Genomic DNA, 57671 nt, shown 5'->3' on the forward strand with positions numbered 1-57671 from the left:
ATTCTCGAAAAACTCCGATGCACCCCTGCATCTCTTCAATGAGTCAATGCACTAGCACGTTGCGGCTGGACCGCAAATCCCTATCGGCTAAACTCGATCCGTGGCAAAGAATTCGTCGCAGATAGTTGCGGCTGGACCGCAAATCCCTATCGGCTAAACTGGACGCAGTGGCACAGCGTCGTCATCTTCAGTTGCGGCTGGACCGCAAATCCCTATCGGCTAAACTCCAATGCGCTATGGGATGAGCAACAAATCCGGTTGCGGCTGGACCGCAAATCCCTATCGGCTAAACTGTGAGGGGTTACCATGACCGCAGCAGACCAGTTGCGGCTGGACCGCAAATCCCTATCGGCTAAACTGCCCCGGCAGAACACGCACCGCGTAGCGCCGTTGCGGCTGGACCGCAAATCCCTATCGGCTAAACTGTATTCATCAATCACGCCCCCGCAGTGCGGGTTGCGGCTGGACCGCAAATCCCTATCGGCTAAACTCAACAGCCGCGCCCGCCGCGCACCCTGCCGGTTGCGGCTGGACCGCAAATCCCTATCGGCTAAACTGATGCCGACGCGCGGATGCCGCCAGAACATGTTGCGGCTGGACCGCAAATCCCTATCGGCTAAACTTCAGGGTTGGTTTCTCAAGCTGGCACTTTAGTTGCGGCTGGACCGCAAATCCCTATCGGCTAAACTTTATGTCGGCTCCTACGCCGGCCCATCGCCGTTGCGGCTGGACCGCAAATCCCTATCGGCTAAACTCCAGCGTCGCTACAACAAGCGGTTCATCCAGTTGCGGCTGGACCGCAAATCCCTATCGGCTAAACTCGGGGGCGGGAAAAGCGTACTGCGCATCGTGTTGCGGCTGGACCGCAAATCCCTATCGGCTAAACTGATGGGCCTCTTGCGGGTGATCCATCCGCCGTTGCGGCTGGACCGCAAATCCCTATCGGCTAAACTTAGTCCAAAAGTAAACCCGCTACCCAACACGTTGCGGCTGGACCGCAAATCCCTATCGGCTAAACTGGCGCGCCGGAGGTGATTGCTGAGGCGCCCGTTGCGGCTGGACCGCAAATCCCTATCGGCTAAACTCGTCGATGCGGCGTACCGTTGGATAGACAAGTTGCGGCTGGACCGCAAATCCCTATCGGCTAAACTGCGGTCAACCATGACGCGGTCGCCATTGCTGTTGCGGCTGGACCGCAAATCCCTATCGGCTAAACTCCAGTGCTTACGTTGTAGGGCGCTCTTTTGGTTGCGGCTGGACCGCAAATCCCTATCGGCTAAACTCACGATCATTCAGGCCGCGCACGGTGACGGTTGCGGCTGGACCGCAAATCCCTATCGGCTAAACTTCCATCCCAGTAATAGGCACGCCCGCCGGAGTTGCGGCTGGACCGCAAATCCCTATCGGCTAAACTAAAGGCGGACGAGGTTACGCAGCAATTTGGTTGCGGCTGGACCGCAAATCCCTATCGGCTAAACTAACCCGCCGTGAAAACCCCTAACAAGCCCGGTTGCGGCTGGACCGCAAATCCCTATCGGCTAAACTATGGCCGAACGGCTGGCCGTGCCGCGCGAAGTTGCGGCTGGACCGCAAATCCCTATCGGCTAAACTAGGGGATGACAAGGGGGTTGGCAAAGTCCGGTTGCGGCTGGACCGCAAATCCCTATCGGCTAAACTAAGGGGATGGCGCCCGTCTGGTATTGCGGTGTTGCGGCTGGACCGCAAATCCCTATCGGCTAAACTCGCGCCGGATATTCATCGCCAACAGATACAGTTGCGGCTGGACCGCAAATCCCTATCGGCTAAACTCCCCGAAATAGACGCGAGCACCCTCACTCAGTTGCGGCTGGACCGCAAATCCCTATCGGCTAAACTCGGAAGAGTTACCTGCGCCTGATCAAAGCTGTTGCGGCTGGACCGCAAATCCCTATCGGCTAAACTCAAGGCGCGCGGAATACCTTTTGCGACCGCGTTGCGGCTGGACCGCAAATCCCTATCGGCTAAACTTCGGTAACCTTGGCCAGAACCTCGTCGCAGGTTGCGGCTGGACCGCAAATCCCTATCGGCTAAACTTATGGTGGTGGTATTGTTGAGCGCCAGCCAGTTGCGGCTGGACCGCAAATCCCTATCGGCTAAACTGGTACCGAATGCTGCCGTTCTGTCCGGAGTGTTGCGGCTGGACCGCAAATCCCTATCGGCTAAACTGAACCCTGAGGCAACTTATTGAAAAATAAGATTGTTTCAGGGTTTTCTCTATCTTGTTCCCGTATCATGGCACCCCCTAAAACAAGGCCAGTTGCGCGGGATTCTCGCGTGGTTTTCTTTTTGTTCTGTTGTCGAAGCAGGTCACATTCTGATACTGGCGATCGGTGATGGTGACGATCTGGACGCTGCCCTTGGCGGGAACCTGACCGGCGATGCGTTTGGTGGTGGCGTCGACCTGCTCCTTGCCGGTACACCAGCGTAGATAGACGGAAAATTGCGCCATTTCAAAGCCTTGGTCCAGTAGAAACTGCCGGAAGCGGGTGGCGTTCCGGCGTTGGATCTTGGTTTTGACCGGAAGGTCAAACAGCACCATCATCCACATGATCCGATATCCAGTCAGCGCCATCATCGTCCTCCATCGGCCGGCCCGGACCGGCGGCGAGGTCAAGGGGCAGGGGGGAGAGGGGGAGGTCGAGTCGCGGTTCCCCCGTCTGGTAACTGTCCGCCAGGGAGGTGGCCAGCCGGTGCAGGCAGGTCGATAAGGGTGTAGTGCCGCGGGTCGTTGTAAGATCTTGGATCAGGATGGCGGCCAGGTCACGCTTGGCGTCGGCTGTCACCTCCGCCACGCCGCGGCGGATCAGGCGCAGCACGGCCAGATCAACCAGCGGGCGGAACGGTTCCATCACGTCGTCCACCAGAGCCATGGGATTGCCCTTGTTGGAATGGTGGATACCGATGGAGGGGTGCAGACCCGCCGCGACCACGGCGCGCGCCGCCCCGCTGCGCAGGATGGCGTAACCGTAATTGAGCAGGGCGTTGGTGCCGCCCGCTTCGGTATCCCGCCGAAAGTCCGGTCCCATCAACAGAGGCCAGTATCGCCGCGCCGCCTGTGCCTCCATATTGGCCGGGTCGCCGGAGCGCACCTGCCGTGCCAGGGTGGTGAAGGCACCCGACGGCACACCCTGATGGGCCAGGGCCGCCCCCTGATTACGGATCTTGGCCTGGACCAGTCCTTGCCACAGCCGCTTGGTCAGGGGAAGCGGGGCGGCGATCTGGGCACGGACACGACCGGTCTGGGCATGATGCCCCGCTACGGGCAGCATCAAAGACACCGGCATGTGATTGGGACCGCACACCACGAAAGGCACGTTGCGGTCGGCAAGGGCTTGCAGGAGATTGGCGGAGAATGTCAGGCCATGGGCGCTGGCGATGACAGCGTCGATATCGTCGAGCGGGATGCGACCTCGCTCTCCATCCCCGTCCTTCACCAGCAGGAAACCGCGCAGGACGGCGAGGTGAAGACCATCGGTCGAAATCTCCACCACCCGCCCCGGCATGGCTTATATCCCCGGATGCGGGCCGGGGTCGCGCAGGCGGCCCGACGGTGTCACCACCACCTTGCGCGCATGACGTTTGCGCAACACGTCGAAGGCGACAATGGACCAGCGAAAATGGTCCCCGCCCTTGGCCGTGCGGTCATGGCGCTCCTGAAGCTTGCCGCCCTCGTTATGCGGGGCCAGACGGATGCGGCCGGCGGACAGTTCCAGGATATGCACACGCATCACCTGCTGCCCCTGGCTGCCGTCGGGCCGCTCCACATCCAGGCGCAGCATGTCGCCCTTATAGAGCCACATGACGACATCGGGGCCGGGCGGGGGCAGGGTGCCGCCACCATGGGCCCGCGCCTGACGGTTGGCATCGAACAGGGTGACGGCGCGGCCTGTCCAGCGGCCCTTGGCATCGGCCACGATATCGACGCATAGATTTTCCCCCGGCACAACCGCCTTGTAGGGAATACCCGTTCGGCGGTGGCCGATCCGTTCGAAGCTGGCCTCCGGCTTGGTCAGGCGGACATGGCGCAGGCCGGTCCAGGGATGGTCTTCGCGGTTGCGGAAGCTGTCCAGCGCCGCCTTGATGTCGTTGCCGGCCAGCACCTCCGCCGCGATATGGGCCTTCAAGGTCTCGCACAGGGCGGCGTCGCGGATGCGCTCCACCTCTCCCGCCGTCAGGCTGCCCAGCGGCTTGCGATAGACCAGGGTATGACCGCGCCATTTGTCCGGCTGGTTGATGATGCCATAGGCCGTATCCTCATGCAGGCGGCCCGCGATGCCATGATCGGGTTTCACCGACACGACGATGCGGCCCAGCCGGTCTTCCAAGTCAGAGCGAAACCAGTTGTAGCGGGGGGAGAGGTCGTCCAGCAGCCGGTCCAGATGCTGATCGGCGGCCTGTTTGGCGGCCCGCTGGACCATCTGGATGGTACCTTGATCGATAATGGCGATGATCGCGGCGTCAAGCGCGTGGTGGCGGTGGTCGTCGCGGTTCTTGTGCCCGTTGACCGACAGTAGTTCATTCAGGCCCCATTTGCGGCGCAACAGCCCGACCAGGGTGCCGGGCACGGCGCGCACCCGCAACGTGCCTTCCTGCTTTTCATGATACAGGCAGGACAGGTACAGGCGGGCCACGCGCGACAGGTAGCGGGTGTCGTTCAGGTGTCGGTCCAGGAACCGTTCCTGATTGTCGAACCGTTCCATGGCGTCGGTGGCAAAGCGCCAGCGGCGGTTGGGCGGCAGCATCGCGGCCCGCGCCTGGATTTCCGCCCAGTCATAGCCGGTCGGGGAGTGGCTGAACGCCTCCACCGGGGACAGGTTCCGCTTGTCGCGGTTGGCACGGCGCAGACAGACGATGCGGTTGCCGGCCCCATCATCCAGGGTGCGGCTGTAGGGCAGGATATGGTCGATATCCACATCCTCGAACAGCAGGCGGTGGACGCTGATATTCTCGCCCGTGTAGACGCATTTGCGCATCACGCCGTCAAAGGGCAGTTCCTCCCACAGGCGCAGGCGCATCACCATGTCAGGTGTCGGCTCCACACCCAACTCACGCAGCTGCTTGCGCCGGCGATCATTGTTCTTCTGATTTTCCGCCTGCTCCCTCTGCTTCTTGCGGCGGTCCTCCGCCGATTGCGACAGGTCGCGGGCCAGTTCCACGACGATACCTTCCGGCTTGCCATATTCCAGGATGATGTCGTTCACGACGGTGCGGATCTGGTTCAGGCCGATATGGACCGTGGGGTTGGCGATGCGACCGATGCGGCGGAACGGGTCCTTTTCGATGTCCTTGTCTTTGCCGCTGCCAAAGGACAGGAACCGTTCCAGGGAGGGCACCTCGCAATAGAAGGGCAGCTTGTCCAGCCCCTCCCCCTCGCCCCGCAGGTCGGAATGATGGTCATAGCCGGCTGCCAGCACCGCCTCGTCATAGCGCAGACCCTTTTCCATCTCCGGCACGATCCGCGACAGGGCGGCGACGGAGAGGCGGCAATGGCCATCGGGCAGGCTGGCCGCCGCCACGGCTCCTGCCGCCTCTACCGACAAGCCGAACCGTTCCTGAAGCCAGGGCACCAGATCCTCGGCCTCTGCATTCTCATCCAGAAGGCGGGCGACCACCTCGGCCTGGGTTTCAGGCGGCAGGGCGCGCCAGAGGGGGCCGAAACGTTTTTTGTCGCCCAGGGCGGCGGTAGTGCCGTCACCGTTCAGCTTCTCCCTCTTCTCGTCCTGCAAATTCAGCTTGGTCTCAGCCGGCAGCTTGGCCACCTTTAGCAGATGCTTGAACTCCCGGTCCTTATTGGTCATCAGGGCGGTCAGCATCGCCCTGCGTGCGGCGGGGGGCAGGGGCTCCTTGCTGAAATCCTCCCGCAGGATGCGCAGATTGTTCACCTCCTGCAGGATGCGGAAGCGCTGCGCCAAGGGCAGGGCCCAGGGCGCGCGGTCCTCCCCCTTAACCAGTACGCATTTGCCGGGATCGACAGGACGCAATTTCCGCTGATGGAAGATGACGCCCCGGATACGATCCCATTGTTCCGGCATGATGGAGGGGTGGTGGGAGGCCTGACACTCCCTGATCCTGTCGAACTCCGCCTGTGCCAGTTCGCGCGAGGGGTAGAAATCATAGTTGGCCTTGGCGCCCGTGCCGGACAGGCGGGCGCGTACCGGTTCCTTGGCGGCGTGCCGTGCGGCCAGCCAGGCGCCCAGGCTGGGCAGGCCCGATGCATCGATCTGGGCCTGCAAGGCATTGATGCCGGTCTTGATCTTGCCTTCTTCCGCCGCATCCACCTCCCCGCCGGGGCGGCGGGTGGAGCGGAAGCCACGCCGCTGATTCAGGTGGAACAGGGCCCGGCCCAGTTCATGGGCGGACAGGGCCGACGGCGTGGCGGCGGCCGCGCGCAGGGCATAGGGATCAAGCCGTTCCAGCGCCTTTCGTTCCTGCCGATCGGCGGGGAACAGGCCGGTATCGACCAGGGCTGCGATCAGGCGCTTCTGCCGTTGCAGAAACCGGTCCCGCCGCCGCCGCGCCTGCCGCGCCACACGCCGGTCCACGGCCAGACTGGTGCCCTTCTGTGGGTCCCGCCCCTCCGGAAACACCCGCACGCCCAACCGCAGGATGCCGCACGGCTCGCCACGCTCATTCAACTCAATGGCGCACCAGCCGATGGAGGTGACGCCGATATCGAGAGCAAGGCGGTAACGGCGACGGCACATGCTGTAATAATCCCTGATAATTTTCTCTTTTTACGAGATTTTATCTGGCCATAAGTATCAGGCATTGACAACCTGAGAGAGATAAATCACCATTGAAACTGTGATGACCTGATCTACTGTTTTAGCCGATAGGGATTTGCGGTCCATCCGTTAACACGCGCCGGGCTTGTTCCCGTGCGCACCAAATGCGGGCGGTCCCTTGGGGCCGCCCCTTTGCTTTTTGGGGCTGGGTGGGCGTCATGCCAGCTGATATTCCGACAAACCGCCAGTCCCCAGTGCTTCCCGGCCCAGGTCGCAGAGATGGGCGTGGTGGGTGAAGAACAGCACCTGGGTAGAGCGGGCCAGTTCGGCCAGCACGCGCAGGCCCGCCATTGAGCGATCATCATCGAAATTCACGAACAGATCATCGGCCAGGAACGGCACCCGCACGCCGGCCGCGATGGATTGTTCGACGGCGGCCAGCCGCAGGGCCAGGAACAGCTGGTCGGTCGTCCCCTCGCTCATCCCGTCGATGGGGACCAGGGTGGCGCCATCGTCGCGCAGCCCAAGAAGACGGGGTGTCGCGGTTTCATAATCGATCCGCAACCCGCTGAACCGGCCCAAGGTCAGGGTGCTGAACAGGTCGCAGGCCCGGCGCAGCAGCGGGCCCTGCCGCCGTTCCCGATAGCGATCCATGGCCCAGCGCAGCATCAGCGCCTGCGCCCGTTTCAGGACATAGGCATCGGCCAGTGCACCCATCTCCGCCAGTGCCGCCTCCGCGTCCGCGGCATCGGCAGGGGCGCTGCCCGGTCGGTCGTTCAGCATGGCGAAGGCCCGCCGTGCCTCCCCCAGCGCATCGGCTGCCGCTGACAGGCTTTCGGTCAATTCGGCCTGCACCTGTTCCAGTTCCGGGCCGCGGGCCGCCGTCTGGTCCGGATCACTGCTTTCCCACGTGGCGATCAGGTCGGCCAGGGCATGCCCGTCGCCATTGGCCAGGGCTTGCCGCTCCGTCTCCGCCAGTCTGGCCTGCAGCGTCCGGCGACAGCGGGAGGCATCGATCAGGGCGGGCAGGGCCGCAGGATCCTCCATCCCGGCCTGTGCCAGCAAGGGGGCCAGGGTGACCAGCGCCTTGCGCCTTGCCGTGTCCGCCGCGTCTAGTTCCATCTGCCGCCGGTCGCGTTCCAGGGTCAGTGCCGTCAGGGCCTGGGCCACAGCCTGGGCCTGGGTCAGCCGGGTGCGCAGCACATCCAGTGTTCTGGACGGGTCGAGATCGGCATCGGCGCCGGCCTTTGCCGCCAGGGCCATGACATCGTCGGTGAAATGCTGCCGGTCGCGGCCAATTCCCTGGATGCGCTTCTCATGGCCCGCCAATTCCTCCAGCTTGGCGCGCAGCGTATCAATGCGGGACAGGAAGTCGCCGATTAGGTCGGGATCAGGCGTGATGCCCGCCGCTGCCGGTTCCGCCATCCATTCAGCCAGGGCGCGCTCGGCCTGCCGCCGGTCCTGTTCCAGCAATTGTTCGGTCCGGGCGATCTGATCCTCCAGGCTGGAAAGCGTGGCCTGCTTTTCCGTGAAGGCGGCTTCCAGCCTCTCGCCCTGTTCCTTTTCCCGCTCCGCCAGGGCCAGGATGGGGGCCAGCCGGTCGGCGGCGGGCGGCTGTGACGCCATCGTCTCGCGCAGCAGGTCGATGGCCTGTGACCGGCGTTCGAGATCGCGTGTCGCCAGCCGCCTGATCTCCTGGGCGGTCTGATGCCTGTCCAGGGCTTCCGCCCGCAAGCCCTGCCAATGGCGCAGCCGAACGGGGTCCAGCATGGGTAGGTGGGACGCCAAAAGCCGGTCGGACCATTCGCCCTTCGCTGTCTCCATCCCGGTTTGCGCATCGGCAAGCCGTCGGGCCGCCTGTTCGCGCTGCAAGGACAAGGCGGCCAGTTCCCCATCCAGCAGGGTCAGTCTGGCCGACGCCTCGGCGTTGTCGAACCGCCGGTCGGCCAAAGTGTCGGCGCTGCTTACGGCGCTGGTGAAGGCATCGGTGGAAGGGACGGGCTGGGACGGCTGGCGCAGATGGTCCTCAATGCTGCGCCACAGTGTATCGCGTGTGGCGCGGGCGTTGAGGATTTCATCCACCGCCACGGCCTGGCCCGCATCCGCCAGCCGGGCGCGGTCGGCGCGGGTCCGCTCCATCGCCTCATCCAGGCGGCGACATTCCTGCTGTTCTGCGGTGGTCGCGGCATCCAGTTGCTGCCATTGTTCCAGGGCCCCCTGGATTTCCGGTTCGGCCAGGGTTTGCAGCCGTGCCAGCGTGCCGGCATCACCCTGCCAGGGGGACAGCCGTTCCAGTGCGATGACCGCTTCCTGTTCCGCCCGTTGGGCGGCACCAAGGTTTTCAGCGCAGCGCCCGTCAAAATCGTCGCCTAGGCCATGGGCGCGGGCGGTGGCGGCGCGCAGCAGGCCCAGACCTTCCGCCAGGGGCGCGTCGGCCAGCTCCTGGCGCAGGGTCTTCACCTTGCTACGCGGGTCGGTCAAGGAGTCTGCATGCGCCCGCCGGCCAGCCTCGGCATTGGCATGACGGGTGGCGATGGCACGCAGGCGGGCAGTCATCGCGGCGGCTGGCGGGTCGCCCTGCATGGACAGGGCAACCCGCAGGGCCGCGATCTCCACCGCCATGGCGTCCCGCTCCGTTTCCAGCCGGTGAAAATCATCCGCCGCCTTGGTGACAGCGCCGCGCCGTTCGATCAGGGCCGCGATCCTGTCGGCCAGATCGGTGATGGCGTCGGGCGCCAGGGTCTTCAGCTTCTCCACCGCCTCATCACGCAGTTTCTCCGCGACGAGGCGGTCAGCATCCGCCTTGGCGAGTGCGGCCAGGGCCGCCTCGGCGCGCTCCTCCTCCAGCGAGGTGAAGCCGGGTGCGGCTTTCTGCCCGGCGATTTCCGTCAGCAGGGCCGCGCGCTGCTGCAGGATGGGGCCGATGCGGCGCAGCCGTTCCACCACCTGCCGTTCGGCGGACAGTGACGCCTGCCGCTGCTTCAGGGCTGCCAGTTCCTGTTCACGGCGGGTGACGGCGGCGCTGGCGTCCGACCATTCCTTCGGTCGCAGCAGATGCGCCTTCAGGCTGCGCTGGCTTTCCTCATACTGGCGTTCGGCGATGGTGAAGGTTCGGCGTGCGGCAGCGCGGGGACCCCAGATGGCGTCCTCTTCATCCACCAGCGCCGCCTGCAATGCCGCGATGTCCGTCAGGCCGGAACCGGCGGCGAACAGGGCCTGGCCCAGATCGTCATTGGCCTTGACCATGGCCTCTCCACCGGCGCGCAACCGGCTCTGATCCAGGCTGAAACCGACGCTGAACGTATCGCGGGTCAGGCCGTGCAGCAGGGCGGCCAGCTTCCCCTCGTTGATGGGCTGCTCATCCGCGTCGATCAGGCTTTTATCCTTGGTCTTGCGGCGGCGGCAATGCAGGCTTTGCCCATCCTCCTCCAGTACGGCCCCGATCCGCATCAGGTTATAGTCGAAGCGAAAATTGTAGGGGCTACGCTGCGGGATACCGAACAGCAGGTCGGACACGGCGGCAAGGGTCGTGGATTTGCCCGCCTCGTTCGGGCCATAGAGGATGTGGAAATCAGCCGGGCCGGCGGTCAGGCGCAGGCGGTGATCCTCGAAGCGCCCATAGCGTTCCAGGTGCAGTTCCGAAAAGCGCATCAGGGTGCCTCCGCCCCGGCCAGCCGGGCATTCAGCGCGGTGCCGGCAATGGAAAGAAGGGCCGTCCAGTCGCCGCGCGCCGCCAGGGCGGCGGGGCCGTCCCCCTGTTCCTCCAGCGCCTTGGCGGCGTCGGCCAGGAAGGGGCGCAGGTCGCAGGATAGGGCATCGGCCAGATCGGGATCGACCGCTGCCGCCGCCAGCAGAGCCAGGAAGTCATCGGCGGCCATCGTTTCGGATGCGGCGGCGGGCGGTGGGCTGGCAGCCACGCGCAGTTTCTCGATCCACAGGTCAGGTGCGACGGCGGTGGCCAGCGCCCGCACCTCGTCACGCAGCGCCATTTCCCGATCGCGCAGCAGCCCGGCCAGTGGCGTGTGTCCGGTCAGGGTGACACGGGCGATCATGGCGCGGCCATCCGATTGCCGTGCGTGATGGTGGGCCAGGGCGGCGCGTGTGGCGGTATTCACATCGTCCAGGGTCTGGGCGTCGGTGCAATCCACCTCCACCTGTGCCCAGCGCACGACGTCCAGCGGGATATGGTCCAGCCCGACGACCATGCGGTCCTGCACCTCCACCAGGACGGCCCCCTTCGCTCCTGTCTCGCGGATATGGCGGCCTTGGAGATTGCCGGGATAGACGATATGCGGACGTTCGCCCAGCACCGCCTGTTCATGCACATGGCCCAGCGCCCAGTAATCATAGCCCTTGGCGGTCAGGTCCTGAACGGTACAGGGCGCGTAGGGGGCGTGGCCCTCATGCCCCGTCAGGGCCGTGTGCAGCAGGCCGATATTGAAATGGTTCTCCAGTGCGACCGGGTAGGAGGCGGCCAGATTGTCCAGCACCTGGGCATTGGCGAAGCTCTGTCCGTGGACGGCGACGCTCAGACGTTCGATCACATGGGTCTGCGGTCGGCGGGCATTGAACAGATGCACATTGTCCGGCCAGGGCAATTGCCGGGTCAGGACGGATGCCGCATCATGGTTGCCGGCCAGCAGATAGACCAGGATATCGGCGGCGGCCAGCTTTGCCATGGCGCGGGCGAAATAGAGGCCGGTACCCATATCCTTCCAGTCGCCATCGAACATATCGCCGGCGATCAGCATGAAATCCACCGCCTCGTCACAGGCGCGCTGGATCAGATTGTCGAAGGCGGCGCGAGTGGCGCCCCGCACCTCGTCGACCGGCACCCCTTCATAACGGGCCAGCCCATGCAGGGGACTGTCCAGATGAATGTCGGCGGCGTGGATAAAGTGGAACCTGGGCATATTATTCCACCCTGAATGTGTATTATGGTTTCTGGAAAGAACTTCACCTTTAAGAGGTATCATCATGTCAACGGATACGATGGTCAAGAATGCTGGCGATCATCCTATGGCAGATGATGTGAGTTCTCTTGCAATCGATGCGGTGCTGGCGCCCAAGCTCAGCTTCGCGTCCCATCAGAACGCCGTCCCGGTCCTGCGCGATCTGCGCATTCTGAACCTGGGCGATACGGTCCTGGAAAATGTGGTGGTGGAGATCAGCGCCGATCCGCCCGTGTTCGACAATGCGCAATGGCGCCTTGACCGCGTAGTGCCGGGTGGGGAGACGCACATCACCAAGCGGGACCTGAAGCTGAATGCCGGCCTGTTGCTGCAATTGAGCGAGGCGGTGCGCGCCACGGTTAGCCTGCGGGCCAGCAGCGGCGGGGTGGAGGCCGTGCGGGATTTTCCTATCGAACTGCTGGCCCGCAATGAATGGGGTGGTGCCGGTGCGATGCCGGAACTGCTGGCGGCCTTCGTCCTGCCCAATGATCCGGCGGTGGGCCGGTTGGTCAAGGCGGCCAGCGAGGTGCTGCGCCGTAGCGGACGGACGGACAGCATGGAAGGCTATCAGTCCAAGAGCCGTACGCGCGTGCATGAACTGGCCTCCGCTCTCTGGTCTGCCGTCTGCGGTCTGCGCCTGACCTATGCCGAACCGCCGGCCAGTTTCGAATATCAGGGGCAGAAGGTGCGCACCCCGTCGCAGGTGCTGGAGACCGGGCTGGCCACCTGTCTGGACACGGCTCTGCTGTTTGCCGCCTTGATGGAGCAGGTTGGGCTTTACCCCGTCATCGTTATCACTCAGGGACATGCCTTTGCCGGCGTCTGGCTGCAGCCGCAGGAATTCGCCACTCTGCTGGTGCATGATGCGGCCAGCCTGCGCAAGCGGGTGGCGCTTCAGGAACTGGTGCTGTTCGAGACGACAATGGCCACGGGCGCCACACCCTCCGCCTTCTCACGCGCCATTGCGGACGCCAACCGCAAGATCGGGGAGGAACGGGAGGCAGAGTTCGTGATGGCCCTGGACATCAGGCGGGCGCGCATGCAGCGGCTGCGACCGCTGGCCATGGCTGATGCGGGCGCTGTCGCCATGCCGGCCGACATCACCGCCGACCCGGCGGGCGATGCACTGGAATTCGCCCCGGCGCTGCCCGATTTCGATCTGGCCGAACCGGAGGTGCCACCGGCCACAGCGGAGGGGCGGCTGGCCCGCTGGCAACGCAAGTTGCTGGAACTCACGACACGCAACCGGCTGCTGAATGTGAAGGAGGGACCGGCTGCCATCCGTTTGATCTGCCCTGATCCGGCGGGGCTGGAGGACCGGCTGGCCGACGGCGCCAGTTTCAGGATTGTCGCGGCCCCCCAGCTTGAAGGGGCGGCGGGGCGCGATCCGACGTTGCACCTGCAGCGCTCGGGCGAGGTGCTGGACCTGGCCTATGCCCGCGATGCGCTGGACAAGGGCGAAATCCTGTCCCTGGCCCCGCCCGATAAGCTGGACGCCCAGCTTGTCGATCTCTACCGCAAGACCCAGTTGGACATGGCGGAGGGCGGGGCCAACACCCTGTTCCTGGCAGCCGGTTTCCTGCTATGGCGCAAGTCGGAAAGCGATGCGCGACAATACCGTGCCCCTTTGCTGTTACTGCCGGTTAAGCTGGAACGGCGCAGCGTCCGGTCAGGCGTGAAGCTCTCCCTGCATGAGGATGAGCCGCGTTTCAACCTGACGCTTCTGCAGATGCTGCGGCAGGATTTCGACCTGGACATTCCGGAACTGGCCGGCGCCCTGCCGGTGGATGAAAGCGGCATCGACGTGCCGCGCATCTGGAACCTCGTGCGCCGCGCCGTGCGCGACACACCCGGCTTCGAGGTGGTGGAAGATGTCATGCTGGGCACCTTCTCCTTCGCCAAATACCTGATGTGGAAGGATCTGGTCGACCGGACGGAGGTGCTGAAGCGCAATCCAGTCGTGCGCCACCTGCTGGAAACGCCGCGGGAGCATTTCGCCGCAAGCGAGGGGCCGCCGCATCCGCGTGAACTGGATGCGGGCGTGCAGCCCGATGAGCTGTTCACACCGCTTCCTGCCGACAGTTCCCAGCTTTCTGCCGTGGTCGGGTCGGCGCGGGGTTGCGACTTCGTGCTGGACGGGCCGCCGGGCACGGGCAAGTCACAGACCATCGCCAACATGATCGCCCATAATCTGGCGCTGGGCCGCAAGGTGCTGTTCGTGGCGGAGAAGCGCGCCGCGCTGGATGTGGTCCACCGCCGGCTGGTGGCCCATGGTCTGGGACCGTTCTGCCTGGAACTGCATAGCAACAAGGCTTCCAAGCAGGAAGTGCTGCGCCAGTTCGATGCGGCCTGGACCACGGCACAGGAACATCCGGCCGAGGCCTGGCGCCGACGGGCCGCCGAATTGAAGACCAGCCGCGACCATTTGAACCGGCTGGTGGAGGCGATGCATCGCCGCCGGCCCAACGGCCTGACGCTGTACAATGCCATCGGTCGCGTGGTGCGTGACGGGTCCGGCCAGGCCTTCCGCCTGAGCTGGCCGCCCATGTCCGCCCATGGGGCCGAGGAACTGGAGTCCCTGCGCGAGGCGGCCCGCCGGCTGGACCTGCATCGCGGCGCTGCGGCGGGCCAAGACCCGGCATTCGCCCATGTCGGTCGGACCGAATGGTCCAACGCCTGGCAAGCAGAACTGTTGACCCATGCCACCACGCTGGGCCGTGCGGCGGACGCGGTGGCGCATGCGCGGGAAAGCCTGCTGAAACTGCTGGGGGCCAGCGTAGACGCTGACCGGCGCGGGTTGGCGGCCTTGGCTACACTGGTATCGGTGCTGCAATCGGCGTCCGGACTGGACCTGGGTTTCGCCTTTGGCGCGGACGCGGCCAAGCTGCTGGAACAGGCGCCGCGTGCCGTGGCGGTCATTCAGGCTTACCGGCAGGAGGTGGCGGGCCTGTCGCGTCCCCTTGATCCGGCCACCGTCAAGGGACTACCGCTGGATGAACTGCAAGCCGCCTGGGCGGCGGCGGTGAAATCGATCTGGCCGCTGTCGGTCAGCCGTAAGAAGGCCGTGGCGGCCCGTCTGGACCCATCGGGCCAGATGGACCCGGATGTGGCCCTGCCGCGCCTTCGCCACTTGCAGGCCCTGCTGGCTCAACTGGATGAATTGTCCCTCATGCCCAGTCTGCCCGGCTGGAACGGGGTGGCGACCGACCTGGACCGGCTGCGCCGCGTGCTGGACGTTGCGGGCAGTTTGCGTCCCGCCATTGCTGGTGCTGCGCGCACTCCGGACCAGTTGATCGACCTGCGTGCCGTGTTGCGGCGCCTGTGCGTGGATGCCAACGACATGCTGGCGCCGGACGGGGCCATCGGTGCCGCCGGGCAGCTTTATCTGGATGCTCATGCGGCGTTTGTGGCGGCGAAGACGGAGTTTGAGATCAGCGCCGCCACACCCGCCCCGATCGATGGAACCGATCTGCCGGTGATGTGCACGACCATTGCCGCGACCATCACCGCCCGGTCCGCGCAGTTGAACGCCTGGGTCGGCTGGTGCCGGGCCCGGCAGGGAGCGCTCGACCTTGATCTGGCGCCGCTGGTTACCGCCATGGAGGCGGGTGCCATCCCGACAGGCGGCGCGGTGGATGCGTTCGACATAGCCTATGCCCGCTGGTGGGCGGAAGCCACCATCGATGCTGAGCCGCTGGTGCGCGATTTCTCGCTGGCCGAGCATATGGACACGATCCAGCGTTTTCGGGACGTGGACCGGGAATTTGCCGAGTTGACACAGCTTTACATCCGCGCCCGTCTTGCCGGCGGCATCCCGCCCAAGGATGACAAGGCACCCCCCAGCGGCTTCGGTGTCCTGGCGCATCAGTTGAAGCTGCAGAAACGCCACAAGCCGGTGCGCCAGTTGCTGGGGGAGATGGGGTCCGCCCTGACCACCCTGACGCCTTGCCTGCTGATGAGCCCTCTGTCGGTCGCCCAATATTTGCCACCCGATGCCGCACCGTTCGATCTGGTGATCTTTGACGAAGCCTCACAGATCACGCCCTGGGATGCGGTTGGCGCCATGGCGCGGGGGCGGCAGATCGTCGTGGCCGGCGATCCCAAGCAGATGCCGCCCACCAGCTTCTTCGACCGGGGCGCGGGGGCGGAGGAGGAGGATGGGGAAACGGAGGCCGATCAGGAAAGCATTCTGGAGGAATGCCTGGGCGCCCGCCTGCCGCAGCGCCGGTTAAGCTGGCATTACCGCAGCCGGCATGAAAGCCTGATCGCCTTTTCCAACCACCGTTACTATGACGGCGATCTGATCACCTTTCCCGCACCCGTGACGCGCGACACGATGGTCGGCCTGCGTCAGGTGGCCGGTGCCTGGTCGCGCGGCAAGAGCCGCACCAATCAGGTGGAGGCGGAAGCCATCGTCACAGAGGCGGTGCGCCGGCTGCTGGACCCCGGTTTCGTGGACGAGAAGGGGCGCCCCCTGACGCTGGCAGTGATCACCCTGAATGCCGAGCAGCAAAAGCTGATCGAGGATCTGCTGGACAAGGCGCGGCGGCGCCATCCGGAACTGGAACCGCATTTCGCGGAGGATGCGCCGGAAAAGGTGGTCGTCAAGAACCTGGAGACGGTGCAGGGCGATGAGCGCGATGTCATCCTGCTGGGCATCGCTTATGGCCCGGAAACGCCTAATGCGCCCGTCATGCCAATGAATTTCGGCCCGCTGAACCGGGAAGGCGGCTGGCGGCGCCTGAACGTGGCGGTCACCCGCGCGCGGCGGGAAATGCTGATTTTCACCTCTTTCCCGCCGGGTCTGATCGACCTTAACCGCACCAGTTCGCAGGCTGTGCGCGACCTGAAACATTTCCTGGAATATGCAGAGCGGGGGCCGCGCGCCTTGGGCGAGGCGGTGATGGGTTCAGTCGGCGGTTTTGAGTCCCCCTTCGAGGAGGCGGTGGCACGGGGGCTGCGCGAGCGCGGCTGGACCATCGTGCCGCAGATCGGCGTCTCCCGCTTCCGCATCGACCTGGGCGTGGTGCATCCTGACCGACCGGGCGATTTTCTGGCTGGGGTCGAATGCGACGGCGCCTCCTATCACAGTGCCGCCACGGCGCGCGACCGTGACAAGGTGCGGGGTGAGGTGCTGAAGGGCCTGGGTTGGTCGCTGGTGCGTGTCTGGTCTACCGATTGGTGGATTGATGCAAAAGGCGCGCTGGACCGGCTGGATGAGGCGCTGAAACAGGAACTGGACCGGTCGCGGACCGACGCTGCGCTACGTCCCGTGCCGGAGCCAGCACCCGCAATCGAACCGATTGCGCTTGCCCCGGATCACGAGGAACTGGAAGAGAGCCCGCCCGAGCCGGCGACGGAACTGTTGGGCGGCGACTACCGCATCACCGATTTCAGCGCTCATGCGACAACGCCGGAACGGTTTCATGATATTGATTATGCGCCTGTCCTGAAGGATATGATCCTGCATGTCGTGGCGTGCGAGGCGCCCATCCGCGACACTCTGCTGGTTGAGCGGATCGCCCGTGCCCATGGTTTCAAGCGGTCTGGCCGGCAAATCCGTGACCGCGTTCTGTCCGTGGCGCGGGGTGTAGCACATCTTGAGACGGAGCCGTCTGGTGCGGCCTTCATCTGGGCCGATGCTATGGCGCCAGCGGCATGGGAGAAAGCCCGGTACCCACATTCCAACGACGATATCCGTATGGTGGAGGATATCGCTCTGCCGGAACTGACCGCCGCCATTCGTGGATGTGTTTCAGCGGAGGATTCATTGATTGAGGCTGCACGGCGCTTCGGTATCCGGCGATTGAGTACGGTAGCGAGGGAGCGCCTCACCGTGGCTAAACCTGTTACGGGACACATGCGCGACTGATGTTTGCTCTTCTGTTGCAGATGACTTTATCTCGCCGTCGAGCCTGAATTGACGGTGCTTGGCAACCCCTATGCCTGAGCGTCCACGGCTACCCGCATCTTGGGAAGCATGGTGTGGGCTGATGACGAGAAACCCAAAACATCATAGGGGTAAGCAGATGGCTCCGGCAAAAGCTCCACAAGCTGGCCGCGGTCAAGGCGCTCCCATAGCAACCAGGAGGGCGGCCAGGCCCACCTCTGCCGTCTTGTGGTCCGGCGGATCAGCTTGACGCCCAAAGGCTCATCCAGGAAGCGGATATGTTTGCCAACCATGGGAGCGAGTAAGCCGAGCGGGGCTTGCTGCCATCCGGACGACAAGGACGACACGAGCGGCGGGGGCGTCAGAAGCCGAGGGACAAAGATATCCTGCCAGACAGGCTGTTCTGGCCTTTACCGGCAGAGCGTCCGCGAACCCCGAGATTGACAGCGGTCTGCGTGGTCACCGGGATGGTTGCCGTCAGGCCGTAGAAGAAGGCATCATCCGATGCACCGACCGGCTGGCTTGTATACCAGACAGGGGCGCCGTGGGGCAGGATGGCAACCTGCTGCGTATTGTTCAGGACGTCACCAGCATAGCCAAGCTCAAGCGCCGGGATGATGCCACGCCATGCTTCATCGCTGCTGAAGCGTACACCAACGGCCATCTCCAGCGTCTCCAGTTTCTGTCCGGCATAGGTTACCTGGGTCGAACGGTCCCCGCGCTCCGTATAGCCATCCACTGAAATCCGGTCATACCGCATCGACAGGAACGGTGCGATCCGTAACGGGCCAGGCAGCGCGTCCACGCCGATGCGTGTTTCCGCAGTCAAGAAATCACTGTCGGTTCCACCCTGCTCGATGCGCAGCGCCGGACCCAGCATTACCTTGCGTTCGATATCGGACAGATTGGCCCTGCCGATGGCGGCAGTGAAATCTGCGGCGATCCGGCCATGCTGAAGTGTGGCAAATCCCTGCAATGAATAGCTGTCGACAGACAGGGCGCCCCCGTCATCGGCGAAATCACCATTGCCATGGTGCCAGGACAGGTAGGCGCCAGCGGTCAGCGCAGGGCTGAAGCCCCCTTCAAACCCGGCCTGAAGGATGCTCCCATCGGCCTTGCCCTGACCGGTCGCGTCACCATCGACAAGCTGTGTCCCGCCAATCAGACGCCATCCCGGCACGGGATTACGGTCGGCTGCGTCCATCCGTTCACGGGCCAACTGGCCCATCGCGCGGTTGGTGGTCAGCAGCATGTGCGGCAATTGTGCAATCTGTAGGGGTGCGCGCAGCATGGCCAGAGTCGCATCCCCTTCGATCTCATGCACGACGCCTGTGAAATGGACACCGTCGGCATAGAGATAGGTGCGGTTGGCATTGGCTTCGACATAATCCTTCGGCACGCAGGTGAAGGATTCCAGCGCGAAGCCTCGGCAGGCGCGGCTGGTCGTGTTCGTGATACCAAATTCCGCCGGGGCTGTATCGATCTCCGCGATCAGGCCGGCCATATCGACATAGAGGACATTCAGTCCACGAAAGGCCAGGGCGGCGTCATACCGTTCATTATATTGATCGAACTTGGGCACGCTGGTTGTCACGACGGTGCCCACCCCGGCCTTGATCAGATGATCGATCTGATCGGCCAGCCCCTCGGCAGCGACACGCAGCACTTCCAGATCAGCGGGCGTGTCGGTTGGTCCGTTGAACTTGGTAGAGAAGACGTCATTGCCGCCCCCCTGAATAATGACCAGGCTATTCCGGGTCAGCTTGCCATCATTGGCCATGAAGTCGGCAACCTGTTCCGTGACGGGCCGGCGGGTCAGATTTCCCGGTGCGTCGGGCCGCTGCAAGGCGACGCGTGCCCCGCCCTCGGCATAGTTGCTGCCACCAGCCGCGTGGGGCTTCAAATCCAGGCCCAATCCTTTGGCCACAATCTCAACCCAGACATCGTCGGGATTGGTGGTGAACTTGCCGGCGCCGGCCGGCGCCTTGGTCGCGTAATTGCCGCTGTCAGAGATGCTGTCGCCGAAGACGATGACCCGATCATATTCGGTCGCCTGCGTGGCCGCAGCATTTCCCAGCGTGAGGATCAGGGCGGCGCCCGAAACGCCACGCCGAACTGCGTCTGATCCCGGACGGGTGGTGGGCCGTAACCTGTTCATGTCCTACTCCTGCGAAGATGACACTGCCTATTCGCAGTGCGTCGATGCCGAATGGATAGCGGGGGCGCGTAGCCGCTGGCTGAACGGTGTGAAACGGATTGTATCGAAACGTAACAGCGCCCTTTGACGGCTTGAGCCGAAAAAGGGGAAGAGGGATAAGGTCGCCATGACCAGCAGCACGCCCGACCCACGGACCTTCATTGCCATCGTCGAGGATGACGAGGAGATCGCCGACCTTGTCGCCGAGCTTCTGGGCCGTGAAGGGTTTGAGGTCGCTATCTGTCCCGATGCCGCCGAACTCAATCGGCATATCGGCCGGCGGCGGGTCGATCTGGTGGTACTGGATCTGATGCTGCCGGGGGAGGATGGGCTGTCGATATGCCGCCGTCTTCATGTTGGCCCGGTTCGTATCCCGGTCATCATGGTCACGGCCAAAGGCGAGGATATCGATCGGGTGCTGGGGCTGGAAATCGGTGCCGACGACTATCTGCCCAAACCATTCAACCCGCGCGAACTGGTGGCGCGGGTACGGGCCGTGCTGCGCCGTACCCGCGACGCCCACCGCCCGCAACCCGTGATCGGCCGCTGGTATCGGTTTGCAGGCTGGTCCCTGGACGCGGCATCACGCACGCTGACTGACCCTGATGGGCAGGATGTTGAACTGACGGGTGGGGAGTTCGACCTGCTGCTGGCGCTGCTGGATCATCCACAGCGGCTGTTGAGCCGCGATCAGTTGCTGGACTGGACGCGCGGTCGGGATGCCACACCATTTGACCGCACCATCGATGTGCAATTGAGCCGGCTGCGCCGAAAGCTGGGGGATGATCCGAAGGCACCCGTCATGATCCGCACGGTGCGCGGTGGCGGATACCTGTTGGCGCCGCGTGTGGAAACGGGGGGCGGATGATCACGCGCCTTTTCGACAGCTTGGTCTTTCGGATCGCGGGCCTGTTCTTGCTGGGACTGCTGGTGCTGCAGGGCGCGATCCTGGCCGTCATCGTCTGGCCAGATGGACGTCCGGTGATGTTTCGGCTGGTGGACCCGCTGGAAGTGCGTCGCATCGTGGAAGCGGTGGAAAGCGCGCCATCGTCGCTGCGTCCCCTGATTGTTGCGGCGGCGGGGAATGGTGGCACGATTGTCGAACTGCTGCCCAGCTTTCCACAGGACGAGAATGGCGCACCGCGCGCCGCGCCGAAGCTGGAAGCACGCTTCCGCCTGTACGCGGATGAACTGAGTGGTCGGACGGTGCAGGTTCAGGTCCGGGACGATGATTGGCGTTTACCGGCCACACCGGTTCCACGCGGGCCGATCCGGGTGCTGGTCGGACTGTCGACCGGGGAAGTACTGGCTGTGGAAAGGGCACCATTGCTGCTGCAGCTGCTTTTGTCTCGCTATCTCTACATCGCCCTTGTGGTGGCTGTGATTGTCGGCCTGATCATGTTGACATTGCTGCGCCAGGTGGTGTGGCCGGTTGAACGGCTGGCACGGGCGGCTGATGCAATGGGTCACAATATAGACATGCCCGATGCGACCGTTTCGGGTGCGCGGGAGGTTCGGGCACTGGCGCAGGCATTCAACCTGCTCAAACACCGGATCGGCGGGTTGATGGCCGAACGCACACGCATGCTGGCGGCCATCGCCCATGACCTGCGGACCTATCTTACCAGGCTGCGCCTGCGCGTGGATTATCTGACCGACGAGAAACACCGGCGGCGGGCGGTTAATGATCTGGAGGAGATGGGACAATTGCTGGACGATGTGCTGCTGTTCGCGCGCATCGATGCGGGTGCCGATACGCATGACATGCTGATCGACGCCCGGGCGGAGACGGCGGACTATGTTGAACGCCGCCGGGAGACCGGGGACACGGTCAACCTGACAGTAAGCGATAGGCCTTTGCTATGCCGGTGCAGCCCTGTGGCCTTTCGGCGAATTCTGTCAAACCTGCTGGATAATGCGGTTCGCTATGGTACGCGCGCCGACATGGACCTGTGTGCCGGCGATGGCGGTATCTTCGTCATAGTGCAGGATGATGGCCCCGGTGTTCCGACGGAAATGATCTCACGCCTGACGGCCCCCTTTGAGAGGCTGGATGTTTCCAGGGGTCGGCGGGGTGGCGGTGCGGGTCTCGGCCTGTCTATCGTCAAGGCCTTGGCCGAAATTCATGGTGGTGATCTGACCATTGCCAACGGTCCCGCCGGTGGTTTGCGGGTGACGGTCCGTCTGCCGAGTCAGCCCTGACGGTCTGCCGATAAAAATACTTAGCCATTTAGCTTTCTATCTTGACGGCGGGCGGGTTGAGTTGATAGATAGCCATATGGATAACCTTGATGTGATCTTTCACGGCCTCGCCGACCCTACTCGCCGGATGGTTATTGCCAGACTGGCGGTGGGGCCAGCGTCGGTATCGGAACTGGCGGCACCCCATGAAATGGCGCTGCCCAGTTTCCTGAAACATTTGAAAGTCCTGGAAGCAAGCGGCTGGATCATTTCCGACAAGGCCGGACGGGTCCGGACATGTCATCTGCGACCGGAGACAGTGAAAATGGCAGAGGATTGGCTCAGCCAGCAACGATCCCTGTGGGAAGCGCGGCTTGACCGGCTGGATGCATTCCTGGTGACGATGAATGAAGAAGGAAATCAAAGCGATGTTTGATCCGAAGGTTGATCTCATTCTGGAACGGTTTGTGAGCGCCAGCCCGACCCAGCTCTGGCGGGCCTGGACAGAGCCGGCCCTGCTGAAACAGTGGTTTGCGCCCAACCCCTGGACCGTGGCCCGCGTGGCAGTTGAGGCCCGTGCCGGCGGCATCTTTTCCATCGTCATGGCGTCCCCAGAAGGGGTTGAAATGGACGAAACGCCCGGCTGCGTGCTGCTGGCCGATGCCGGTCGCCGTCTGGTCTGGACTGATGCTGTCGGACCTGATTTCCGTCCGAACCCCGAAAGCTTCATGAGCGTCGATATCACGATGGTGGCTGAAGGGACGGGTACCCGTTACCGCACGCTGGTGCGCCACAAGTCGGAGGCAGATCGGCAGAAGCATGAGGAGATGGGCTTCCACCATGGGTGGGGTACCTGCCTAAATCAGCTGGAGACACTGGCGGGCACACTCTGATTTCAGTCTTGGGGAGGGCCAGACAGCCCTTTGATCAGGGTTTCGACCACGGTCAGAATTTCGATCGGGTTGCTGCCTTCTGCAACGTCCATTGCCGCCCGTTCGAACATCGCTGACAGTATGGAGGCCAGAACGGTGAGGGGGAGCGAGGTGATGGCACCGTCCGTCATTGCTTCCTGCAGGCCCGTGCGCAAACTGGCATCGCCGTTCTGCGCCTCAATCTGCCGCATCTGATCGCGTCCCAAAACAGCGGGCCCATCGATCAACAGCAAACGCACCCGCCCCGGCTCCCGCATGGCCTCGATATAGGCCATCGCCCCGGCCAGCAAGCGTTGAAGGGCGGACATGTCCGGTGCGTCGGCAGCCTCGATCACTTGAGCGACCGCTGCCGATTCGGCCTCGATGACAGCCTGGAAGATTGCCTGTTTATCCTGAAAATGATGATACAGGGCCCCCCGCGTCGCCCGTGCAGCAGCGACGATTGCCGGTGTGCTCGTTGCCGAAAATCCGTTCTCTATGAAGAGTTTACGTGCCGTTTCCAGCAGCCTTGCCCGCATCTCGGCGGTGCGGACGGGGTTGCTGCGACGTGACGATTCAATTTGCATACAGTCTGCCTGTTTGTTAGTGAATTTGCGTACAGGCTGTATGTTTATCACAGGGGAAGCAGAGCATGAAGATCACCAGCTACTATCCCGTCCTGATGGTCGCCGTCGTAACGGGCACTGCCGCCTTCTACAGGGACCATTTTTCGTTTACCGCCCTGTTTGAGGCGGATTGGTACATCCACCTTCAATCCACCCTCGACCCGACTGTCAATCTCGCCATTCTCAAATGGGATCATGAGACGATTCCGGAAGCGGGACGCGGCAGGGCGTCCGGCCTGTTGCTCAATTTCGAGGTTGAGGATGTCGACAGCTTCTATGCCTATTGTCAGGAGAAGGGGCTTCCGATCCTACTGGCATTGAAGGACGAGGAATTCGGGCAGCGTCATTTCATCACGCAGGACCCGAATGGCACCCTGATTGATGTCATCCGCCCCATTCCGCCAACAGAGGCGTTCGCCGATAATTATGTACCCGGCGCAATACCAGCGTGAGGCACCAAGGGCAGGGTGTGGGGATGGGGCCTGTCCATGTTTCGTGCGGGGCGTTGTTAAGCCGTATCATCCCTGCATAGGATGCGGCTGATGAACTTCTGCAAATCGTCCATATGTGCGCTGGCTGCCTGATGGTGCGCGACGCCTGGTAATCCGCATCTTCATACTGACCCTGACGAACGTTGTCGTTCCAATGCCCAGGGAAAGTGCCTACCGATGCCGATGCTCTTTAACTGGTTGGTCATTGCGGGGCGAACCTTGGTGCGGGAACGAAGCGTGGCAGCACTGAATGCCGCCGGTCTTACGCTGGGCTTTCTCACCTGCATCATGATCGCCGTCTATCTGCGTGCAGAGATCGGGTTTGATCGTGCCTGGTCGCGGGCCGACCTCATCATCAGGGTTGGCTTTGATTTTCCGGTTATGGGGCAGAAGAATTACAGCACCCAGACCAGTTCTGCCCTTCTTGCCCCGATGATGCAGGCGGAACTCCCCGGTCTGGATGTTGTGGCACGGTTGAGACCGTCACGTGTCGTAGCGAAGGTGGATAACCGGATATTCGCAGAGGTTTTGGCCTTTGCCGACCCGGGAGCGCTCAGTCTTTTCACGCTGCCGGTTCTGGCCGGTGATCCTGTGCTTACCTTGGCGGAGCCCAACCGCCTGGTTCTGACAGTATCGACAGCCAGGCTGCTGCTGGGGACGCCCGAACTGGCCCCGGACGCCATCGTGACCATTGATGGTGTCCCGATGCAGATCGGGGCCATTGTCGGCGACTGGCCAAGCAGCAGCTTTCTTGATCTGGGCATGTTCGCTTCCTGGTCCAGCGCGCCAAATCCCGCTTTGCGCGATGGCGAGCGGGATAATTGGTTCAATCTGGGCACACACAGCTTTGCCCGCCTGACTGACGGGCAAAGCCCTTCTGATATTGAACCGGCGCTCGCCGATCTCTTGGAACGTCATGTTCCCACCGGCCAGCGGCCGGATAATGTGCGCAATGTTGCGGAGTTCGCGAAAGCCCGGGTGGACCGGTTGTCATCCATCCATCTTTCCGACACGGGCAATGCCGGGCTGGGCGTCCGACCGCCGGGCAGCCTGATCGCGGTGACAGCTTTTGCATTGACCGGTCTGGTGGTTCTGGTGATGGCGGGTTTGAACTTTGCCACGCTTACGGCGGCCCTTGTTGGACGCCGCCGCAAGGAGGCGGCTGTCCGGCAGGTTCTGGGTGGCACCCGCCAGAACCTGCTGTTCCAGTTCCTGCTGGAAGGTATTCTCATGTCTGTGACCGCCCTTGTCTTGGCCTTGGCGGTGGCCGAGTTGATCATGCCATCGGTGGGCACGGCGCTGGGCCGCGACTTTCCCTTGTCAGAATTGATGTCGCCCGCCGGGGTCGCCGTCATGTTCGTGATCAGCCTTTTCGTCGGCGTCATCGGCGGCATTGTGCCAGCCACCAGTTTGGCCTCTACCGCGCCCATTTCGGCCCTGCGGTCGAACGTTTCGGGCAAGGCTCCCGGTCAGCGTTGGGGCGTGCTGATCTGTTTGCAGTTTGCTATCGGCATAGGATTGGGGATCGCCGCAACGGTTGTACAGTTACAGACGCACCATCTTCAGACATTGCCGCCCGGCTACAATGCGAATGGCCTTGTCATCCTCTCAGGCCTGGAGAAGCCGGCGGCCCAACAGGCCTGGACCGTGCTGCGGCAGAGCCTGCTGGGCCATCCCGACATCCTGGATGTAACAAGTTCCAGTACCGTTCCAGGGGTTACGACGCAGGCGACAACCGCCATCCGACCGACCCAGCAACCGGATGTTCCGGCTGTGGATGTCAAGCTGATGCAGGTTGCCGACAGGTTTGTTGAAACCTATCGGGTGGCGCTTCTGGCTGGGCGCTCCCTTGAGGAAAGCCGTGATGCCAATGGTGATGCGGTGATCCTCAATCGCTCTGCCGTGCTTGCATTGGGTTTCCGGAATCCGCAGGAGGCGTTGGGTGTCCAGGTATCCACCGTCGCGGGGCATCGTGCGATCTATGTCGTTGCTGGCATTATCGATGACATGCAGATGCGGCCTGGCCGCGAGGCTGCAAACCCGGCGATGCTGGTGCTCAATTCCGATGCCGGCAATTTCGTGACGGTCCGCATTGCCGACAACAAGGCTGCGGAGGCACTTGCCAGTATCGATGCCACCTGGGCCCGGCTTGTGCCTGACTTGCCGATCCGGCGCAGCCATCTGAGCGATCAGTTGCTTTTGCTGCATGGGTCAGAGGCGGTGCAGGCAAAGGTCCTGACGGTCTTCGCCGGGCTGGCGATCATCGTTGCCTGCCTGGGGCTGCTGGGCATCTCGGGCTTGGCCGCCCGCCGGCGCAGTCCGGAGATGGCATTACGCAAGGTCCTTGGTGCTACCAGCAATGACATCCTGCGGTTGATGCTGTGGGACATGCTGCGCCCCGTCTTCCTGTCCGCGGCAATTGCCTGTCCGTTGGCCTGGCTTGCTATGGATTGGTGGCTGGCAGGCTTTGCATCCCGTATCACCCTGGGGCCGACGCTGTTCATATCCGCCGTGACCGGGGCCGTGATCCTGGCCTTGCTGACCGCAATCTTCTATGGAGCCCGCGCGTCGTTGGTGCGGCCCGCGATCATGCTGCGCACGGACTGAAAGCCGACGTTCAAACGGGTTTCCGGGTATCCGGCGCCAACGGTAACCTGATCTTGAACAGTGCGCCGCGATCAGCCGCCGCATGGCACGTGACCTGACCGCCATGGGCGTCGATGATCTGACGGGTGATGGCCAACCCCAGTCCTGTCCCTTGCCAGGAACTGTTGCCGCGCCAGAATGGCTGGAACACACGTTCCCGGTCCTGCGGTGCGACACCGGTCCCGTGATCCGATACTTCCACCAGCACGGCTTTGCCATCCCGCTCCACCCTTACGGAAACCTGACCGCCATCCGGTTCCGCGCGTAACGCGTTGTCGAGCAGGTTGGCAATGGCAGAGCGTAGTGAATCCGCTTCGCCAATCACATGGATGGGATCGGGAGGCATCAAAACCTCCACATCGCGGCCCGAAAGCATGGCCAGTGGCGCCAGATCGGCGGCGGCATCGGCAACCAGGGCCGACAGGTCCAGGCGGGTGCGCGCAATCATCAGTGCGTCTTGCAGACGGGCGGCGGCCAGTAACTGATCCACCAGCAATGTCAGCCTTTGGACATCACGGCGCAGCGCCCGCACCTCCGGCGCGTCATCCATGGAGCCAACGCGCGCGGCGATGACCGCCACGGGGGTCCGCAGTTCGTGTGCAGCATTGGCCGTCAGCAGGCGCTGGTTGACGATCCCCTCATGAAGCCGCGCCAGCAGCAGGTTGATGGCGTTGGCAAGTGGCATCGCCTCTGCGGGAATGCCATCCGTGGAAAGCCGTTTATCCAGCGTGGCCAGATCGATCGCTGCGCTGGCGGCGGCGGCACGGCGCAATGGCCGCATGGCGCGCGTCATGACCAGGGGAGTGACCAGCACGGCCGCCAAAAGGGCTGGCGCAAACATGGCGACAAGCTGTGGGAACAGGATGCCGAAGAAGGTCGGTGCATCGTCGAAGCCGATACTGTTGCCCGCTGTGACCACCGTGATCGGCAGACTGGCGCCGGTCAGTGACTCAGCGTGCGCGACGCGACCATCCATCATGCGGAACTCACCCTCACCGGGAACGGCAATGCCCGTGAGCAGTGACGACATTTCCGGGCTGGATCCAGGTAGCAGCCGTCCTTGATACAGGGCGCCATAGGCAAAGCCCGGTCGGCGGGCTGCATAGTCCAGAAGCGGCTGTGATGCCACGATCCGCGCACCATTGGTCCCCGCAGCAACCGATGCCGCAACATGACGACCGGCAGTGGCCGCCGCCAACTCATCATAAGAAACATAGGGCGAGAACAGCATCCATATCAGCGTCCAGCCGATGACAGCCAGCATCTGTGCCAGGGCGATGCCCCAGGCCAGCCGATGGGCCAGACGAGGCGCCCGCCGCCCGCTCATCGGTCATCCATGATGTATCCGATGCCACGGACCGGTCGGATGGTGACGCCCGCATCCACATTCTCCAGCCGGCGGCGCAGTCGCGAGATATGGGCGTCCAGGGTATTGTCGCTTGGCTCATCGTCCAGGGCGTAAACCTGTCCCACCAGAACATCGCGCCTCACCACCCGCCGCGCACGGGATATCAACAGTTCCAGTAACGCCATCTCACGCCGCCGAAGCACCAGCAACTCCCCCCGAACCGTAAACTCCCGTGCTGCGGCACGGTATTCCAACTGGCCGCATCTGATGGGTGGCTGCTGGGCGGTGGGCCGGTTACGCCGTATCGCCGCCCGGATACGGGCTCGCAACTCGTCAATGTCGAAGGGTTTGGCAAGATAATCGTCGGCACCCGCGTCCAGTCCCGAGACAAGATCGGGAACCGCGCCGAGGGCACTCAGTACTATGGTGCTAGCTTGGTTCTGGGTTTCGGTTATCTCCGGCAACAGCGTCAGCCCCTCACCATCGGGCAGCCTGCGGTCCAGGATGACAAGCGTGTAGTTGGCCAGTCGCAGCAGGGCCGACGCCTCTTCCACCGCCATGGCCCGATCCACCGCGAAACCGGCATTGGTCAGTTCCCGCGCCAAAAGCGCAGCCATTTCAGGTTCGTCTTCGACCACGAGCGCCCGCATGACTTCATCGGATACCATGCGGGCCATTGCTTCACAACCTTGCGGGATGCGTTGATCAGCCGGAAAGACTTGTGCCGCTTTCGCTGCCGCTTCGCCGCATGCCGCGTCCAAGCACACCGGGCGTCACCCCGACCAGCCGGCGCATCCAGCGGGCCATGTGGCTTTGATGGGAGAAACCGGCTTCGAGCGCGATCTGCACCAACGGCAGCGTGCCAGCCTCGATCAACTGCCGTGCCCTTTCCACCCGGCGCCTCATGACGAAACTGTGCACGGGTTCGCCAAAACTGGCGCGGAACAAGGTTTTCAGATGCGAGGAACTCATACCCGCCACGGCTGCAAGGGTTGCCAAAGTAAGGTCACCGTCCAGGTTCGTGTCGATATAGGCGACCAGCCTGGAACGGACGGGTCCGCTCAGACGGTTGGAGATCGCCGAGGGGGCAGCAGGGCAGGGCAGCAGAAACGCCAACCGGGCCGCCAGTACCTGGCCCAGGCGCGCCATGTGACGGGGGCCGCCCGGACCGCTGGCCAGCGCCTCATCCATGATTGCACGCCAGATATAGACCAGTTGCCGATCCCGCAGTGCGAGGCACGGGCCGAGATTCCCCTTGCGCAGGGGGTGGGACAATTCACGCAGTGCGCGATCAAGCAGATCGGGTCCTATGCGGATGGCCGGGCCCATCTGAGGTGGGGTTCCCGCCGGAAAGAAGTCGAACCGCAGATCGGAATCATTTCCCTCCCGGATACGAATATGATGACAGAGCGCAGGATCCTGCGGCGCCGGTCCTGCTGTCACGATAACCATGCCGGTTTCACCCAGGCCAAAGTCAGGCAGGAAGATACCGGAGGCCGGGAACTGCCCCTGTTTCCGTGTAAAGACCGACTTCATGAAACCCTCCGCCGATAGCATGATTGTCTGGTTCGCAGATGCAGGTTCCCACAGCTTCCTTGCAGCAAGCTGACGCCTATGCCCCACCACCCGCTTTGACCCGTTTGGGCCATGGTGTGCCGGGGATGTGCGGGCGCGGTCGATCCGGGTGCAGGGGCGGCGGCTTTTGTCCAGCTTGTCGGCGGTAGAGCGCAACATCGGTGTCGGCGGCCTTGCCGGTGGCCGTGTCGACAGACGGGGAGCGTCCGGCCTTCTTTGCCAGCGATCTGGCCATGTATGGCTGGTGCGCTTCCAACGAGGCGGCGGTGACGACGCAAGCAAGATACTGGTGGTATGTTGCGAGGGCTTGACGCGAGATTGCCGAAAAGTAACCCGACCGCAGTAGCGAAATGGTTTTTCCTCACCCTGCTAACGCAGCCACTGCAGGATTGCCCTGCATCGCCGGGGATTACTCACGATTTTTGAAGCTTCAGTACAGTCAGCTAGAGACCCAGAGGTGATCATCCGATGGGGGGCGCCAACCATGCAAAGAGATAGCCCCTGCTGCTGGCCCTGGCTCAGCCGCCGCTCTTGGCGCTGTCTTCCAACGACATTGACGAGATTTTGTCTCTACCTTGTTGGTCCCGGATTACAGCTTGTCAGATGGGGGGTGCTGCCAACCCGGTGGCGCTGAGCGCAGTGGATATCGATGCGTGCCGGCCCGCCCGATCCCCTACCATTTCGCACTGTACCGGCGCTGCCTGCGCCCGCAGACGCGGGAGGATAGGGATGGGCGGTGGCATTAACGGGGCGGACAGGGCCGCTTACCATTCCGGCCCCGTTATAACAATCCCGGCATAACACGCAGCCTCTTCAGTATATTACTGTTATGCTCCCCCTTCCTATGATGGATGCACATGGAGGAGCAGACCGCGACGTGAAGAAAATTCGTCGATCCCTGGGCGGAAGGGCCGGAACCGCGAGGTTTACCGGCAGCAAGCACACCATGGTGCGCAGTTGAAAACACTGCCCGCCGGGAGCGGCATGATGCACAACATTCGAGACCGCCTCCAGGGACTGTCCCTCGGGCCGGACCGATCATACCTGCACCTGATCCCCGCCCAACGGGTGAGGCGGGGTACGCGGTCCTTCGGTCCCAACGGACCGGCCCTCCATGCGGATAAAAACCGAATGGAACAGGGGGTCTCGAACATGACCAAGTCTCAACTGACGCTGCGCGCCGTGCTTCTGGCCGGTGCCGCCCTTGCCACCGCCATGCCGGCGCTGTCGCAGGAACTGATGCTGGAAGAGATCGTGGTGACGGCGCGCAAGCGGGCAGAGAGCCTGCAGGATGCCGCCGTCTCCGTCAGCGCTTTCACTGCCGAAGGGCTGCAACGTGCCGGGATCGGCGATGTGCTGGAGGTGGTGAACCGCGTGCCCGGCTTCACCATGAATGCCGACAACGCAACTGAGCCGAACATCTTCATGCGCGGCATCGGCACCGACATTGAAAGTGCGGCCAGCAGCCCCGCTGTCGGCTTCTTCCTGGACGATGTCTATCTGTCACGCGCCCAGGGCACCAATCTGGAGCTGTTTGATTTCGAACGGATCGAGGTGGTGCGCGGACCGCAGGGCACGCTCTATGGCAAGAATGTCGTGGGCGGCGCCGTCAACTTCATCACCAAACAGCCGACCGAGGATCAGGGTACGGTGGCCGAGGTTTCCGTCGGCAATTACAGCTTCCTGCAATTCCGGGGTGCCACCGGCGGCGCGCTCGCCGACAATCTCTACGGTCGCATCGCTTTTTCGGCGCGGGGCCGCGACGGCTTTGCCTATAATACCTTCACCAAGAATGATGTGGAGGACCTGTCCTCCATGGGCGTGAAGGGCGCGCTGCGCCTTGTCGCGTCGGAACAGCTGGAAGTGACGGCATCGGCCGATTTCTCCCGCCGACGCAGCGATGGGCGCTGGATCGACATGGTGATCCCGTCGGCCCACAATGTGCCGTTCAAGAACCCCGACCCGCGCAAGGGCCCCAACAATACTGACGGGCGGCAGCATTCTGACGTGGGCGGCGGCAGCATCAAGGCGGTCTGGAGCCTGGAAAACGGCTCCATCACCTCGCTGACCGGCTATCGCGACGCGGCGTTCGAGGACAAGAACAACGATGCCGGGTCCTATCTGGACATGGACAAGTTGCTGCGCGATGCCAATGGCCGCATCCAGTTCGGCAAGATCGACCGGTCGAAGTTCAATGATGATTTCTACATCAATGCCAAGACTGAGGATGTGAAGACCTTCAGTCAGGAGTTCCGCTACAGCTCCGATTTTGACGGTCCGTTCAATGTCATGGCCGGCCTGTTCTATATGGGTGAGGATATCGACCGTAATGAAGATGCCGATTACATCTTCGTCGATTACTTCGCCCAAGGGCGGGAGACGGCCCGCACCACCGCCAAGGGCGACACATGGTCAGCCTTCGTCGAAGGCACCTGGGCCGTGACCGATACGCTGAAAGCCATCGGCGGCGTCCGTTATACCAAGGATATCAAGAAGTTCACGGTTGCCCGCGCCGCCTTCGGTGACTTCCTGGGTCAGGATTTCGAGGATGCGCAGGGTCGGCCCACCACTTCCTTCACGGCGGGTGACAAGCACACCTGGTCGGCCTGGACGCCCAGCGCCACCCTGCAATGGAAGACCAGCGATGATGTCATGCTTTATGCCACCGTCGCCAAGGGCTTTAAGAGCGGCGGCTGGAACGGGGAGAATGCCAACAACCCGACCGAAGCCGCCGTTCCCTATGATCCCGAATTTGCCTGGAACTATGAAACGGGCATCAAGTCGCAATGGCTGAACAACCGGCTGCGCCTGAACCTGACCGGCTTCATCGCCGATTATAAGGACCTGCAGACGCAGCAATATGTGATCTTCAGCAGCTCCCTGCCGCCCGACAATGTCATCGCCAATGCCGGCAAGGCACGGGTGAAGGGTCTGGAACTGGAATTGCTGGCGGTCCCGGTGGAGGGGCTGACCCTGTCAGGTTCCTATGCCCTGATGGATGGCAAGATCACGGGCGATCTGATCAGCACGGCGCTGCGCTATGATCCGTCCTGCTTCTGTTCCAAGCCGGTGCCCACCAACCTGAAGGGCAACAAGCTGCGCCGCACGCCCAAGAATTCCCTTTCGGCAGGCGCGCAGTATGAGTTCCCGGTGAATGACAAGGTCAATGGCCTGATCCGCGCGGATTACAGCTGGACCGACGGTTACTTCTTCGAGAACGAGAACAGCGACCGCACCTGGAACCCCTCCTATGGCCTGATCGATGCCGGTGTCGGCGTCGTGGCCGATGACGGGGCCTGGGAACTGATGCTGTGGGGCAAGAACCTGACGGACAAGCTGTATACGGCGGGCAAGACCGACGTCATCGGCTCCGTCCTGGCCTCCTACGCCCCGCCGCGCACCTATGGCGTTACGCTGAAAGTGAAGTTCTAAGCCAACGGAGGCCACATGGCACGGGTCGGGATCATCGGGTTCGGGTTTGTGGGCAGCGGGCTTTACCGTTGGCTGACCGGACAGCCCGACCGGTATCAGGTGGCCTTCGTTCATGCCCGTGCCCCGGATAGGCTGGGCGATGTGCCGGCGGAATTGCGGCTGACGGACCTGTCCGCCGCCCCGCCCGCCGATCTGGTGGTGGAGGCGGCACATCCCGCCATCACGGCACAGTTCGGCGCCAGCCTTCTGTCGCGGTCGGATTACATGCCCCTGTCTGTGTCGGCCCTGGCCGATGATGAGTTGCGGGCAAGGCTGCTGGCCGTCGCGTCGGCCTATGGTCACCGGCTGCTGATCCCGCACGGGGCCATGGTCGGTGTCGACAGCCTGTTCGAATGGCGGCGACAATGGCGCGACGTCACCATCACCTTCCGCAAGCCGCCGGCCAGCATCGAACCCGTGGCGGGTGCGGTGGCGGCGGGCGGAGAGCAGATCCTGTTCGACGGGCCGGTGCGGGAGATTGCCCGGCGCTTTCCCCGCAATGTCAACGCCATGGTCACCTGCGCCCTGGCCACCGTGGGCCTGGACCGCTGTCGTGGGCGCATGATCTCCGACCCTGCGGCCACGCAGCTGATGCTGCAACTGGAAGCTATCGGCAGTGACGGGTCGCGCCTGTTCATCGAACGGCAGCAGCCGGCGGCCGGCGTTTCGGGCAGCGAGATGTTCGCCTCCCTCTGCCGGTCCGTCGAACTGGCCCTGCGCCCCAAACAGGCGATGGAGTTCGTGTGATGATCCCGTTCGGTTTCTTCACGGGCATCGCCTTTCCGGCCACCGTCTTCATCATCATGGTGGGAATGGGGCTGGCCCTGACGGGGGCGGATTTCCGCCTGCTGGGCCGGGCGCCAAGGGCGGTGCTGGTGGGCCTGTCGGCGCAGTTGATCCTGCTGCCGCTGCTGGCCCTGGCGCTGGCCAGCCTGCTGCCCGTCGATCCGCTGGTGAAGGCGGGGCTGGTACTGATGGCGGCGGCACCCGGTGGGGTGACATCGAACGCCATCACACTGGCGGCGCGCGCCGATGTGGCGCTGGCCGTGGCCCTGACTGCCCTGTCCAGCCTGCTGGTCTGCATCACCCTGCCATTCTGGTCGGGACTGGCGCTGGACCTGTTCCTGGCGCGCGACGGGCGCATGCGTCTGTCGCCGCTGGAGGCGGGCCTGTCCCTGGCGCTGGCGACCGTCCTGCCGGTGATGATCGGCATGGCGGTGCGGGGCTTCTGGCCCACCCTGGCCCTGGCCGTGCTGGCCCGGTTTCGCATGGTGGCGGTGGGCCTGATCCTGTTCATGTGCCTGACAACGACATTCTACAACCTGCATCACTTCACCGACCTGACCGTGGTGATGGAGAATGTGGGGGCGGCGGCGGCCCTGATGCTGACCGCCATGGTAGGGGCGGCACTCTATGCCCGGTTCTGGCGGTTGGGGGTTCAACAGCGGCTGACCATCACGATTGAGGTCGGCGTGCACAACATTGCGGTGGCCCTTCTGGCTGCCTTCACCCTGTTGGGAGACCCCACGGTGGCGCGGCTGCCACTGGCCTATGGTCTTCTGATGATCATCATGCCCTGGTTCTTCGTGGTGGCCGCGCGCCGCCGGATGAAGACCGACAAGGAGAGTGCGTCATGAAATCCGCCTTCCGCCTGTCCACCCTGTGCGCGGCCCTGGCCCTGATGACCGGTGCGGCGCTGGCCAGTGATGAACCGGCCAAGATCGATATCCGCGATCCGATTATCCAGCGCTGGTACGACATCACGCCCGACAAGATGCCGCCCATGCCAGCCCCCGGCACCTGGGGCATGGATGCCAAGACGGGCAGGTTCGTGCATCCCAAGGCGACGGAGGCCGTGCATGGCGCGCCCAGCTTCGACGGACAGCTGAAATACTGGGACCAGAAGGATTACGCGCTGAACATGAAGGTGGAGGCGTTCTACCCGCTCTCCGCCTCGCCCTATCATGAATGGCAGAATATCGTCGATTTTGGCGACCGCCGGATCATGTATGTCTATAACCGCCGGCACCTGAAGGTGTTCGACATCACCGATCCGCGTGATGCCAAACTGCTGGCCACCAAGGGGTCGGACTGGGGCAAGGATGGGCCGTCCCCGGAAAAGGACCCGTTCCCCGCCGGTGACGGTATCGGTGCGTCGTCGATCCAGTGGAACGCGGCGCTCAATAAATATGTGATGGTGCAGTCTTTCGAGGTGTCGCGCATCGGCATCCTGGAGGATAAGCGCAGCCAGCCCGATAAGGTGGATGCCATCCGGCATGCGGGCCATCTGAAGGGCTTCAAGGTCTATGCCATGAACGGCCCGCTGCCCGAGCAGTGGGAACTGATCGCCACCCGCACCACCGATGTCGCCCATCCCGCCGCCCCCATCGGGCGGCAGCAGGGTTCGGGGTCGCTGGATGTGCCGGCCTGGTATGGCGGCAAATACATGTTCCTGGCGACCGCCCCCGACGACACCTACGCGCTGGCCGAGTATAAGGATTATCTCTACAGCCCCGGTTATCAGGCCTGGGACATGTCGAACCCGGCCAATCCGAAATGGCTGTCCAACTTCGCCGCCCCCGGTCAGATCATCGGCGATGCCGCGCATGAAGCGGCCTATCTGAAGAACCCGCGCGCCGGTAACCGCACCTCCTGGATGGGTGCCCGCATGCCCCTGTTCATCCCGAAGCCGGTGGAAAAGGGCGGCAAGGTGGCGTTTGCCGCCATGGCGGGGCTGGGGCTCTACACGCTGGATATTTCCGACCCGGCCAACATGAAGATCATCGGCCATCTGGACCTTCCGCCCAGCTTTGCCGGGACGGAAGCCGACAATGTCAATCTCAGCCAGTATGAGAAGACGGGTGTCATCTTCCTCAACGGCTATCCCATGAATGATGAGTGTTTTGAGCCGTACAAGGACATCTTCGCCATCGATGTCCGCGACCTGAAACACCCCAAGATCATCTCCACCTTCCCGCGCCCGACCCCACCCAAGGAGGCGGCCTTTACCGATTTCTGTCAGCGGCGCGGCAGCTTCGGGCCCAAGCGGCCGGGTTATCATACCCAGCCGGGCCAGGGGCGCGAGGGGGTGGCCATCTATGCCTTCTATAATGCCGGCATCCAGATTTTCGATGTGAAGGACCCGGCGAAGCCCGCCATCGCCGGCTATTACGTGCCACGCTTCCCCAAGGATGATGAGATCTTTGAAAGCGTGAAGGGCAATCTGGCCTTCGGTACCTATATTGAATATGACCGCAACATCATCTGGATGTTCACCAACCATGGCATCTATGCCTTGTCCAGCCCGCTGCTGGGTCCGGTGAAGTCCGGCGTGCCGGCGACGCCCTGGCCGCCGCGGGATTAGTCTCTCAGCCCTTGCACCCTCACCCTCCCAGGCCTTCGAAGGCCTGGGAGGGTGAGGGAACCACCCCCGACATAAAGAGCCCCCATGATCCGCGATCTCGATGAGGCGCTGGAAACGCTGCCCTTTGGCCGTTTGCGGACGCTGGTCCTGCTACTGGTGACCGCCATCATCGTGCTGGATGGGTTCGATATCCAACTGGCTGCCCTGGCAGCGCCGGCCATGCTGGCCGAATGGGGCCTGGACCGGGCTGCCTTCGGGCCGGTGCTGGCCGCGTCGCTGGCGGGGATGGCGGCGGGTACGGCATTGGGCGGCAGCATCGGCGACAGGATCGGGCGACGCCCGGCCTTGATCGGGGCGGTGCTGTTCTTAGCTTCCATGACGGCCTTGTCCGCCCTGGCCAGTGGTCCCGTCATGCTGGGCCTGCTGCGGCTGGCAACCGGCCTGGGCCTGGGCGCGGCGGTGCCCAATGCCACCGCGCTGGTAGCGGAATGGATGCCCCGGCGTTGGCGTTCCTATGCCGTCATGCTGGTGATCGTGGCGGTGCCCGTTGGCGGCATGCTGGGGGCTGCCCTTTGCGCCTGGATGATCCCGGCCTTCGGCTGGCGCGTCTGTTTCATTCTGGGCGGGGTGGCACCGGCGCTGCTGGCCCTGATCATGATCATAACGCTACCGGAATCACCGCAATTTCTTGCCGCGCGCGATAAGGGTGCGGACCATCTTCGGCGGCTGATGAACAGGTTGGCCGGCAATGATCATTTTGATAGTGAAATAATATTCCGCACCTCCGTTCCCGCCGCTGGAAAGGGTGGGGTGGCAGAGCTGCTGTCGGCCCCGCTGCGCGTCACCACCTGGCATCTCTGGGCCGGCTTCTTTGCCGCCATGCTGGCGCTTTATGGCTGCCTGAACTGGTTGCCGGTGCTGCTGTCCGGTCTGGGGCTGCCCATGGATCAGGCGGTGCGCGGGTCGATGTGGTTCAATCTGGGCGGCGTGGGCGGGGCGGTTATGGGCGCCTGGGCCGGTGGGCGATTTGGTACGGCCCGGTGCCTCTCCGCCTTGTGCCTGATGGGGGCTGGCATCCTGGCCCTTGCCGGCATCGCCCTGGCGCTTGGTCCTGTTCCTGGCACAATGGCGGCCATGGTGCCGGTCTTGCTGTCCGGTGGTGCCATTCTGGGGGTGCAGGTGGGGCTGTATGGTCTGGCCGCTGCGCGATACCCGACAAGCTGTCGGGCCGCCGGCATCGGCTGGGCCGCCACGTTGGGACGTGGCGGCGCCGTGTTCAGCGCCTTGGCTGGCGGCTGGGTCCTGGCACAGCCGTCAGGCGCCGCCCTGTGGTTGGCGGTCCTGACGCTGGCGCTGCTGTTCTGCTGGCGCGCGGTCAGGACCGTGTGATCAGGCCACTGTCACCGACAGGGTGCCAATCCCCGCCACCGTGCCATCCAGCCGGTCGCCGCGCTGGATCGGCCCCACGCCGGCGGGCGTGCCAGTGAAGATCAGGTCGCCCGGCAGCAATGTGATGAAGCGCGACAGTTCGGCAATAATCTCCGGTACGGTCCAGATCATCTCCGCCAGGTCCCCCTCCTGCCGCACCACGCCATTCACCGACAGGGCGATGCGGCCCGCATCCACGCTGGGCACCGCAGCGGCGGGGACCAGGGCAGAGACGGGGGCGGCATGGTCAAAGACCTTGCCCATGTCCCACGGCTTACCGGCCTTCTTGGCCTCCCCCTGCAAATCCCGGCGCGTCAGGTCCAGCCCGACGCCATAGCCGTACACGGACCCGCCCTCACCCAGGGCCACCACCAACTCAATCTCATGATGCAGGTCGCTGGTCTGCGGCGGATAGGGCATTGTGCCGCCACCGGGCAGGACGGCGCTGGCCGGCTTCATGAAGAAAAACGGCGGCTCGCGGTCGCTAGCCCCCATCTCGCGGGCATGGGCGGCATAATTGCGCCCGACACAGAACAGGCGGCCCACAGGGAACAAGGCATCGCTGCCCACGATGGGCAGGGTGACGGGGGCGGGCGGGGTGATGGCGTAAACGGACATGGGGATGGGTTCCAGTTTCTGGAGTTATACCCGGTGATGATGCGTGGAACGCATCATCACCGGGTTGGCGCGTTGAGCGCCCGTGCCCACATGGGCACGCAAGCCAAGCCGCCGGATGGCGGCGCCCGGCGTTTGAGGGCGAAAGACTTAAAACAAAACCGTGATGGCACGGTAAAGCATCCGCGCCCCCACGATCAGCAGGAAACAGCCAAACGCGACGGACAATTGCCGCTTGCTCAGGCTGTGCGCCAGCTTCGCCCCCCAGGGGGCGGCCAGCATGGTGGCGGGCGCGATCAGGGCCAGGCCGATCAGGTTGACATAGCCAAGGCTGCCTGCCGGCAGATCCGCCCGGCCCCAACCGGTCAGGACATAGCCGATGGTGCCCGGAATGCCGATAACCAGCCCGAACAGGCTAGCCGTGCCCACCGCGCGGTGGATCGGATAGTTGAACAGGGTCAGCACAGGCACCGTCAGGGTGCCGCCACCAATGCCCATCATGCTGGAAAAGGCGCCGATGGCAGCCGGCATTGCCTGCGCCGCCGGCCCCTTGGGCAGCGGACGGTTCAGGGTGAAGGCACCGGCGGGCAGCAGCATCTTCACCGCCACCACCAGGGCGATGGTGCCGAAAATGGCCGCCAGAACCCCGCCCTTGGCATATCCGGCGATGGCGGTGCCGATGGCAGCGCCCATGAACACCGCCGGCCCCCAGGACCGGGTCAGATCCAGGTCGACGGCCCCTTTGCGATGATGGCTGCGGCTGGATGAAATGGCCGTCGGGATGATGGTGGCCAGCGAGGTTGCCACCGCCACATGCAGGCGCACCGCCGGGTCCACGCCGACCAGCCCCAGCACGACGTCCAGTACCGGCACAATGATGATGCCGCCACCTACCCCCAGCAGCCCCGCCAGCACCCCACCGGCTAACCCGGTCAGCAGCATCAGGGCGGAAAGTTCGGCGATCTCAATCCAGGGGGGCATGATGGCTCCGTCAGGCAGGGGATTTTCCCCACCATCGGCAATCCCGGTATGGTGATCAAAGACCAAGGCGGCTGAATGATATGGCGGTTTTGGCATATCGGGGGCGCTCCCTCACCCTCCCAAACGCTGACGCGTTCGGGCCCCTCCCTCTCCCTGCCAAGCGGGCGTGGGGCACAATTCAGTGGAGCAGCCAAGTTCCGCCCCTCGCCCACGAAGGTGGGAGAGGGAGGGGCCCGGTGGCGCCAGCCAACGGGAGGGTGAGGGCGACCCAGCCCGCCCCGCTATATCGCTTCCCCCATATCACGCGGTGAAATCGGTATTTTCCCGGCATAGCGGACGGGCCTAGCCTGGGGTCAATTCAGCCAAGCAGGAAAGCGCATCATGGTTTTGCGGGTCGGGATCGCCGGATATGGCACCATCGGGGCGGCTGTGGGCCGGGCGCTGGATGCCGGGATGCAGGGGTTGACCCTGACGGCGGTGACTAGCGGCGATGCCGCCAAGGCGCGGGCCCGCATGGGCGGCCTGAAGGCCCAGGTGCCCGTTGTCGATGCCGCGACGCTGGCAGAGCTGTGCGATGTCATCGTCGAATGCGCGCCCACGGCGGCCTTTGCCGATATCGCCCTGCCGGCCCTGGCGCGTGGTCGTACTCTGGTCACGGTCAGCGGTGCGGCCCTGCTGCAACGCCCGGACATTATCGACGCGGCGGGTGCCCATGGTGGGCGCATCATCCTGGCCACCGGTGCGCTGCTGGGCTTTGACGCGGTGCGGGCGGCGGCGGAAGGGACCATCCATTCCGTCACCATGGTAACGCGCAAGCCCCCGACCTCGCTGACCAAGGCCAAGGAAGTGGTGGAACGCGGGCTGGACCTGTTGTCCCTGACCGAACCGTTGAAGCTGTTCGATGGATCGGCACGGGAGGGGGCGGCGCGGTTCCCGGCCAATGTCAATGTCGCCGCCGCCCTGGGTCTGGCCGGCATCGGGCCGGATCGCACGCAGTTGCAGATTTGGGCAGACCCGACGGTCACCCGCAATTGCCACCGCATCGTGGTGGATGCCGACAGCGCCCGCCTGACGCTTGAGATCGAGAATGTGCCGACGGTGGAAAACCCCGGCACGGGCCGCATCACGGCCCTTTCCCTTGTCGCTGCCGTGCGGGGCCTGACATCGGCCTTCCGCGTCGGCTCCTGACCCTAGAGAAGGAACCACCATGGTCATTCCCTTGAAGCATATCGCCATTTCCACCCAGGACCCGGAGGCGTCGCGCGATTTCTTCGCCAATGTCATGGGCTGGACTGTTGCGGGCCGCGTCGACAGCCGTAATGCCCAGGGCTATTACGTGACAGATGGCACCATCAATATCGCCCTGCTGCGGTTCAAGAACCGACCGGCCGCTGGCCTGGAATTCCCCGAAGGCTATAACGGCCTGCATCATCTGGGTTTCCAGTGCGAGGATGTGGAGGCGACTGCGGAATATATGGAAGACCAGGGCTTCCCCCCGCGCCACGACATCAACATCGCGCAGGGCCTGGGCAAGAATCCCGACAAGGACAATGCCGAATATAAGATGACCGGCCCCGCTAGTGTCATGATCGACATTTCCGAACGCGGCTGGGTGGGCACATCCAGCTACAAGCCCAAGGCGTAGGTCAGGTCGAGGGGTAAAGCCCCGAGCCCTGACATTCCCCGCGCCGTCATTCGTCAGGGCTCGCCTTCGGCTTGACCTGACCTACGGCCTTTTTCCGCAATCCATATTCCGGAGCCATATCATGGCCACCCAACCGTTCGCCCGCATTGTGCCGGCGGTCGCCACCCCCTTTTTCGCTGACGGCAAGATCGATCTGGGCCGGATGGCGGCCCATTGCCGCTGGCTTCTAGCTGAGGGCGCGGACGGGCTGCTGCTGTTCGGGTCCACGGGCGAGTCTGCGTCGCTGACCAATGCCGAGCGCATGATGGTGGTGGACAGTCTGATCGCCCAGGGTATCGAGCCGGCCCGCCTGCTGGTCGGCACCGGCTGCTGCGCGCTGGCTGATACGGTGCTGCTGTCATCGCACGCCACCGACAGCGGCTGCGCCGGTGTGCTGGTGGTGCCGCCCTTCTTCTTCAAGGGCGTGCCAGACGCCGGTGTCCGTCGCTATTTCCGCGACCTGATCGAGGGCGTGAATGATCCGCGCCTAGCGATCTATCTCTATCATTTTCCGCAGACATCGGGCGTGCCCATCACCCCGACGCTGGCCCAGGATCTGGTGCGCGCGCATGGTTCCACCATCCGGGGTTATAAGGACAGTTCCGGTGACTGGGCCAACACCCAGGCCGTGATGGAGGCCCTGCCGGGCCTGGAGATTTTCGCCGGGACCGAGGCGCGGATGGTCGATCTGATCACGCGCGGCGGGGCCGGCTGCATCAGCGCCACCGCCAACCTGCATGCAAGGTCCATCCGCGCCCTGGTCGATGCCATCGGCACCCCTGCGCAGCAGGATCGGCTGGACCGCGTGGCGGAATTCCGCAATGCCTTCACGGGCGTGCCGCTGGTGCCGGCGGTGAAGGCCGTGCTGGCGCATCTGCATAATGATCCGGAATGGTCGCGCCTGCGCGCACCGCTGATGTCGCTGGATGGCGACGCAGAAGCCGGACTGCTGCGCAAGCTGGGGCTTTGAGGGGGAACGGCCATGCTGACGCGCGCCGAGATTGAGGGGCTGGACAGGGATGACCCGCTGGCCGGGTTCCGGGATGAATTCACCCTGCCGCCGGGGGTGATCTATCTGAACGGCAACTCGCTGGGGCCAATGCCGACGCGGGCGGCTGTACGCGCGGCGGAGGCAGCAACGCAGGAATGGGGCGTCGGCCTGATCCGGTCCTGGAATAGTGCCGGCTGGTTCGCGGCGCCCTACAAGCTGGGCGACCGGCTGGCGCAACTGCTGTGCGCTGATGCAGGCGAGATGGTGGTGACCGATGCCACCGGCCTGAACCAGTTCAAGGCCGTGGCCGCCGCCTGCGCCCTGCGTCCCGGCCGCCGCGTCATTGTCATGGAAGGCAGCAACTTCCCCACCAATAATTACATGGTGCAGGGTCTGGCCGCCTTCCTGGGCCAGGGTCATGAAATCCGGTTCGTGGAAAAGGACGGCATCTTGGATGCCATCACCGACGACGTGGCCGTCGTCGCCCTGACCCATGTGCATTACAAGAGCGCCCACGTCCTGGACATGGCGGCCATCACGGCCAAGGCCCATTCCGTCGGTGCGCTAACCGTCTGGGACCTGTGCCATTCCGCCGGCGCCATTCCTGTGGACCTGAATGCGGCACAGGCCGATTTCGCGGTGGGCTGCACCTACAAATACCTGAATGGCGGCCCCGGCAGCCCGGCCTTCATCTTCGCGGCCAAGCGTCACCAGGCGGCCATGCAGCAGCCGCTATCCGGCTGGTGGGGCCATGCCGCCCCCTTCGCCTTTGACCGCGACTACCGCCCCGCCGATGGCATCGGGCGCATGCTGACGGGGACGCAAGCCATCATCTCCATGCAGGCCGCTGAACCCGGCATCGACTTGGCCGTGCGCGCCGACAAGCATCTGGCCTGGGCCAAGGCGCGCACCATGGGCGATCTGTTCATCGCCCTGGTTGAGGAAAAGCTGGGTACCGGCACGTTCCGCTTGGACAGCCCGCGCGACGGGCAGCAACGCGGCGGCCATGTCGCCCTGGCCCATCCGCAGGGCTATCCCATCATGAAGGCCCTGATCGAGGCCGGCGTGATCGGCGATTTCCGTGCGCCCGACACGCTGCGCTTCGGCTTTTCCCCGCTCTATCTGCGCTATACCGACGTGGCCGATGCCGTAGACATCCTGGCCGACATCATGGCGCGCGGGGTCTGGCGGGAGGAACGGTTTCAGGCGCGTGATGCGGTGACGTGAGGCCCAATCCGTCGCCAGCTATTTGCCTCCCCGGCGAAGGCCGGGGCCCAGGGGCCAAGCGCCCGACCGTTCCGCCGTTTCCGACCGATCTCAACTCATCCGTTCTCCCTATGGCCCCTGGGCCCCGGCCTTCGCCGGGGAGGCGGGAAGGGGGGATCGGATAAGCAACCCAAGCAAGGCCCACCCATGTCCAGCCAACCCCGTGAGCAATGGTCGTCGCGTCTGGCCTTCCTGTTGTCGACCATCGGGTCGGCGGTGGGGTTGGCCAATATCTGGCGTTTTCCCTACACGGTCGGCACGGGCGGCGGGGCGGTGTTCCTGCTGACCTTCCTGCTGTCGGTGGCAGCATTGGCCCTGCCGCTGCTGATCGCCGAACTGATGGTGGGGCGGCGATATCGGGTGTCCCCGCCCAACGCCATCCGCGCGGCGGCAATGGAGGCCGGGGCCAGCCCGCGCTGGCGCTATCTGGGGCTGGCGGGGGTGGCGGCGGCCATTCTAGTTCTGTCCTTCTACAGCGTCGTGGGCGGCTGGGTCATGGCCTATATCCTGGACCCGGCGGCGGACAGCGCCGGCATTGCCCAGGCCCGGTTCGACGGGCTGGTCGGTGATCCGGTCCGCCTGTTCGCCTGGTCCAGCCTGTTCCTGTGGGCGACCGTCGCCATTTCGGCGCGCGGCATCACGGGTGGGGTGGAACTGGCCAACAAGGTGATGACGCCCATCCTGTTCCTGCTGCTGCTGGCCATGGCGGGATATGCCATGCTGGTGGGCGATGTCGCGGCGGCGGCCCGGTTCCTGTTCAAGCCTGATTTCAGCAAGGTGACGCCTGACGTGCTGCTGGATGCTTTCGGGCAGGCCTTCTTCGCCCTGGGCGTGGGGGCGACCAATCTGATGGCCTATGGTTCCTATATGGACCGCGGGGAGAAGGTGATGCGGTCGTCGGTCATCATTGTGGGATCGGCGGTGTTCGTGTCGCTGCTGTCGGGTTTTGCCGTGTTCCCGGTGCTGTTCGCCATGGGGCTGGACCCGGCGGGCGGCCCGGCGCTGACCTTCGTCACCTTGCCCTATATGTTCGCCCATATGCCGGGTGGGGTTGTGGTGGGTGTGGCCTTCTTCGTGCTGCTGTTCGCGGCGGCCATTACCTCGGCCATCTCCATGATGGAGGCGCCGGTATCCTTCCTGACTGAACGTCTGGGCTGGAAGCGGGCGCATGCAGCCCTGCTGTCGGGTGGGCTGTCCTGGGGCCTGTGTATCCTGTCGGTCCTGTCCTTCAACATCTGGTCGGATGTGAAGCCGCTGGCCTGGGCGGGTTTGCTAAATGACAAGACCTACTTCGGCCTATTCGATTACCTGACCTCCAACGTGGTGCTGCCCGGTGGCGGTTGCCTGATCGCGGTCCTGGTCGGGTGGAAGATCAGCCGGGCGGTACAGGCGGGGGAGTTGGGGGAGGGTTTGGCCTTTCGGGCCTGGCGCTTCTGCATCCGCTGGCTGGCGCCCTTGGCCCTGGCCGTGATCTTCGCGGCGAAGGTGATGGAGTAGCGCGGATTAGCGAAGCGTAATCCGCGGAGCCACGGTGCCGTATTTCCGCGGATTACGGCTGCCGCCTAATCCGCGCTACGAAAGGGGGCTCGACAGCCCCCTTTTCCGCATTCAGGCCATTTCACGATCCGCCGACACATCCTTGGCCACGCGGCGCAGGGCACCCGCGAAGTATGTGGCCGCCGGTGTCAAATCCACGCCAGTGCGCAGGGTGATGCCCACCGGCCCCAGGGCGGTGCGCAGATTGACGGGAAGGCGGACCAGACCGGGCTGACTCTGCACCACCTGATAGGGCATGGCGGCGACCATGTCGGTTTCCAGCAGCAGGGTGTGGTTGGTCAGGATGGAGACCGATTCCACGGTCTTGATCGGCGGCTGCAGCCCCGCCTTGCGGAAGGCGGTTTCGATCTGGCGGCGCAGGCTGGTCTGCGGCGGGGGCAGGATCCATTCCTCATCCATCAGGTCGGCCAGGGTCAGTTCGCCCCGTCCGGCCAGCGGATGATCCTTGCGCGCCACGATGGATACCGGCTCGTAATACAGCACCTCCTGCGACAGACCATCCCGCTCCCGATATTCGGGCAGGCGGCCCACCACCATGTCCAGATCACCGACGCGCAGCATGGGCATCAGCTTGTCGTTGGTGCCCTCCACCACCTGGATATTGATGTTGGGCCGTTCCTTCTTCAGCAGGACGATGGCGCGCGGCAGCAGGGTGGGGGCGGCGGCCAGAAGCGTGCCCACCGCGATCTTGCCGGTGGTGCCGGTATTCAGGGACACCAGCTCTTCCGACGCGTGCCGAAGCTGCGACAGGATCAGCTTGGCATGGCGCACCACCACGTCGCCGAACAGGGTGGGCGTCACCCCGCGCGAGGTGCGGTCGAACAGATCCATGCCCAGCGTCTGTTCCAGTTCGCGGATGGTCTTGGTGGCCGCCGGCTGCGCCATGTTCAGCACCTGGGCCGCGCGCAGGATATTGTTATGTTCGGCTACCATCACCAGCAGCTGCAATTGCTTGAATTTCAGCCGCGCCCGCAGACGGTTTTCCAGGACCAGCGGCGTCAGGTTCAGGCTCATGTTTTCCTCCGTGCCCCGTGCATCATGGCTTTCCCTTTTTTCGTCATCCCGGCGAAAGCCGGGACCCAGCATAAGGCGCGGTTAGCGCCGATATGAGTCATGCCGCGGCTGACGCCGCTGAGCTGGGTCCCGGCTTTCGCCGGGATGACGAGGAAGAAGCATCCTCATCAGCTATAGCTATTCCCATATATCGGATCACTGAAATGGTATTTTTCTATTATACAAGCCCCCGATAGCGTGGAACCCATCAGGCCGCGCGGGCAGTCACTGCCCCGGCAGCAGAGAACGGGTTTCGTTCCATGTCCCACCACGCCTATCCCTTTCAGGGCCGCACCATCCCCGCCTATATCGGCGGGCAGTTCGTGACGGCGGGGGACAGTTTCCTCAACATCTCCCCCATCGATGGCGCGACCCTGGCGCGCGTGCATTTGTCGGACAGGGCAGAGGTGGACAGCGCGGTGAAGGCCGCACGGGCCGCCCTGCATGGCCCCTGGGGCCGCATGCCGGTGCGTGACCGCGTGGCCCTGCTGCGCGCTGTGGCCAACGGCATCCGCGCCCGGTTCGATGATTTCGTGGCCGCCGAGGTGGCGGATACCGGCAAGGCGCTGCATCAGGCGCGCAGCATCGACGTGCCGCGCGGGGCCGCCAATTTCGACCTGTTCGCCGATCTGGCCCTGACGCGCGGGACGGAATGTTTTCAGACCGATACCGCCGATGGGCGCGGGGCCGTGAATTATACGATTGCCAAGCCGCTGGGCGTGGTGGCCGTTGTATCGCCCTGGAACCTGCCCTTGTTGTTGCTGTCGTGGAAGCTGGCGCCGGCGCTGGCCTGTGGGAATACCGTGGTCGCCAAACCGTCGGAGGATACACCGTCCACGGCGGCGCTGCTGGCCGAGGTGATGCATGCGGCGGGTATGCCGCCCGGCGTCTTTAATCTGGTGCATGGGTTCGGGCCGGACAGCACAGGCGAATTCCTGGTCGGGCATCCCGGCATCGACGCCATCACCTTCACCGGTGAAAGCGGCACCGGCAGCGCCATCATGCGCAGTGCAGCGGCGGGCGTGAAACCGGTCAGCTTCGAACTGGGTGGCAAGAACGCCGCCATCATCTTTGCCGATGCCAATTTCGACGATGCCGTGGCCGGCACGGTGCGGTCGGTGTTCAGCAATTGCGGACAGGTCTGCCTCTGTTCCGAACGCGTCTATGTCGAACGCCCGGTCTTTGACCGGTTCGTGGCCGCGTTGAAACAGCAGGCGGAGGCGATCCAGGTTGGCAGCCCCTATGACGGGGCGGAGATGGGGCCGCTGATTTCGGCCAAGCATCGCGACAAGGTCGTCTCCTACTTTGATCTGGCAAAGCAGGAAGGCGCCACCACTATCACGGGCGGCGGGGTGCCGCGTTTCGGCGACCATCGCGATCACGGTGCCTATGTGCAGCCCACCATCATCGCGGGCCTGCCCGAGGATGCGCGCTGCGTGAAGGAAGAGATTTTCGGCCCCATCTGCCACATCGCCCCCTTCGATAGCGAGGAGGAGGTGATCGCCAAGGCCAATGACAGCCGTTACGGCCTAGCTGCCGCGCTGTGGACCCGCGATGTGCAGCGCGCCCATCGGGTGGCGCACGCGCTGGAGGTCGGGATCGTCTGGGTCAATGACTGGTTCCTGCGCGACCTGCGCACACCGTTCGGCGGCGTCAAGTTCTCCGGCATCGGGCGGGAGGGGGGGCAGCATTCGCTGTCCTTCTATTCCGAACCCACCACCATCTGCATCAAGCTGTAAGGCTGGCGTCCATGTCCAGGCCCACCCATTCACCCCGGCATATCGTCATCCAGGACGTGACCCTGCCGGCCCTGCGCTCCCGGTTTGGGCATGAGGCGTTGAGCCTGCTTGCCCGTGCCCTGGACGGGGTGGGGGTGGATGGGATCGTGCTGCCGGCTGGTGACTGGGCCTTGGCCGGATTGCTGGCGGATGACGGGCTTCGCGCTGTGCTGTCGATGCCGGTGGCGGATGTCATGGCGGTGGAGCGGGCACGGACACTGGGCATCCGAGCCATTCGCGTTCCTGTCGGCAATCTGGAATTGGCGGCGCCCATCATCGCTGCCGGCCACGAAGCCGGTCTGCATGTCACGGCACTGCCCATTGATGGGCATCTTCACTGCCCCGGCGATCTGGCCCGTCAGGCACAGGCATTGGAAGGGTTAGGGGCGAACTGCATCCATGTCGTGGACGCGGTCGGGGTGCTGGATATGGATGGGGTTGCCGCTCGCCTGCGTGCCTTTGACCGGCTGCTGTCGCCCGCCACCGAACGCGGGATCAGCGCCAGCCATGATGTCTCCCTGGCCGTCGCCAATGCCCTCGTCGCGGTACAGAACGGGGCCGTGCGCGTCGATGCTGCCCTGGCCGGCGGTACCAATCCGCTGGCCCATTTCATCACCGCCGCCACGCGCAAGGGCTGGCGGCACGGCTGTGACCCGCAGGCGCTGGTCCAGGTGGCCGGCATGCTGGGCTGTGGCCCGATCAACCCGGAATTCGTGAAGGAAAGGGCCGCCTGATGGACCTGATCAACCAATGCGCCACCACGCTGGATGCCGCCGCCGTCGCGGCGCGTGCCACGGCGCAGTTCTCCACCACCGGCATCGCCCTGACACTTGATCAGGCCTATGCCGTGCAGGCGGCGCTGGTGGGCCGCCGGATGGAACGCGGGGCCCGCATTGTCGGAGTGAAGATGGGTTTCACCAGCCGGGCCAAGGCCATCCAGATGGGGGTCCATGACCAGATCTGGGGACGCCTGACCGCCGATATGGAGGTGGCCGATGGTGGTTGTCTGTCTTTCGGGCATTTCGTTCATCCGCGCGTCGAACCGGAGGTGGCCTTCCGGCTGAAGGCGCCGCTGTCCGGCATCGTGACGCCTGAACAGGCGCTGGCCGCTGTCGACGGTGTTGCTGCTGCGCTGGAGATCATCGACAGCCGCTATCGCGATTTCAAATTCTCTCTGGCCGATGTGGTGGCGGACAATGCCTCTTCCGCCGCGTTTGTGGTGGGACCCTGGCAAGTGCCGGGGGGAGACCTGCGCGCGCTGGACATGGTGATGTCCATCAATGGTCAGACCCGGCAGACAGGCAGCAGTGCCGCCATCCTGGGTGATCCGCTGCTATCGCTGGTAGCGGCCTCCCGGCTGGCCGGTGACGCTGGCATCACGCTTCAGCCCGGCTGGATCGTCCTAGCCGGGGCGGCGACGGCGGCAGAGGCACTGGCTCCTGGTGATCATGTGACGCTCGAAGCCCAGGAACTGGGCCGCGTCGAATTTCAGATGACGGCAGAAGGATCGGCAGAATGAGCAGCGATGCCATGGTCATCGAGGGTCGGGCGGTACCCAGGGGACGCTTCCCCCATTTCCGCCGGGCCGGCGATTTCATCTTCGTTTCCGGCACCAGTTCACGGCGCCCCGACAATTCCATCGCCGGCGCCACGGTCGATCACCTGGGGGCCACCGACCTGGATATCCGTATCCAGACGCGGGCGGTGATCGAGAATATTGGCGGTATTCTGGAAGCGGCAGGCGCCAGCCTGCGCGACGTGGTGGAGGTCTCCACCTTCCTGGTCGATATGAATGATTTCAACGGGTACAACCAGGTCTATGGCGAATATTTCGACCAGGAGGGGCCGGCGCGGACGACGGTGGCGGTGCATCAGCTGCCGCACCCGCATCTGCGTATCGAGATCAAGGCCGTGGCCTATAAGCCCCTGAAGGGAGGAACGATATGCTGACCTATGGCCTGCCGCTGAATTTCGCGAAATGGATCGAGGAGCATCAGCACCTGCTGCGCCCCCCGGTCGGCAATGCCCAGATCTGGTCGAACGCCGATTTCATCGTCACGGTCGTAGGCGGCCCCAATCAGCGCACCGATTACCATGTCGATCCGCTGGAGGAATTCTTTTACCAGATCAAGGGCGACATGGTGCTGCGCCTGTGGGTCGACGGTGGTCCCAAGGATGTGCCCATCCGGGAGGGGGAGATTTTCCTGCTGCCCCCCAATGTGCCGCATTCCCCGCAGCGCCCGGTCGAAGGCTCCATCGGTCTGGTTATTGAGCGCCAGCGGCCCGACGGTCTGCTGGACGCGTTCCAATGGTACTGCGACTGCTGCGGCGGCATCGTTCACAAGGCAGAGGTGCAGCTGTCCAGCATCGTCAAGGACCTGCCCCCCATCTTCCAATCCTTCTATGACAATGTTGAAAAGCGCACCTGCCCGTCCTGCGGCACGGTCCATCCGGGCAAGGTGGCGAAGGCAGGTGCGGCATGAAGATCATCGATATGCACAGCCATTTCGTGCCGGAGAACTGGCCCGATCTGGCCGAACGGTTCGGCACGGTGCGCAACTGGCCCTGGATGCGCCATCATGGCGGCGGGCAGGCCATGATCATGGTGGGGGAGGAGGAGTTCCGCCCCATTGATGAGCGCTGCTGGAACGGCCAGGCCAAGCTGGCCGACATGGATCGCGACAATGTCGATATCCAGATCATGTCGGCCACGCCCGTCCTGTTCGGCTACACGCGCCCCGCCGAACAGGCGCTGGACTGTGCCAAACTGTTCAACGATGCCGCCCGCGATATCTGCGCCGCCGATCCGGCCCGCCTGAAATCCCTGTGCCAGGTGCCTTTGCAGGATATCGACAAATCCTGTGCGGAGGTCAGCCGCGCCATGAAGGACGGCCATCTCGGGGTGCAGATCGGCAACCATGTGGGGGACAAGAACCTGGACGATGCCGGCATCGTCACCTTCCTGCACCATTGCGCCGATATCGGCGCGCCCGTTCTGGTCCATCCCTGGGACATGATGGCGCGCGAACGGATGCCGAAATATATGCTGGCCTGGCTGGTCGGCATGCCCGCGGAAACCCAGCTGTCCATCCTGTCGCTGATCATGTCGGGCGCGTTTGAACGGTTGCCGAAAAGCCTGACACTGTGCTTCGCGCATGGCGGCGGCAGTTTCCCCTATCTCCTGGGTCGGGTGGACAATGCCTGGACCCACCGCGACATCGTGCGCAAGGATTGTCCCAACCTGCCATCCTCCTATGTCGATCGGTTCTTTGTGGACAGTGCGGTATTCAATCAGGCTGCCCTGTCGCTGTTGGTCGCTACCATGGGGGAGGATCGGGTGATGCTGGGGTCCGACTATCCGTTCCCGCTGGGTGAACAGCGGGTGGGTGCCCTGGTGCGCGGTCATGATGGGTTGTCGGCCCCGGCCAAGGCCAAGATCATGGGCGGCAATGCCGCGCGCTTCTTCGGTCTTTGACAGGGACGGCACGACGTAGCGTCCGGCGGGAATGTTCACCCGCCGGACACGGGTTCCCAGATGACAAAAATTTAAACAATTTTCTCCGCAGGGTCTTCGCATGTGCGGCGTATAAGGGGGGTAATCCAACCTGTCTGCCGAAGAAGTGAAGATGCAGCCTGCCGCCTCCGCCACGACCAAGGCCCCTGCCAAACCGCCCGGCCCGCGTTCCAGACGTTCCCTGTTCCGCCGCCGCAATATCCTGCTGGGCTTGGCCATTCTGGCCGTTGCCACCGGTGTCTACTGGTGGCAGTCCGGCGGATCGACGGGCGGCGATGCGGCATCCGATCTGATGACTACCGCCATCGACCACGGCAACATCGAAGATAACGTAACCGCCGTCGGTAATTTGCAGCCGCGCGATTACGTGGATGTCGGCACGCAGGTGTCGGGTCAGTTGCGCAAGGTCCATGTGGAGATCGGCCAGCAGGTCAATCAGGGCGACCTGCTGGCCGAGATCGATCCCACCGTCTATCAGACGCGGGTGGAGGCCGACCGTGCCCAGCTGGAAAATCTGGGTGCGCAGTTAATGCAGCGGGAGGCCGAATTGGCCCTGGCGCAGCAGCAATATAAGCGGCAGAAGAACCTGTTGGCCGAAAACGCCACCAGCGAGGACACGTTCCAGAACGCGGAAAAGACCCTGCGCGCGGGGGAGGCGGCGGTGAAGGCGGTGAAGGCCCAGATCCGCCAGACCAATTCCACCCTGCGCGGGGATGAGGCGAATTTGGGCTTCACCAAGATCTATGCCCCCATGTCGGGCACGGTCGTGTCGCAGAATGCCAAGCAGGGCCAGACCCTGAACGCCAACCAGTCGGCGCCCATCATCCTGCGCATCGCCGATCTGTCGGTGATGACGGTGACGACCCAGGTGTCGGAGGCCGACGTGTCGCGCCTGCGCCTTGGCATGCAGGCCTATTTCACCACCCTGGGCCGCCCCGACCGCCGCTGGCGCGGGACCCTGGCCAAGATCAACCCGACGCCGGAAGTGGTGAACAATGTCGTCCTCTACAACGCGCTTTACGATGTGGAGAATACGGGCGGCGAATTGATGACGCAGATGACGGCGCAGACCTTCTTCGTGGTCGCCGCCGCCGAGAATGTGATCCGCGTTCCCGTCGCCGCCTTCCAGCGTCCGCCCATGCGTGCCCCCGGTCCCGCCGGTGGTCCGCAGCAGGCAGGCGGTCAGCCGCAGGCCAATGCCCCGGGCGGCACGCCACCCGCCGGTGCCAATGGCGAACGCCGCCGCCGCGACGGTGCCGCACCCGCCGGTGCGCCGCCGGGCGATGCCGGTGCGCGCGAACGGCCTCGCATGGTGCAGGTGCTGAAGGCCGACGGTACGGTGGAGGATCGCCGCATCATGATCGGCGTCAGCGACCGCGTGAATGCAGAGGTCGTGTCGGGCCTTGCCGAAGGCGATCAGGTGGTGGTGGGCCGCAAGCCGTCCGCCGGCCAGTTGAAGGCTCAGCAGCAACAGCAGCAGCAGAACATGCAGCGCATGCGCCCGCCGGGGATGCTATGAGCACGCCGCACAGCCGGGGCGATGCCACCCCCCTGATCGAACTGGTGGATATTACCAAGACCTATTCCAACGGGGAGATGGCGGTTCAGGTGCTGAAAGGCATCTCGCTGAAAATCTATCCCGGTGAATTCGTCGCCATCATGGGACAGTCAGGGTCGGGCAAATCGACCCTGATGAATATCCTGGGCTGTCTGGACCGTCCGACGACGGGCAATTACCTGTTCGACGGGCGCGACGTTTCCACCTTCGACCGCGACATGCTGGCCATGCTGCGGCGGGAAGCGTTCGGCTTCGTGTTCCAGTCCTACAACCTGATCCCCATGTCCACGGCGGTGGAAAATGTGGAAGTGCCCGCCATCTATGCCGGCCTGGGCCGCGACCAGCGGCGGGAGAGGGCGGAAGAACTGCTGAATACGCTTGGCCTGTCCGAACGCATGGACCATAGGCCCAGCCAGCTGTCGGGTGGGCAGCAGCAGCGTGTCTCCATCGCCCGCGCCCTGGTCAATGGCGGTCAGGTCATCCTGGCCGACGAACCGACAGGCGCCTTGGACAGCCGCAGCGGTGTGGAGGTGATGAAGCTTCTCTCCGATCTGGCGGCCAAGGGCCATACCGTCATCCTGATCACCCACGACCGCGACGTGGCCAACAATGCCCGCCGTCTGGTGGAGATCAAGGACGGCCAGATCGTGGCCGACCACCCGACCGACCATGCGCTGGAAAGCCCGGCCCCGCCGCCTGTCGCTGCCCGCACCATCCAGGTGCCGGAGGAGGGGGAGGATACGGGCTGGACGGCCAAGGAAGTGCTGGAAGCCTTCCGCATGGCGCGGCGCGCGCTGTCGGCCAATCTTTACCGCACCGTCCTGACCCTGCTGGGCATTGTCATCGGCGTGGCCTCGGTCGTCACCATGCTGGCGGTCGGCAACGGCTCGCAGAAGGCCATGGTGGAACGGATCAGCGCCATGGGCACCAACCTGCTGGTGATCCGGCCCGGCGCGCCGGGCCAGCGCAATGCCAACGGGCTTGCCACCCTGGTCCCCGATGACGCCACCGCCATCGCCAAGGTGGCCAATGTCGTGGCCTCGGTCCCGGAATATACGGGCGGCATGACGGCGCGTGCCGGCAATCTGGACTATCAGACCCAGATCACGGCCACCAGCCCGGATGTGCAACTGGCACGGTCATGGGAGCCGTCCAGCGGCACCTTCTTCGATCAGGCGGCGATGGACCAATATGCGCCTGTGGCCGTGATCGGGCAGACGGTGGCCAATATCCTGTTCCCCGGACAGGACCCGGTTGGCCGCTATATCCTGTTGCGTAATGTGCCGTTTCAGGTGATCGGCGTCATGTCGCCCAAGGGCGCCAGCCCCGTGGGCCAGGACCAGGATGATGTGGTCTTCGTGCCCCTGACCACCGGTTCCTACCGCCTGTTCGGGCGGCGCGACCTGCGTTCCATCACGGTTCTGGTCGATGATCTGGCCATGATCGATGAAACCCAGGCGATGATCACCAGCCTGCTGACCACGCGCCATCAGGCGGAGGATTTCCAGATCCGCAACACCGCCTCCTTCATCGACACCTTGTCGGCAATGCGGGAGACGATGACCATACTGCTGGGCTCCATTGCCGCCATCTCCCTGCTGGTGGGTGGGATCGGGGTGATGAACATCATGCTGGTCAATGTCACCGAACGCACGCGGGAGATCGGCATCCGCATGGCCACCGGTGCCCGCGCCCGCCATGTGATGCAGCAATTCCTGCTGGAGGCGCTGTTGGTTTCCGCCTTGGGCGGGGTGATCGGCGTGGTGTTGGGCATCGGCGTCTCGCTGTTCCTGACCATCTTCAAGGTCGATATCCAGCTGACCTTGCCGCCCATGCTTCTGGCCTTCTCCTGCGCCTTCGCCACCGGCCTGATCTTCGGCTACACGCCCGCCCGGCGCGCGGCCCTGCTGGATCCCGTTGTGGCTTTGGCCGCCGACTGACCTCTTTTCCGGATCGTCCACGCATGATCGTCAGACATTCCCGCCTGTTCTTGTCGCTGCTGCTGTCCGGCACCCTTCTGTCGGGCTGCGCGCAGGGCGATTATGGCAGCACGGCCAGCCCCGTCGCCCCGCCCGCCGTCTGGACACAGGCCGATGGTGCCAATGCCGCCAGCCCCTGGCCCGCCGCCGATTGGTGGGGTGGCTTCGGGTCGGCGGAGCTGGTGTCGCTTCTGGCTGACGCACGCAAGGCCAACCCCGACCTTGCCGCCGCTGCCGCCCGCCTGTTGCAGGCCGATGCCCGCGCCCGCGCGGCGGGGGCCGACCTGCTGCCCACCGTCAATGCCAGCGCCGGGATCAGCCGACAGGAAACCGACCTGTCCGGTGCCGGCGGACGGTCGGGCCGCAGCAGCGCCAATGCCGGCCTTTCCGCCAGTTATGAGCTGGATTTCTGGGGGGCGAACCGCGCCGCCGCCGACAGCGCCGCCATCAGCGCGGCGATCAGCCGGCTGGATCAGGAAACGGTGGCCCTGACCGTCACCTCCACCGTCGCCAATACCTATTTCCAGGTGCTGTCCCTGCGTGACCGCATCCGCAGTGCCGAGGAGAACATGACCTTGGCCGAACGGGTGATGGCCGTCGTCGATGCCCGCTTCCGCAATGGTGCCGCCACGGCGCTGGAGGTGGCGCAGCAGCGCACCGCCCTGACCAGCCAGCGCGCCACCCTGCCGGCCCTGCGGCAACAGGAACTGGCGGCATCCAACGCTCTGGCCGTGCTGCTGGGCCGCGCGCCCGCCGACCTGTCGCTGTCGGCCACGGGACTTGGTGGCCTGGGCCTGCCGGCTACGGGGGCGGGTGCCCCCGCCGATCTGCTGGAACGCCGCCCCGACCTGAAGGCCGCGTCGAAACAGCTGGAAGCTGCCGGTGCCGACATTGTCGCGGCCCGCGCTGCCCTTTACCCGTCCGCCACCCTGAACCTGTCCGGCAATCTGACGGGCGGTGGCCTGTCCAGTCTGGTCAATGCTCCTACTGCCGTCGCCAATGCCGGTCTGTCGCTGGCCCAGAGCCTGTTCGATGGTGGCCGCCGCAGCGCGCAGGTGGAGGTGGCGCAGGCCCGGCGCGTGGAACTGGTGGAAACCTACCGCAAGGCCATCCTGACCGGCTTCTCCGACGTTGAAACGGCCCTGGCCGCCGCCCGCAACGCCGAAAAGCAGCGAGTCCTGCAGGAAGAGGCGGTGCGTCTGGCCCGTGAACTGTTCCGCCTGGCCGAAACCCGCTACCGCGAGGGGGCGACCGACCTGCTGACCCTGCTGGACGCCCAACGCTCTCTCCTTTCGGCGCAGGATCAGCTGACCCAGGTCCGCCTGTCGGAGATGCAGGCAGCCATCTCGCTCTACCGGGCGCTGGGCGGGGGCTGGTCGGCGGCGTGATGCTTGCACGTGGCGCGGGTTTTTCTGGTGCTTCTGGCTGACGATTGCGGGTGGTTTCCAATCTGCTATGATGGGAAACTACCTGCTGCTGGAGGATTACCATGAACGTTTCCGCGACCTGGACCGTTCCGCCCACCCAGGGGCCGCGCGTTGCCACCTCCACTCCGGTGTCCGGGCCGGTTTCCGCGCAGAATGGTGGTTTGGCACAGGCCTTGTCGGCGCAGGGGGTGGATCTGTTGTCCCGACTGTCGGGTGATACCCGCCAGATGCTGGATACGCTGATGGCCAGCGGGGGCATCTCGGCGGAAACGGCGGCCAGCGCCATCGACTATTTTGCAAAGCTCAAGAACAATCAGGATGTGGCGGAGACTTTGCCACCCGCCACTTCCGCCAACATGGAGGGCGGCCTTGATCAGGCTCTTGCCCACCTCGAAACCGGGTTGAGGGAAGGGGGCGATGCCCTGGCGCGGGATATCGAATCTTACCGCCGTGCCTCTGCCGCCTATCGCCGCGAAAGCCTGGATACGCTGCAGAAACGGATGACAGCCGGCATGCAGGGTTACAAGCTTGAGGAACTGTCTGCTGGCGCGGCGATACGCAACACGCCCTTGGGCGATGCCATCGCCCAGGATGCCGGTATCGATCTTTCACGCGGCGCGCTGTAGCACCGCTTTCTCTTAAGATCAAAAGCGACCGATCACGCTGCGATCACCCTGTTACGCCCACAATGCTTGGCGCGGTACAGTGCGATGTCAGCCCGTTGCAGGGCCGGCTCCACGCTGGCCTCCCCCGGCTTCACCGTGGCGGCCCCCAGGCTGACGGTAATCTTGATGGGGCCGGCATCGGTGTGGATGGGTGTCTGTTCCACGATACGGCGCAGGCGTTCACCCGTTTCGACGGCCTGGTTCAGGCCGGCATCGGGCAGGATCAGTGCGAATTCCTCTCCGCCCAGGCGCGCAAACACATCCTGCACCCGAATGGTCTGGCCGATCTGGTCGGCGAACTGCGCCAGCACCCGGTCGCCGGCGCTATGCCCATAGGTGTCGTTGATCTTCTTGAAATGATCGATATCCAGCACCAGAACCGCGATATCGCACCCTGTGCGCCGCCGCCGCCCGATCTCCCGCTCTGACAGGGAGAAGAAGGTGCGACGGTTCAGGGAACCGGTCAGGGGGTCCGTCTGCGCCAGCACCGCCAGTTCACGATTGGCCAGCCGCAATTCCAGCTCATCCATGACGATGGCGGCCAGATCGGTCAGGGTTTCGCGGTCATCCTCGTCAAACCTGCGGGGCACGCGGTCGATGACGCAGACGGTTCCAAGCGCCTGTCCGTCGCGGGTTATCAGGGGGGCGCCGGCATAGAACCGGATGCAAGGTTCCCCGGTGACCAGAGGATTATCGCGAAACCGCACATCCAGGCGCGCATCCTCCACCACCATCACGTCACGCCGGCGGATGGCATGG

At 64.1% G+C, this 57671-nt stretch carries 41 protein-coding genes and 1 CRISPR repeat array (1 of these 42 running past the window's edge); of the genes, 27 read left to right on the forward strand and 14 right to left on the reverse strand.

Annotation, left to right across the window (positions count from 1 at the left end; genetic code table 11):
- Positions 1 to 58 precede the first annotated feature (58 nt).
- Positions 59 to 2205: direct repeats of the CRISPR family, unit length 36 nt; unit sequence GTTGCGGCTGGACCGCAAATCCCTATCGGCTAAACT.
- A gap of 76 nt (positions 2206 to 2281) precedes the next feature.
- The 5 genes from cas2 to ACODSP_RS07205 all read right to left on the reverse strand — a co-directional run bounded on the left by cas2 (position 2282) and on the right by ACODSP_RS07205 (position 11677).
- Complete coding sequence (gene cas2 / locus ACODSP_RS07185) at positions 2282 to 2581, reverse strand: CRISPR-associated endonuclease Cas2 (RefSeq protein WP_488964941.1); 300 nt, start codon at positions 2579 to 2581, stop codon at positions 2282 to 2284.
- A complete protein-coding gene (gene cas1, locus ACODSP_RS07190) occupies positions 2565 to 3542 on the reverse strand; it encodes a type II CRISPR-associated endonuclease Cas1 (RefSeq protein WP_488964942.1) in 978 nt (325 codons plus the stop codon). The genes cas2 and cas1 overlap by 17 nt, the downstream gene beginning before the upstream one ends.
- A gap of 3 nt (positions 3543 to 3545) precedes the next feature.
- The gene (gene cas9 / locus ACODSP_RS07195) at positions 3546 to 6743 is read right to left on the reverse strand and encodes a type II CRISPR RNA-guided endonuclease Cas9 (protein WP_488964943.1); all 3198 of its coding nucleotides are present in this window, start codon (positions 6741 to 6743) and stop codon (positions 3546 to 3548) included.
- Positions 6744 to 6980: 237 nt separating this feature from the next.
- On the reverse strand, positions 6981 to 10415 hold the full coding sequence (locus tag ACODSP_RS07200) for an ATP-binding protein (protein WP_488964944.1): 3435 nt from the start codon (positions 10413 to 10415) through the stop codon (positions 6981 to 6983).
- On the reverse strand, positions 10415 to 11677 hold the full coding sequence (locus ACODSP_RS07205) for a metallophosphoesterase family protein (RefSeq protein ID WP_488964945.1): 1263 nt from the start codon (positions 11675 to 11677) through the stop codon (positions 10415 to 10417). Before ACODSP_RS07205 ends, ACODSP_RS07200 begins: the two co-directional genes overlap by 1 nt.
- A 118-nt stretch (positions 11678 to 11795) precedes the next feature.
- Here ACODSP_RS07205 and proA point away from each other — a divergent pair, with 118 nt between their 5' ends.
- Positions 11796 to 17588 (forward strand): anti-phage protein ProA, encoded by a 5793-nt coding sequence (gene proA, locus ACODSP_RS07210; RefSeq protein ID WP_488964946.1) that lies wholly within the window; start codon positions 11796 to 11798, stop codon positions 17586 to 17588.
- Positions 17589 to 17967: 379 nt separating this feature from the next.
- Here proA and ACODSP_RS07215 read toward each other — a convergent pair whose 3' ends face one another.
- Positions 17968 to 19764: an autotransporter domain-containing protein gene (locus tag ACODSP_RS07215; RefSeq protein ID WP_488964947.1), complete on the reverse strand. Its 1797-nt coding sequence runs from the start codon at positions 19762 to 19764 to the stop codon at positions 17968 to 17970.
- Positions 19765 to 19930: 166 nt separating this feature from the next.
- Between ACODSP_RS07215 and ACODSP_RS07220 the strand changes: the two genes are divergently transcribed.
- From ACODSP_RS07220 to ACODSP_RS07235, 4 genes are all read left to right on the forward strand, one after another.
- Positions 19931 to 20671 (forward strand): response regulator, encoded by a 741-nt coding sequence (locus tag ACODSP_RS07220; RefSeq protein WP_488964948.1) that lies wholly within the window; start codon positions 19931 to 19933, stop codon positions 20669 to 20671.
- On the forward strand, positions 20668 to 22005 hold the full coding sequence (locus ACODSP_RS07225) for an ATP-binding protein (RefSeq protein WP_488964949.1): 1338 nt from the start codon (positions 20668 to 20670) through the stop codon (positions 22003 to 22005). The genes ACODSP_RS07220 and ACODSP_RS07225 overlap by 4 nt, the downstream gene beginning before the upstream one ends.
- Before the next feature lie 76 nt (positions 22006 to 22081).
- Positions 22082 to 22420: an ArsR/SmtB family transcription factor gene (locus ACODSP_RS07230; RefSeq protein WP_488964950.1), complete on the forward strand. Its 339-nt coding sequence runs from the start codon at positions 22082 to 22084 to the stop codon at positions 22418 to 22420.
- Positions 22413 to 22877 (forward strand): SRPBCC family protein, encoded by a 465-nt coding sequence (locus ACODSP_RS07235; RefSeq protein WP_488964951.1) that lies wholly within the window; start codon positions 22413 to 22415, stop codon positions 22875 to 22877. The genes ACODSP_RS07230 and ACODSP_RS07235 overlap by 8 nt, the downstream gene beginning before the upstream one ends.
- Positions 22878 to 22879: 2 nt before the next feature.
- Here ACODSP_RS07235 and ACODSP_RS07240 read toward each other — a convergent pair whose 3' ends face one another.
- On the reverse strand, positions 22880 to 23482 hold the full coding sequence (locus ACODSP_RS07240; RefSeq protein ID WP_488964952.1) for a TetR/AcrR family transcriptional regulator: 603 nt from the start codon (positions 23480 to 23482) through the stop codon (positions 22880 to 22882).
- Positions 23483 to 23547: 65 nt separating this feature from the next.
- Between ACODSP_RS07240 and ACODSP_RS07245 the strand changes: the two genes are divergently transcribed.
- Together ACODSP_RS07245 and ACODSP_RS07250 are read left to right on the forward strand one after the other, a co-directional pair.
- Positions 23548 to 23973 (forward strand): VOC family protein, encoded by a 426-nt coding sequence (locus ACODSP_RS07245; RefSeq protein ID WP_488964953.1) that lies wholly within the window; start codon positions 23548 to 23550, stop codon positions 23971 to 23973.
- Positions 23974 to 24249: 276 nt separating this feature from the next.
- Positions 24250 to 26619 carry an ABC transporter permease gene (locus ACODSP_RS07250; RefSeq protein ID WP_488964954.1) on the forward strand — a complete coding sequence of 790 codons (2370 nt, stop codon included), beginning with the start codon at positions 24250 to 24252 and terminating at the stop codon, positions 26617 to 26619.
- Between the two features lie 10 nt (positions 26620 to 26629).
- Here the strand turns inward: ACODSP_RS07250 and ACODSP_RS07255 are convergent, their stop codons facing one another.
- From ACODSP_RS07255 to ACODSP_RS07265, 3 genes are read right to left on the reverse strand one after another with little or no spacing between them, the layout of a single operon-like run.
- Positions 26630 to 27985 carry a sensor histidine kinase gene (locus tag ACODSP_RS07255; RefSeq protein ID WP_488964955.1) on the reverse strand — a complete coding sequence of 452 codons (1356 nt, stop codon included), beginning with the start codon at positions 27983 to 27985 and terminating at the stop codon, positions 26630 to 26632.
- Positions 27982 to 28683: a response regulator transcription factor gene (locus tag ACODSP_RS07260; protein WP_488964956.1), complete on the reverse strand. Its 702-nt coding sequence runs from the start codon at positions 28681 to 28683 to the stop codon at positions 27982 to 27984. The genes ACODSP_RS07255 and ACODSP_RS07260 overlap by 4 nt, the downstream gene beginning before the upstream one ends.
- 28 nt (positions 28684 to 28711) lie before the next feature.
- Positions 28712 to 29542 carry a helix-turn-helix domain-containing protein gene (locus ACODSP_RS07265; RefSeq protein ID WP_488964957.1) on the reverse strand — a complete coding sequence of 277 codons (831 nt, stop codon included), beginning with the start codon at positions 29540 to 29542 and terminating at the stop codon, positions 28712 to 28714.
- Positions 29543 to 30733: 1191 nt separating this feature from the next.
- On the opposite strand from ACODSP_RS07265, the gene ACODSP_RS07270 reads away from it, so the two are divergent.
- From ACODSP_RS07270 to ACODSP_RS07290, 5 genes are all read left to right on the forward strand, one after another.
- Complete coding sequence (locus ACODSP_RS07270) at positions 30734 to 33013, forward strand: TonB-dependent receptor (protein ID WP_488964958.1); 2280 nt, start codon at positions 30734 to 30736, stop codon at positions 33011 to 33013.
- A 15-nt stretch (positions 33014 to 33028) separates the two neighbouring features.
- Positions 33029 to 33799 carry an aspartate dehydrogenase domain-containing protein gene (locus ACODSP_RS07275; RefSeq protein WP_488964959.1) on the forward strand — a complete coding sequence of 257 codons (771 nt, stop codon included), beginning with the start codon at positions 33029 to 33031 and terminating at the stop codon, positions 33797 to 33799.
- Positions 33799 to 34689 (forward strand): bile acid:sodium symporter family protein, encoded by an 891-nt coding sequence (locus ACODSP_RS07280; RefSeq protein WP_488964960.1) that lies wholly within the window; start codon positions 33799 to 33801, stop codon positions 34687 to 34689. Before ACODSP_RS07275 ends, ACODSP_RS07280 begins: the two co-directional genes overlap by 1 nt.
- Positions 34686 to 36416 carry an LVIVD repeat-containing protein gene (locus ACODSP_RS07285; RefSeq protein ID WP_488964961.1) on the forward strand — a complete coding sequence of 577 codons (1731 nt, stop codon included), beginning with the start codon at positions 34686 to 34688 and terminating at the stop codon, positions 36414 to 36416. Before ACODSP_RS07280 ends, ACODSP_RS07285 begins: the two co-directional genes overlap by 4 nt.
- 84 nt (positions 36417 to 36500) lie before the next feature.
- Positions 36501 to 37805, forward strand: coding sequence for an MFS transporter (locus ACODSP_RS07290; RefSeq protein WP_488964962.1), 1305 nt, complete (start codon positions 36501 to 36503; stop codon positions 37803 to 37805).
- Here ACODSP_RS07290 and ACODSP_RS07295 read toward each other — a convergent pair whose 3' ends face one another.
- Positions 37806 to 38462 (reverse strand): fumarylacetoacetate hydrolase family protein, encoded by a 657-nt coding sequence (locus ACODSP_RS07295; protein ID WP_488964963.1) that lies wholly within the window; start codon positions 38460 to 38462, stop codon positions 37806 to 37808.
- Positions 38463 to 38609: 147 nt separating this feature from the next.
- Entirely contained in the window at positions 38610 to 39440 is an 831-nt protein-coding gene (locus ACODSP_RS07300; RefSeq protein ID WP_488964964.1) for a sulfite exporter TauE/SafE family protein, read from the reverse strand.
- Positions 39441 to 39821: 381 nt separating this feature from the next.
- Between ACODSP_RS07300 and ACODSP_RS07305 the strand changes: the two genes are divergently transcribed.
- The 5 genes from ACODSP_RS07305 (at position 39822) to ACODSP_RS07325 (ending at position 44878) form a co-directional block, all read left to right on the forward strand.
- Positions 39822 to 40628, forward strand: a complete 807-nt coding sequence (locus tag ACODSP_RS07305; protein WP_488964965.1) for an aspartate dehydrogenase — start codon at positions 39822 to 39824, stop codon at positions 40626 to 40628.
- 19 nt (positions 40629 to 40647) lie between these two features.
- Positions 40648 to 41085 carry a VOC family protein gene (locus ACODSP_RS07310; RefSeq protein WP_488964966.1) on the forward strand — a complete coding sequence of 146 codons (438 nt, stop codon included), beginning with the start codon at positions 40648 to 40650 and terminating at the stop codon, positions 41083 to 41085.
- A 121-nt stretch (positions 41086 to 41206) separates the two neighbouring features.
- Entirely contained in the window at positions 41207 to 42094 is an 888-nt protein-coding gene (locus ACODSP_RS07315) for a dihydrodipicolinate synthase family protein (RefSeq protein ID WP_488964967.1), read from the forward strand.
- A gap of 12 nt (positions 42095 to 42106) precedes the next feature.
- Positions 42107 to 43342, forward strand: a complete 1236-nt coding sequence (kynU, locus tag ACODSP_RS07320) for a kynureninase (protein ID WP_488964968.1) — start codon at positions 42107 to 42109, stop codon at positions 43340 to 43342.
- A gap of 186 nt (positions 43343 to 43528) precedes the next feature.
- Entirely contained in the window at positions 43529 to 44878 is a 1350-nt protein-coding gene (locus tag ACODSP_RS07325; RefSeq protein WP_488964969.1) for a sodium-dependent transporter, read from the forward strand.
- 111 nt (positions 44879 to 44989) lie between these two features.
- On the opposite strand, the gene ACODSP_RS07330 is transcribed toward ACODSP_RS07325, so the two are convergent.
- Complete coding sequence (locus ACODSP_RS07330) at positions 44990 to 45952, reverse strand: LysR substrate-binding domain-containing protein (protein WP_488964970.1); 963 nt, start codon at positions 45950 to 45952, stop codon at positions 44990 to 44992.
- A gap of 299 nt (positions 45953 to 46251) precedes the next feature.
- Here ACODSP_RS07330 and ACODSP_RS07335 point away from each other — a divergent pair, with 299 nt between their 5' ends.
- The 10 genes from ACODSP_RS07335 (at position 46252) to ACODSP_RS07380 (ending at position 56873) form a co-directional block, all read left to right on the forward strand.
- Positions 46252 to 47730: a 2-hydroxymuconic semialdehyde dehydrogenase gene (locus tag ACODSP_RS07335; RefSeq protein ID WP_488964971.1), complete on the forward strand. Its 1479-nt coding sequence runs from the start codon at positions 46252 to 46254 to the stop codon at positions 47728 to 47730.
- 11 nt (positions 47731 to 47741) lie between these two features.
- A complete protein-coding gene (locus ACODSP_RS07340; protein ID WP_488964972.1) occupies positions 47742 to 48503 on the forward strand; it encodes a hypothetical protein in 762 nt (253 codons plus the stop codon).
- Positions 48503 to 49288: a 2-keto-4-pentenoate hydratase gene (locus tag ACODSP_RS07345; RefSeq protein WP_488964973.1), complete on the forward strand. Its 786-nt coding sequence runs from the start codon at positions 48503 to 48505 to the stop codon at positions 49286 to 49288. The genes ACODSP_RS07340 and ACODSP_RS07345 overlap by 1 nt, the downstream gene beginning before the upstream one ends.
- A complete protein-coding gene (locus tag ACODSP_RS07350) occupies positions 49285 to 49719 on the forward strand; it encodes a RidA family protein (RefSeq protein ID WP_488964974.1) in 435 nt (144 codons plus the stop codon). The genes ACODSP_RS07345 and ACODSP_RS07350 overlap by 4 nt, the downstream gene beginning before the upstream one ends.
- On the forward strand, positions 49713 to 50252 hold the full coding sequence (locus ACODSP_RS07355; RefSeq protein WP_488964975.1) for a 3-hydroxyanthranilate 3,4-dioxygenase: 540 nt from the start codon (positions 49713 to 49715) through the stop codon (positions 50250 to 50252). The genes ACODSP_RS07350 and ACODSP_RS07355 overlap by 7 nt, the downstream gene beginning before the upstream one ends.
- Complete coding sequence (locus tag ACODSP_RS07360; RefSeq protein WP_488964976.1) at positions 50249 to 51244, forward strand: amidohydrolase family protein; 996 nt, start codon at positions 50249 to 50251, stop codon at positions 51242 to 51244. The genes ACODSP_RS07355 and ACODSP_RS07360 overlap by 4 nt, the downstream gene beginning before the upstream one ends.
- A 151-nt stretch (positions 51245 to 51395) precedes the next feature.
- Positions 51396 to 52802, forward strand: coding sequence for an efflux RND transporter periplasmic adaptor subunit (locus tag ACODSP_RS07365; RefSeq protein WP_488964977.1), 1407 nt, complete (start codon positions 51396 to 51398; stop codon positions 52800 to 52802).
- Complete coding sequence (locus tag ACODSP_RS07370; RefSeq protein WP_488964978.1) at positions 52799 to 54781, forward strand: MacB family efflux pump subunit; 1983 nt, start codon at positions 52799 to 52801, stop codon at positions 54779 to 54781. The genes ACODSP_RS07365 and ACODSP_RS07370 overlap by 4 nt, the downstream gene beginning before the upstream one ends.
- A 23-nt stretch (positions 54782 to 54804) precedes the next feature.
- Positions 54805 to 56208, forward strand: a complete 1404-nt coding sequence (locus tag ACODSP_RS07375) for an efflux transporter outer membrane subunit (RefSeq protein ID WP_488964979.1) — start codon at positions 54805 to 54807, stop codon at positions 56206 to 56208.
- A 101-nt stretch (positions 56209 to 56309) separates the two neighbouring features.
- On the forward strand, positions 56310 to 56873 hold the full coding sequence (locus ACODSP_RS07380; RefSeq protein ID WP_488964980.1) for a hypothetical protein: 564 nt from the start codon (positions 56310 to 56312) through the stop codon (positions 56871 to 56873).
- A 32-nt stretch (positions 56874 to 56905) separates the two neighbouring features.
- Here ACODSP_RS07380 and ACODSP_RS07385 read toward each other — a convergent pair whose 3' ends face one another.
- Positions 56906 to 57671: the 3' portion of a GGDEF domain-containing protein gene (locus ACODSP_RS07385; RefSeq protein WP_488964981.1), read on the reverse strand. 278 nt of this gene lie beyond the right edge of the window; only the last 766 of its 1044 coding nucleotides appear in the window; its start codon lies off the right edge, out of view — the gene reads right to left on this strand; its stop codon occupies positions 56906 to 56908.

It is taken from the genome of Niveispirillum sp. FG156 (assembly GCF_057809555.1).

Coding starts and splice junctions, on each gene's coding strand:
- cas2 (WP_488964941.1), bottom strand. CDS start 2,581: ATGATGGTGCTGTTTGACCTTCCGGTCAAAACCAAGATCCAACGCCGG.
- cas1 (WP_488964942.1), bottom strand. CDS start 3,542: ATGCCGGGGCGGGTGGTGGAGATTTCGACCGATGGTCTTCACCTCGCC.
- cas9 (WP_488964943.1), bottom strand. CDS start 6,743: ATGTGCCGTCGCCGTTACCGCCTTGCTCTCGATATCGGCGTCACCTCC.
- ACODSP_RS07200 (WP_488964944.1), bottom strand. CDS start 10,415: ATGCGCTTTTCGGAACTGCACCTGGAACGCTATGGGCGCTTCGAGGAT.
- ACODSP_RS07205 (WP_488964945.1), bottom strand. CDS start 11,677: ATGCCCAGGTTCCACTTTATCCACGCCGCCGACATTCATCTGGACAGT.
- ACODSP_RS07215 (WP_488964947.1), bottom strand. CDS start 19,764: ATGAACAGGTTACGGCCCACCACCCGTCCGGGATCAGACGCAGTTCGG.
- ACODSP_RS07220 (WP_488964948.1), top strand. CDS start 19,931: ATGACCAGCAGCACGCCCGACCCACGGACCTTCATTGCCATCGTCGAG.
- ACODSP_RS07225 (WP_488964949.1), top strand. CDS start 20,668: ATGATCACGCGCCTTTTCGACAGCTTGGTCTTTCGGATCGCGGGCCTG.
- ACODSP_RS07230 (WP_488964950.1), top strand. CDS start 22,082: ATGGATAACCTTGATGTGATCTTTCACGGCCTCGCCGACCCTACTCGC.
- ACODSP_RS07235 (WP_488964951.1), top strand. CDS start 22,413: ATGTTTGATCCGAAGGTTGATCTCATTCTGGAACGGTTTGTGAGCGCC.
- ACODSP_RS07240 (WP_488964952.1), bottom strand. CDS start 23,482: ATGCAAATTGAATCGTCACGTCGCAGCAACCCCGTCCGCACCGCCGAG.
- ACODSP_RS07245 (WP_488964953.1), top strand. CDS start 23,548: ATGAAGATCACCAGCTACTATCCCGTCCTGATGGTCGCCGTCGTAACG.
- ACODSP_RS07255 (WP_488964955.1), bottom strand. CDS start 27,985: ATGAGCGGGCGGCGGGCGCCTCGTCTGGCCCATCGGCTGGCCTGGGGC.
- ACODSP_RS07260 (WP_488964956.1), bottom strand. CDS start 28,683: ATGGCCCGCATGGTATCCGATGAAGTCATGCGGGCGCTCGTGGTCGAA.
- ACODSP_RS07265 (WP_488964957.1), bottom strand. CDS start 29,542: ATGAAGTCGGTCTTTACACGGAAACAGGGGCAGTTCCCGGCCTCCGGT.
- ACODSP_RS07270 (WP_488964958.1), top strand. CDS start 30,734: ATGACCAAGTCTCAACTGACGCTGCGCGCCGTGCTTCTGGCCGGTGCC.
- ACODSP_RS07275 (WP_488964959.1), top strand. CDS start 33,029: ATGGCACGGGTCGGGATCATCGGGTTCGGGTTTGTGGGCAGCGGGCTT.
- ACODSP_RS07280 (WP_488964960.1), top strand. CDS start 33,799: ATGATCCCGTTCGGTTTCTTCACGGGCATCGCCTTTCCGGCCACCGTC.
- ACODSP_RS07285 (WP_488964961.1), top strand. CDS start 34,686: ATGAAATCCGCCTTCCGCCTGTCCACCCTGTGCGCGGCCCTGGCCCTG.
- ACODSP_RS07290 (WP_488964962.1), top strand. CDS start 36,501: ATGATCCGCGATCTCGATGAGGCGCTGGAAACGCTGCCCTTTGGCCGT.
- ACODSP_RS07295 (WP_488964963.1), bottom strand. CDS start 38,462: ATGTCCGTTTACGCCATCACCCCGCCCGCCCCCGTCACCCTGCCCATC.
- ACODSP_RS07300 (WP_488964964.1), bottom strand. CDS start 39,440: ATGCCCCCCTGGATTGAGATCGCCGAACTTTCCGCCCTGATGCTGCTG.
- ACODSP_RS07305 (WP_488964965.1), top strand. CDS start 39,822: ATGGTTTTGCGGGTCGGGATCGCCGGATATGGCACCATCGGGGCGGCT.
- ACODSP_RS07310 (WP_488964966.1), top strand. CDS start 40,648: ATGGTCATTCCCTTGAAGCATATCGCCATTTCCACCCAGGACCCGGAG.
- ACODSP_RS07315 (WP_488964967.1), top strand. CDS start 41,207: ATGGCCACCCAACCGTTCGCCCGCATTGTGCCGGCGGTCGCCACCCCC.
- kynU (WP_488964968.1), top strand. CDS start 42,107: ATGCTGACGCGCGCCGAGATTGAGGGGCTGGACAGGGATGACCCGCTG.
- ACODSP_RS07325 (WP_488964969.1), top strand. CDS start 43,529: ATGTCCAGCCAACCCCGTGAGCAATGGTCGTCGCGTCTGGCCTTCCTG.
- ACODSP_RS07330 (WP_488964970.1), bottom strand. CDS start 45,952: ATGAGCCTGAACCTGACGCCGCTGGTCCTGGAAAACCGTCTGCGGGCG.
- ACODSP_RS07335 (WP_488964971.1), top strand. CDS start 46,252: ATGTCCCACCACGCCTATCCCTTTCAGGGCCGCACCATCCCCGCCTAT.
- ACODSP_RS07340 (WP_488964972.1), top strand. CDS start 47,742: ATGTCCAGGCCCACCCATTCACCCCGGCATATCGTCATCCAGGACGTG.
- ACODSP_RS07345 (WP_488964973.1), top strand. CDS start 48,503: ATGGACCTGATCAACCAATGCGCCACCACGCTGGATGCCGCCGCCGTC.
- ACODSP_RS07350 (WP_488964974.1), top strand. CDS start 49,285: ATGAGCAGCGATGCCATGGTCATCGAGGGTCGGGCGGTACCCAGGGGA.
- ACODSP_RS07355 (WP_488964975.1), top strand. CDS start 49,713: ATGCTGACCTATGGCCTGCCGCTGAATTTCGCGAAATGGATCGAGGAG.
- ACODSP_RS07360 (WP_488964976.1), top strand. CDS start 50,249: ATGAAGATCATCGATATGCACAGCCATTTCGTGCCGGAGAACTGGCCC.
- ACODSP_RS07365 (WP_488964977.1), top strand. CDS start 51,396: ATGCAGCCTGCCGCCTCCGCCACGACCAAGGCCCCTGCCAAACCGCCC.
- ACODSP_RS07370 (WP_488964978.1), top strand. CDS start 52,799: ATGAGCACGCCGCACAGCCGGGGCGATGCCACCCCCCTGATCGAACTG.
- ACODSP_RS07375 (WP_488964979.1), top strand. CDS start 54,805: ATGATCGTCAGACATTCCCGCCTGTTCTTGTCGCTGCTGCTGTCCGGC.
- ACODSP_RS07380 (WP_488964980.1), top strand. CDS start 56,310: ATGAACGTTTCCGCGACCTGGACCGTTCCGCCCACCCAGGGGCCGCGC.